Source organism: Pseudonocardia sp. P1 (genome assembly GCF_000178675.2).
GTDB lineage: Bacteria > Actinomycetota > Actinomycetes > Mycobacteriales > Pseudonocardiaceae > Pseudonocardia.
Genome location: NZ_ADUJ02000002.1, coordinates 403,563 through 445,129 on the forward strand (window position 1 = coordinate 403,563; position 41,567 = coordinate 445,129).

39 protein-coding genes and 4 pseudogenes (1 of these 43 only partly in view) are annotated in these 41,567 nt (G+C 70.4%); 18 read left to right on the plus strand and 25 right to left on the minus strand.

Features of this window, described 5'->3' with window-relative positions; genetic code table 11:
- From PP1_RS31295 to PP1_RS31335, 10 genes and pseudogenes are all read left to right on the plus strand, one after another.
- Positions 1-1,317, plus strand: partial view of an SCO6880 family protein gene (locus PP1_RS31295; RefSeq protein WP_010243479.1) — the 3' portion only. It extends 213 nt beyond the left edge of the window; 1,317 of the gene's 1,530 nt are visible here — the last part of the coding sequence; the start codon falls outside the window, past its left edge; it ends in the stop codon at positions 1,315-1,317.
- Positions 1,314-3,038: an ATP-binding protein gene (locus tag PP1_RS31300; protein ID WP_010243481.1), complete on the plus strand. Its 1,725-nt coding sequence runs from the start codon at positions 1,314-1,316 to the stop codon at positions 3,036-3,038. The genes PP1_RS31295 and PP1_RS31300 overlap by 4 nt, the downstream gene beginning before the upstream one ends.
- 8 nt (positions 3,039-3,046) lie before the next feature.
- On the plus strand, positions 3,047-4,180 hold the full coding sequence (locus tag PP1_RS31305; RefSeq protein ID WP_010243483.1) for a C40 family peptidase: 1,134 nt from the start codon (positions 3,047-3,049) through the stop codon (positions 4,178-4,180).
- Positions 4,177-4,383: pseudogene (locus PP1_RS31690) on the plus strand (DnaJ domain-containing protein); the annotation flags it as partial. The gene PP1_RS31305 and the pseudogene PP1_RS31690, both read left to right, overlap by 4 nt.
- A 333-nt stretch (positions 4,384-4,716) precedes the next feature.
- Positions 4,717-4,941 carry a hypothetical protein gene (locus PP1_RS31310; protein WP_010243485.1) on the plus strand — a complete coding sequence of 75 codons (225 nt, stop codon included), beginning with the start codon at positions 4,717-4,719 and terminating at the stop codon, positions 4,939-4,941.
- Positions 4,941-5,708 carry a hypothetical protein gene (locus tag PP1_RS31315; RefSeq protein WP_075315346.1) on the plus strand — a complete coding sequence of 256 codons (768 nt, stop codon included), beginning with the start codon at positions 4,941-4,943 and terminating at the stop codon, positions 5,706-5,708. The genes PP1_RS31310 and PP1_RS31315 overlap by 1 nt, the downstream gene beginning before the upstream one ends.
- 37 nt (positions 5,709-5,745) lie before the next feature.
- Positions 5,746-7,635 (plus strand): type IV secretory system conjugative DNA transfer family protein, encoded by a 1,890-nt coding sequence (locus tag PP1_RS31320; RefSeq protein ID WP_083697419.1) that lies wholly within the window; start codon positions 5,746-5,748, stop codon positions 7,633-7,635.
- A 121-nt stretch (positions 7,636-7,756) separates the two neighbouring features.
- Positions 7,757-8,197 (plus strand): hypothetical protein, encoded by a 441-nt coding sequence (locus PP1_RS31325; protein ID WP_139324221.1) that lies wholly within the window; start codon positions 7,757-7,759, stop codon positions 8,195-8,197.
- Positions 8,194-9,504 (plus strand): hypothetical protein, encoded by a 1,311-nt coding sequence (locus PP1_RS31330; protein WP_010243492.1) that lies wholly within the window; start codon positions 8,194-8,196, stop codon positions 9,502-9,504. Before PP1_RS31325 ends, PP1_RS31330 begins: the two co-directional genes overlap by 4 nt.
- A 94-nt stretch (positions 9,505-9,598) precedes the next feature.
- The gene (locus tag PP1_RS31335) at positions 9,599-10,339 is read left to right on the plus strand and encodes a hypothetical protein (RefSeq protein ID WP_010243493.1); all 741 of its coding nucleotides are present in this window, start codon (positions 9,599-9,601) and stop codon (positions 10,337-10,339) included.
- Positions 10,340-10,426: 87 nt separating this feature from the next.
- On the opposite strand, the gene mobF is transcribed toward PP1_RS31335, so the two are convergent.
- Both mobF and PP1_RS31345 read right to left on the minus strand, forming a co-directional pair.
- On the minus strand, positions 10,427-14,749 hold the full coding sequence (gene mobF, locus PP1_RS31340; RefSeq protein ID WP_075315344.1) for a MobF family relaxase: 4,323 nt from the start codon (positions 14,747-14,749) through the stop codon (positions 10,427-10,429).
- A 558-nt stretch (positions 14,750-15,307) separates the two neighbouring features.
- On the minus strand, positions 15,308-16,171 hold the full coding sequence (locus PP1_RS31345) for a hypothetical protein (protein WP_075315342.1): 864 nt from the start codon (positions 16,169-16,171) through the stop codon (positions 15,308-15,310).
- A gap of 525 nt (positions 16,172-16,696) precedes the next feature.
- Here PP1_RS31345 and PP1_RS31350 point away from each other — a divergent pair.
- Positions 16,697-17,917, plus strand: coding sequence for an IS110 family transposase (locus PP1_RS31350; protein WP_010240766.1), 1,221 nt, complete (start codon positions 16,697-16,699; stop codon positions 17,915-17,917).
- A gap of 114 nt (positions 17,918-18,031) precedes the next feature.
- On the opposite strand, the gene PP1_RS31355 is transcribed toward PP1_RS31350, so the two are convergent.
- From PP1_RS31355 to PP1_RS31405, 12 genes are all read right to left on the minus strand, one after another.
- Entirely contained in the window at positions 18,032-18,298 is a 267-nt protein-coding gene (locus tag PP1_RS31355) for a hypothetical protein (protein ID WP_010226664.1), read from the minus strand.
- 76 nt (positions 18,299-18,374) lie between these two features.
- Complete coding sequence (locus PP1_RS31360; protein ID WP_010226666.1) at positions 18,375-18,527, minus strand: hypothetical protein; 153 nt, start codon at positions 18,525-18,527, stop codon at positions 18,375-18,377.
- 606 nt (positions 18,528-19,133) lie between these two features.
- Positions 19,134-20,078 (minus strand): DNA-processing protein DprA, encoded by a 945-nt coding sequence (locus PP1_RS31365; protein ID WP_010226668.1) that lies wholly within the window; start codon positions 20,076-20,078, stop codon positions 19,134-19,136.
- 104 nt (positions 20,079-20,182) lie between these two features.
- On the minus strand, positions 20,183-20,422 hold the full coding sequence (locus PP1_RS31370; protein ID WP_139324220.1) for a hypothetical protein: 240 nt from the start codon (positions 20,420-20,422) through the stop codon (positions 20,183-20,185).
- Between the two features lie 487 nt (positions 20,423-20,909).
- Complete coding sequence (locus tag PP1_RS31375; protein WP_010226672.1) at positions 20,910-21,404, minus strand: hypothetical protein; 495 nt, start codon at positions 21,402-21,404, stop codon at positions 20,910-20,912.
- 815 nt (positions 21,405-22,219) lie between these two features.
- A complete protein-coding gene (locus tag PP1_RS31380) occupies positions 22,220-22,834 on the minus strand; it encodes a GNAT family N-acetyltransferase (RefSeq protein WP_010226674.1) in 615 nt (204 codons plus the stop codon).
- Between the two features lie 67 nt (positions 22,835-22,901).
- Entirely contained in the window at positions 22,902-23,315 is a 414-nt protein-coding gene (locus PP1_RS31695; protein ID WP_083697437.1) for a lasso peptide biosynthesis B2 protein, read from the minus strand.
- Positions 23,316-23,391: 76 nt separating this feature from the next.
- On the minus strand, positions 23,392-24,237 hold the full coding sequence (locus PP1_RS31385; RefSeq protein WP_139324219.1) for a hypothetical protein: 846 nt from the start codon (positions 24,235-24,237) through the stop codon (positions 23,392-23,394).
- 558 nt (positions 24,238-24,795) lie between these two features.
- Entirely contained in the window at positions 24,796-25,206 is a 411-nt protein-coding gene (locus tag PP1_RS31390; RefSeq protein ID WP_010226678.1) for a single-stranded DNA-binding protein, read from the minus strand.
- A 1,366-nt stretch (positions 25,207-26,572) separates the two neighbouring features.
- Positions 26,573-27,028 carry a hypothetical protein gene (locus tag PP1_RS31395; RefSeq protein ID WP_010226679.1) on the minus strand — a complete coding sequence of 152 codons (456 nt, stop codon included), beginning with the start codon at positions 27,026-27,028 and terminating at the stop codon, positions 26,573-26,575.
- Positions 27,029-27,111: 83 nt separating this feature from the next.
- Positions 27,112-27,576, minus strand: a complete 465-nt coding sequence (locus PP1_RS31400) for a hypothetical protein (protein ID WP_010226680.1) — start codon at positions 27,574-27,576, stop codon at positions 27,112-27,114.
- A gap of 452 nt (positions 27,577-28,028) precedes the next feature.
- Positions 28,029-28,325, minus strand: a complete 297-nt coding sequence (locus PP1_RS31405; protein WP_010226681.1) for a hypothetical protein — start codon at positions 28,323-28,325, stop codon at positions 28,029-28,031.
- A gap of 207 nt (positions 28,326-28,532) precedes the next feature.
- On the opposite strand from PP1_RS31405, the gene PP1_RS31410 reads away from it, so the two are divergent.
- Positions 28,533-29,048 carry an SRPBCC domain-containing protein gene (locus PP1_RS31410; RefSeq protein WP_010226682.1) on the plus strand — a complete coding sequence of 172 codons (516 nt, stop codon included), beginning with the start codon at positions 28,533-28,535 and terminating at the stop codon, positions 29,046-29,048.
- Entirely contained in the window at positions 29,045-29,368 is a 324-nt protein-coding gene (locus tag PP1_RS31415) for an ArsR/SmtB family transcription factor (protein WP_033199016.1), read from the plus strand. Before PP1_RS31410 ends, PP1_RS31415 begins: the two co-directional genes overlap by 4 nt.
- 501 nt (positions 29,369-29,869) lie before the next feature.
- Here PP1_RS31415 and PP1_RS31420 read toward each other — a convergent pair.
- Complete coding sequence (locus tag PP1_RS31420; RefSeq protein ID WP_083697418.1) at positions 29,870-30,337, minus strand: NUDIX domain-containing protein; 468 nt, start codon at positions 30,335-30,337, stop codon at positions 29,870-29,872.
- A 387-nt stretch (positions 30,338-30,724) separates the two neighbouring features.
- Here PP1_RS31420 and PP1_RS31425 point away from each other — a divergent pair, with 387 nt between their 5' ends.
- Positions 30,725-31,279, plus strand: coding sequence for a hypothetical protein (locus PP1_RS31425; protein ID WP_010226685.1), 555 nt, complete (start codon positions 30,725-30,727; stop codon positions 31,277-31,279).
- 637 nt (positions 31,280-31,916) lie between these two features.
- On the opposite strand, the gene PP1_RS31430 is transcribed toward PP1_RS31425, so the two are convergent.
- The 4 genes from PP1_RS31430 to PP1_RS31445 form a co-directional block, all read right to left on the minus strand.
- Complete coding sequence (locus PP1_RS31430) at positions 31,917-33,389, minus strand: acyl-CoA synthetase (RefSeq protein ID WP_010226686.1); 1,473 nt, start codon at positions 33,387-33,389, stop codon at positions 31,917-31,919.
- A gap of 267 nt (positions 33,390-33,656) precedes the next feature.
- Positions 33,657-34,343 carry a TetR/AcrR family transcriptional regulator gene (locus PP1_RS31435; RefSeq protein WP_010226687.1) on the minus strand — a complete coding sequence of 229 codons (687 nt, stop codon included), beginning with the start codon at positions 34,341-34,343 and terminating at the stop codon, positions 33,657-33,659.
- A 206-nt stretch (positions 34,344-34,549) separates the two neighbouring features.
- The gene (locus PP1_RS31440; protein WP_010226689.1) at positions 34,550-35,314 is read right to left on the minus strand and encodes an SDR family NAD(P)-dependent oxidoreductase; all 765 of its coding nucleotides are present in this window, start codon (positions 35,312-35,314) and stop codon (positions 34,550-34,552) included.
- Positions 35,311-36,123 carry a crotonase/enoyl-CoA hydratase family protein gene (locus PP1_RS31445; protein WP_010226691.1) on the minus strand — a complete coding sequence of 271 codons (813 nt, stop codon included), beginning with the start codon at positions 36,121-36,123 and terminating at the stop codon, positions 35,311-35,313. Before PP1_RS31445 ends, PP1_RS31440 begins: the two co-directional genes overlap by 4 nt.
- A gap of 116 nt (positions 36,124-36,239) precedes the next feature.
- On the opposite strand from PP1_RS31445, the gene PP1_RS31450 reads away from it, so the two are divergent.
- Both PP1_RS31450 and PP1_RS31455 read left to right on the plus strand, forming a co-directional pair.
- Positions 36,240-37,337: an NAD(P)-dependent alcohol dehydrogenase gene (locus tag PP1_RS31450; RefSeq protein WP_029239321.1), complete on the plus strand. Its 1,098-nt coding sequence runs from the start codon at positions 36,240-36,242 to the stop codon at positions 37,335-37,337.
- A gap of 2 nt (positions 37,338-37,339) precedes the next feature.
- Complete coding sequence (locus PP1_RS31455) at positions 37,340-38,782, plus strand: aldehyde dehydrogenase (RefSeq protein WP_010226695.1); 1,443 nt, start codon at positions 37,340-37,342, stop codon at positions 38,780-38,782.
- Between the two features lie 51 nt (positions 38,783-38,833).
- Here the strand turns inward: PP1_RS31455 and PP1_RS31460 are convergent, their stop codons facing one another.
- The 6 genes and pseudogenes from PP1_RS31460 to PP1_RS31480 all read right to left on the minus strand — a co-directional run bounded on the left by PP1_RS31460 (position 38,834) and on the right by PP1_RS31480 (position 40,476).
- On the minus strand, positions 38,834-39,028 hold the full coding sequence (locus PP1_RS31460) for a hypothetical protein (protein ID WP_337819698.1): 195 nt from the start codon (positions 39,026-39,028) through the stop codon (positions 38,834-38,836).
- A gap of 65 nt (positions 39,029-39,093) precedes the next feature.
- A pseudogene (locus PP1_RS31700) lies at positions 39,094-39,162 on the minus strand (hypothetical protein); the annotation flags it as partial.
- 35 nt (positions 39,163-39,197) lie between these two features.
- Complete coding sequence (locus PP1_RS31465) at positions 39,198-39,656, minus strand: AMP-binding protein (RefSeq protein ID WP_337819699.1); 459 nt, start codon at positions 39,654-39,656, stop codon at positions 39,198-39,200.
- A gap of 88 nt (positions 39,657-39,744) precedes the next feature.
- A complete protein-coding gene (locus PP1_RS31470) occupies positions 39,745-39,906 on the minus strand; it encodes a hypothetical protein (protein ID WP_337819703.1) in 162 nt (53 codons plus the stop codon).
- 157 nt (positions 39,907-40,063) lie between these two features.
- A pseudogene (locus PP1_RS31475) lies at positions 40,064-40,246 on the minus strand (AMP-binding protein); the annotation flags it as partial.
- 50 nt (positions 40,247-40,296) lie between these two features.
- Positions 40,297-40,476, minus strand: a complete 180-nt coding sequence (locus tag PP1_RS31480) for a hypothetical protein (protein ID WP_337819700.1) — start codon at positions 40,474-40,476, stop codon at positions 40,297-40,299.
- 220 nt (positions 40,477-40,696) lie between these two features.
- On the opposite strand from PP1_RS31480, the gene PP1_RS31485 reads away from it, so the two are divergent.
- Complete coding sequence (locus PP1_RS31485; RefSeq protein ID WP_337819701.1) at positions 40,697-41,302, plus strand: hypothetical protein; 606 nt, start codon at positions 40,697-40,699, stop codon at positions 41,300-41,302.
- A 44-nt stretch (positions 41,303-41,346) separates the two neighbouring features.
- A pseudogene (locus tag PP1_RS31490) lies at positions 41,347-41,567 on the plus strand (cytochrome P450); the annotation flags it as partial.

Sequence of the window (41,567 nt, forward strand, 5' to 3'; positions counted from 1 at the left end):
ATCCACGGCCGCCCCGCGTTCCGGTGGCTGGCCGACCTGGTCATGTTCCAGACAGGAGTCCTCATGCGCTGGTCGCCCTGGCAGTCGCGCGCCGCCGCCGGCCTGGCCGGTGACCGCACCGAGCCCGACCTGCCCGGCGTGCTGGCCCGCCTGGAGTTCCCCGACGGCCCGGAGTTCCACGGTTCGCGGATCTGCCTGATCCACGACACCGCCGAAGGCCGCTGGGGTGCCACGGCGAAGCTGACCCACTCCGGGGTCGGGATGCTGTCCGACGACGAGTGCGAACGCCTCGCCGCCCGCCTCGGCTCGCTGCTGGTCGGTTTGGGGCACCGCGAGGTCGTCGACCGCGTCTCCCTGCTGGTGCGCACCGTCCCGGACGACGGCACCGAGTACGCCGTGTGGCGCGAGCGCCACCAACGACCCGACGCCCCCGCCCTCGCGCGGCAGGTGACTGCGGAGATCGACCGCGACGTCGCGTCGGTCTCGGTGCGCACCGAGCTGTTCGTGACCGTCTCCGGCACCGAGGAAGCGCTACGCCGGCCCGCGAAGGCCGCCGGCGGTGGGATCGCCGGACGGGCCTACGCGTTGTACCGGCTCCTGGAGGGTGTCGCCGACGGGCTGCGCGGGCTCGGGGTGCAGTCGGTGACCTGGCTGTCCTCGACCGGCGTGGCGGAGGCGATCAAGACCGGGTTCAACCCCGCCGCTGCAGCCGGGCTCTCGTTTCGGCACCTGACCGGCCCGGACCCCGACGGCACCGTCGGGCTGCCGATCTCCCAGGCCGGACCCGCTCTCGCCCCGACCCCGGCGGCGCGGGCGTACCACCACGACGGCTACTCCTCGGTCGCCTACGCCGTGCAGCCACCCGAGTCGGGCACGATCTTCGGCTCGCTCGGCCCGCTGCTCGCGGTCCGGACCGCTGGGGAGCGGCGCACCCTGCAGATCCACTACGAGATCCTCTCCGCCGCCGCTGGCGCGCGGCTCGTGAAGTCCGACCGGTTCCGCAACAACGTGCTCGTCGACGCCAAGGCCCAGCGCGGGTTCAACACCACCGCGGTCGACTCGCGGCGCCAGCGCGGCGCCCGCGACCAGGAAGCCGCCGTCGCCGCCGGGCACGCCGTCGTGCGGTTCACCGTCGCCTCGGCCATCACCGTCCCGGCGGACTGGAACGTCGAGGACCACGCCGCCCGCCTGGAAAACGACGCCTCGGGCCGGTTCCACCTGCTGCGCCTCGAACTCGCCCAGGACTCGGCGTTCGTCGCCGCAGCCCTGCCGGTCGGGATCGGGCTCCCCCGAGAGAAGAGGGCCTTCGACTCATGAGCCGGCTGTTCAGCCCCTTCGGTGCCTCACGGCGCCGCCGCGTCGAACCGCGCAGCACCGGTGAGCTGCTGTCGCAGTTCACCGACCTAGACGGCATCCCCACCAGTGCTCCTACACCCGACCTCGACCCGGCGGACGAGCACGAGGAGGGTGCCCGTCGGGGGCGCCGGCAGCGGGTCAACCAGGCCTCCGCACCCCGCCAGGGCCCGCGCGAACCCGGCCGGGGCTGGGCTGCGGTCGATGCGGCCCGGCGGGCGCCGGTCTACAAGGCCACCACCGCCGAGGTCGGCGGGTTGTTCCCGCTGCTGGCCTCCAACGGCGTGCCCGCGATCGGGGCGCGGCTGGGCTATGACACCCAGTCCGGCGGCGCGTTCTACGTGCACCCCACCGAGTGGGTGCTGCGCGGCATGGTCACCAATCCGAACCTGGTGGTGTTCGGCGAACCCGGCCGCGGAAAGTCGAGCACGGTCGTGGCGCTGATGCTGCGGATGATGCTCTTCGGCGTCCGCTCGCTGATCTCCGGCGACGTGAAGGGCGAGTACACGCCGCTGCTGCGCTCGCTGGGGATCACACCGATCGCGCTCGGGCGCGGCTCGCACCACCGGCTCAACGCCCTCGACCTGGGCCCGCTGCGGGCCCGCTGGAACACATGGGATGCCGAGCGGCAGAACGAGGAGCTCACCGGGATCCTGGCCCGCTGGACCCGGCTGCTCACCGCTCTGGCCGAGGCCCAGGGCTACGCCCCGTCGGTGACCGACGAGCTGGTGATCTCGACGGTGCTGCGGCGGCTGGTGGGCGCCGCGGACGGCTACACCGAGCTGCGGCCGATCACGATCCCTCAGGTCGTGGCCCAGCTGGCCGATCCCGACGACGACCTGTGGCAGGCCACGCGGTTTGCCTCCCACCGGCAGTTCGTCGATCACACTCGCCAGATCACCGACGCCCTCTCGAACTTGGTCGTCGGGCCGCTGTCCGGGCTGTTCGACGAGCCCACGAACTTCGACCTCGACTGGGACGCGCCGGTGCAGTCGATGGATCTGTCGTTGCTGCGTTCGCGTGGGGATCAGGCGATCGCGGTGGCGCTGACCTGCCTGGGGTCATGGTCGTCGATGATCACCGACCTGCAGGACGACGGCGACGTCCGCATCGTCGTGCGCGACGAGGTCTGGCGCCAGATGCGCCTCGGGCTGCGCGCGGTGCAGGCCGTCGACTCCGATCTCCGGCTCTCCCGCGCGGAACGCAAGATCCAGCTCCTGGTCATGCACAAGCCCTCCGACCTGCTCTCCGTCGGCGCCGCCGGCTCCCAGGAGGTCTCCATCGCCAAGGACCTCCTCGCCCTGTGCAGCTCGCGGATCCTGCTCGGCCAGTCCACCCGGGTCGGCGACGAGCTCGCCGAGGAGCTCGGCCTGTCCGAGCGTGAACAGGCGGTGATCACCGGGTGGGCGATGGAGGGCCCGGGCCGGGCGCTGTGGAAGATGGAGAACGCACCCGGCATGAAGATCCAGACCGTGCTCTCCGCCACCGAGCGCGCCATCTTCGACACCAACGCCGGCCTCCGCGGACCCGACGAGGCCCCGCACCCGGCCACCGGTGGAACGAGCCGACGCCTGGCCTCGGTCCCCGACCCCGCCGGGTCCGCTGAGGCCGCGGTGGAGTCCGAGGCAGAGCTGGCCGAGGCTACCGGCCCGGCGCGACGCAACGGCGCGACCGCGCACCGGTGACCTGAGCCGTGGATCAGAAGAAGGGCACCATCGTCGTCGCGGCCGCCGCGGTGGTGATGACGTTCCTGGTCGCGGTGACCAGCATGGGCATCGCGATGTTCTCCGCGGTCACCGACGGCCCCCTGGCGGGGGGGTGTGGCGGGGACGGTGGCATCGGTGGTGGGTCGCAGGCGATCGGCGGTACGGACTGGAACGCCGAGCAGACCGAGAACGCCGCCACGATCGTCAACCGCGTTGTCGAACGACAACTCCCCCGCCGCGCCGCGGTCATCGCGATCTCCACGACCATCGTGGAATCCCGCCTGGTCAACGTCGGCTACGGCGATCGCGACTCCCTCGGCCTCTACCAACAGCGCCCCTCCCAGGGCTGGGGCACACCGGCGCAGGTGCTCAATCCCGTCGGGGCCACCGACACGTTCCTCGACCGACTCGTCGAGCTCCCCAGCTGGGCGACCATGGCACCGGGCGAGGCCGCCCAGGCCGTGCAGCGCTCCGCGTTCCCCGACCGCTACGCCCCCGAGGAAGCACCGGCCGCCGCGCTGGTCGACCAGTTCTGGGTCGGACCCGACAACCCCGTCCCCGCCACCCCGGGCGGACCGAACGTGCAGCTGGCCTCGACGGTGTTCGCCTGCCCCGACCAGGGCGGCGCCGGTGTCCCGCTCGCACCGTCGAACATCGACCCCAAGCAGTTGCCACCAGGGTTCACCCCGCCCGCTGATCCGGCACAGCGGGCCGCGGTCACCTACGCCCTGGCCCAGCTCGGCAAGCCCTACGTCTGGGGCGCGAAGGGCCCCGACGGATTCGACTGCTCCGGGCTCATGCTCGCCGCCTGGGCCTCAGCAGGGGTCCCGATACCCGCCGGGACGGTCAACCAGAAGAACGCCGGCACCCCGGCCAGCCCGACCAGCGTCGCCCCCGGCGACCTGGTGTTCATCCCGGGCTCGCTCGGGTCCCCAGACAACCCTCGCCATGTGGGGATGTACGTCGGCGACGGCCTCGTGGTCAACGCCTACGACTCCTCCACCGGCGTCGTGCTGCAGCCCTTGTCGGACTGGGCCGACGAGATCACCCACGTCCGCCACATCGCCGGGCCCACCGGGGCCTCGGCTCCGCCCGCCGCACTCGCCGAGGCCGCCCCATGAGCACTCCCACCAGTCCCGGTGCGGTTCCGGACCTGTACGCGGTGCTCGGCGTCGACCGGAACGCAGACGGCATACAACTCCGGCGCGCGTACCGGCGTCGCGCGCTGGCGCTGCACCCTGACCGCAACCCCGACCCCGACGCCACTGCGCGGTTCCGGGCCGTGGCCGAGGCCTACGCGGTTCTCTCCGTTCCGCTCCGGCGCGCGGCCTACGACACCGCCCACACCGCCGCTGGGCCCGACCGCGGCGAACCCTGCCCGGGTCCTGGTCCTAGTCGTCCGGACCCGCCGTCGTCACCCGCGGCCGGGACTGCACGCACCAGCAGTCCAGCGGACTACACCCCTGTCGCGGAGCCGGTCGCCCACACCGACTACGCCCCGACCAGCGGCTATGCACCTCCTCCCCCACCGCCTGCGCGCCCGGCATCCCCACCAACCGGTGGCCACGCTCAGGATCGGGCCCAAAGTGAGCTGCCGGCCGGATGGCCCGTCGGACGTATCGACCACCACCGGCTGGCGGGACGGCTCCTGCTCAGAGTGTGGCGGCTGGCGCCGCTCCCGGCGGGCCGGATCGCCGCCGGGGCGGTCGTGGCGGCCACCCTCGCCGCCGCAGCGCTCGCCGTGACCTCCCGCGACGAGATGCCGCTGGAATCAAGGGTGATCGGCTTCCTCACCTTCCTCGCGTTGGCCTGCTGGACCGTCCGGGCCCTCACCTTCGCCGTCCTGCACGCCCGCCGCCGAGTCGCCGAAAGGACACGCTGATGGGATTCCTCGCCCGCCGCACCACGCCACCTGTCCCCGCCCCGACAACCGGGGAATCCCCGCCGGCTCCGGCGACGCCGGAGGAGACTGCCCGGATCCGCTGGCGCCACAGCGAGCATGTCGGCTGGAACAAGCTCCCCGTCCCGGCTCGCGACGCTCTGACCCGCGCCGGCTACACCACCGGTGAGGCGCTCGCCGCCGGGACCTGGGCGCCGACCACCCGCCGCGACCCGACTGGACGGTACTGGCGCGACACCGACGGCTGGTGGATCGAGACCGCACAACTGCTGGTCGTCCGTGCCCGCGAGGCGCTCGTCCACCACGGCACCAGCGGCGACGGACGCCCACAGCTGAGACGCGGTCGTGGCGGGCACGTACATGTCACCGCGCACCAGCTGAGCGGGCCTGTACCGAGCGGGCAGCGCTGGAGCCGCCCCCGGTCCGGGCCTGCTGGTGCCGGGGCGAGTGGGCCGCCTGGAGTACGGCTCACCGAGCACGTCATCGAAGTACTGCCCCGCGCGGTGCAAACCGAGCTAGGCACCCCGACCGGCCAGATCGCGATCCGCCACTACCCGGCCCACGGCGGCTACCACGACCAGATCATGGCCTTCCGCCGCATCTCGGCCACCGAGCTGATTGCCGTCGCCTCGGTCCGCGAGGCCGGCGCCTACCCCGACCCCGACGCCGCGATCGACGTCGCGGACTGGCACATCACCACCTACCGGCCCCGGGTCGGGCCGCCCACCCAGAGGGCCCTGGACCTGTGATGACCCCATCGGATCCGGCCCGAGGAGTTCTGCCGTGATGGCCCGTTCCCGCAGTACCCGGCCATGGGCCGAGGACCTTGCCCTGCCCGCCACGGCCCTCGGCGTGGCCGCGTTCGCGCTGCTCGTCGTGGAGACCGCAGCTGTCGTGACCGGGCTGCTCTCCGGCGCCGGGCAGCTGCTGCTGGTCGGGTTCGCCGATCTGGGCGACTTCCTCCGTTCTTCGCTCGGGACCCTGGCTCCACCCGAGAGCGCGATCGCGCATCTCACCGAGCACTCCACGCTGTTCGTCGCGTGCCTGCTCGGGGTGACGAGCGTGCTCGCCGTGGCCGCAGCGGTGATCGGGACGTGGGGATGGCGCCACTGGGGTCCGACCCCGCCGGGACACGCGACCCGCAGCCAGATCCGCGCCGAGCTGTCGGTACGGGCCTGCCACTCCCGAGCGGAGCGTCTTCGTCCATCGATGACACCGGGCGAGCGCCGGGCAGCTGAGCCGGGCGAGATCGGGATCCCGCTACCGGCGGGGCCGATCGGCCCGATGTGGGCGCCGCTGGAGAACCCGACCGGCACCCTGGCCCCGACCCAGACCGGGAAGTCCCGGCGTTGGCTGACACCGCTGTGCATCGAGGCTCCAGGCGCGCTGCTGTGCTCTACCACCAAACCCGATCTGCTGATGCTCACCGCGCTCGCCCGGTCCCGGCAACGCATGCCGGGCCCGATCCTGGTCTTCGACGTCACCGACACCATCGTCTGGCCGGCCACACTGCGCTGGTCACCCTTGCACGGGTGCGAGGACCCGACCCGGGCATGGCGCCGGGCCCGCATCCTGGTCGAGGCCGCCGCCGTCACCGTCGAGTCCGGCGACGGCCGCGGCGCCGGCAACGACCGCGTATTCCGCCAGCGCGCCGTCGGCGTCGTGGGCGCCTACCTGCTCGCGGCCGCGATCACCGGATCCGACCTGGAGCGCCTGTCCGACTGGGCCAGCGACCGCACCGCCCGCGGCCCCGTCGCAGCGCTGCGCGCCCACGAGCACCTCACCTCGTATGCCGCCGACCTCGAGGCCGAGATGAACATGGTCCCCCAGACCGCCGACGCGGTCTGGCTGTCGGTACGCCGGGCCCTGGCCCCTTTCGCCGACCGCCGCATCCGCGAGCTGTGCAGCACTCCGGCGCAGTCCTACGACGTCGAACGCTTCATCGCCGCCGGCGGCTCGCTGTATCTGATCGCCGGACAGAACGACGACCTCGCCGCCGCACCGATCCTGACCACGATCGTCGCCGAATGGATCGAAGCCGCCCGCACCATGTCCGCCCGCTACCCGCGCGAACGCCTCGACCCACCCGCCACCGCCGTCCTCGACGAGCTGCCCTCGGCGACCCCGGTACCGGATCTACCCACCAGTCTCGCCGACTCCGCCGGCCGCGGTGTCTTGATCCACTGGGCCGCCCAGTCCAAAGCCCAGCTCGACATCACCTACGGCCCTGACAAGGCCACCACGCTGCTCGACAACAGCACCCTGATGGGCATCTGGGGTGGGCTCAAGGACCACTCCACCCTGCAGTGGCTGTCCACCATCCTCGGTGAACACGAACGCACCCGGCTGCAGGAACCCGCAGGTGGCATCTGGAGCGGCGCCCGCGGCGCAACCCGCAGCCACGAACGCGTCCACACCTACCAACCCTCCGACGTCCGCACTCTCGAGCGCGGCGAGGTCCTGCTGGTCTTCCGCCACCTCAAGGCGATCCTCGCCCGAACCGTCGACGCCCGCGACCGCTCCGACGGAGCCCAGCTCACCCGCGACGTCGAGACGATCCGCACCCGCCAGATCCCGATCGACGCCCACGGCTACCCCACCGGAGGCAGCCACCACCCCGCGCCCGAACCCCCACCGGACCGCTATCCCGGCGCCAGACCCGCGCACTGGCGATAGCTGATCCGATGACCGCTGCACGTTGTCCACAGGTCAGGTTCGAAACTTCTGCCCTGACCTAGGTCCCCCGTAGAATCTCCACTGGTTTCGCCAGTGTGTCCGACACGGAATGGAGATGCTCATGACTGTCCGGTTCCTGCCGCCGCGCTCTGACAATGACCCGATCCCCGAGCCCGAGCCCGGCCGTATCGCCGTCGCCGATATCGAAGAACTCGTCGCCGCCGGTGAAGCCATTGCCCTGATGCCCGAATTCGACGTCGGCCCGACCTGGTATCAGGGCATGTGGTGGGTCGTACCCAGCGGCGACGGCGAGTGGGAGAAGGGATTCACCGTTGCCTCGGTCGAGGACCAGTCCGAGCTCTCGAGAACATTCTTGCGGCTGTACCGGTCGCAGCAAATCGTGGCCGAGGAACGGCGCCGGAAGGAGCGGCTCAGCGACCCTGATGCGCTGACTCCGGATGAACTGGCGGCGATCCGCGAGGCGGACCGTATCGCCAACCGCAGTAGGCGCAACCAGCGTCGCGGGTGGTTCGGGCGCCGCAAGCGCAGGTCCGGCTGGTGAGCACCACCCAGGCCGACGGTGCCCGCAGCCGCGTCGATGCATTGCAGTACGAGGCGACCGAAGCGGGCCTGAGCCTGCTCGCGCGCAAGCTCCGAGCCGAATTGACTCTCGCGCTGTTCGAGAGCTTCGTCAACGGCGAACGAACCGGCCGCTCCATGCTCGCCGAGTTCGAACGGATCCAGGAGCATTTCCGAGCCGAACTCCCAGTCGTCAAAGCCGCCTCCACAGCGCAATCAGGACCGGACGGCGGTGGCAGTGATGTGGCGCCGCCAGAATGGGATCGACTACGACTCCAAGCCCGCGCTCGAGAGAACCCGATCGCGCTGTGGGAGATGTTCCACGGGCTCGACCAGCTGACCCAGCAGCAGCGCGACGGCGCCCAGCCCCCGGGTGATGACATCACGGTAGTCGATGTCGAGCGCGCGATGGATCTTCACGACAGCGTGGGTGAGTCCTGGTCGCTGCACGACGAGCTCAAGACAGCCCGGGCCAAGCTCGGCGAGCACTACGTCCCCGCCGAGCCCAGCATGCTGGCAGGCATGCTCCAACGGGTCGACGCAGCCCGGACGCTGATCAAGGAGGGCCAGTACCAGGTCGGCATCCGGCCCACCCCGCACGCGGAGGCCGAGGCTCAGACCATGAGCGAGCCCATGATGCGGCGAATGGAAGCGCAGATCGAACCCGCCATGATTGCGGAACTTACAGAGCGTGCCGCGCTCGGCCTCGTCGAGCGCGGTGCTCGCACATCCCAGCAGCGCACCGACGTATTCAGGGCCATGCAGGCCGGGGAATCGCGTGCGCTGGCCGCACGCGCGCAGGAATCCGCACGGACCGCTCGAGCACACGCCACCGAACTGCGTTCGGAGCGCATGTCGGCCCGCTCGACCCTGATCTGGGCCGCCACCGCTGGTGGTGGCGTCGCCCTTACTGGTGCCAGTCTCGCCGGCCAGACCAGCCTCGCTCTGCAAACCACGATCGGACTGAGCCTGACCGCTCTCGGCGCAACAGCCAACCTGATCAAGGACTGGCGCGTGAACAGCGAGACTCTCTGGGCCCCTTACAAGGCGTTCGGAGCGGAGAAGTTCGCTAACCTCGCTACTCGCCTGGCTGAGAAGGACCGCCACGACCTCGACCACGGAACCCCGGTCAACGTACTGCGCCGAGCCCGGAATGCATCGCGATCAGCGCAGCTGGGGCTCGTACGGCGTGCGGTCGATCCGCTCGATCGCGCACCCGGTGCCTCATCGACGTCCGATACCTCGCGCGGCGCGGCCCGCGACCAGCCCGGCCAGGGCCAGTCGATGTAGCCGTTGCATACAGAACGCGTCAGAGGTACCGAGGTATGCAGCACCGGGTGTTATCCGTGCGATCTGCAGGTGGTCAACAGATGGGAGCGATCTGGTGAAGGGCCTACGCCCTGCCGTCTCGCAGCGAGCGACCAACAAGGCGGTACCGCTGTTCGGCTACCCGCATGAACAGCCCCCGCCTGGAGCGCTCGACCTCCAGGTCTCGGTCGCGCCGACGCTGTCGCTGCTTAACGACAGGCTCGTCGCGCAGGGCGACACTGATGACCTCGATCTGCTCATCCAGGCCGTGCACACCGCGGTCGGCCGGACTGTGACACAGACTCAGATGCTCGGCGGCTACGTCGCTCGAGACGGGCGGGCCTGGCCCTGCCACCTCGAGATCACCCCGGTCGTGCACGCGACGCTGCCAGGCCACCCGGGGTCTTGGCTGCATGCCCATCTGATGGTCGGTCCGACGGCGCGAGCGGTCGACGACGGTGCCCGCTACGACATCGATCGTGGCTCGTTGTACGACGTCCTCGACAGCCTGTACTCCACGTTTCGCCGGTCGATCGAGTACCGCACGACCGACGCGTTTCGGAACCGGGAGCTGCACTGGGGTCCGCCCCGTGCCTCGGCGCCGTTCGAGATCCTGGTCCCACCGTTGCACCAGGAACTCGACACCACTGAGCACTTCCGCGAGCCCTGCACCGGCCTGTGGGACCAGCAGCACGAGATCTGGTTACTTCCCACCGCCGATTACCGGGCCGAGACCCGGCGCCGCGAGCAGCGGGCAGCACAGCGTCCATGGGCCGGCCCTGCCCACCCGGAGGAGCGCGTCTACCCCTTCGGATAGGGCGACTCCCCTGGCTGCCTGCGTCGGTCGAACGTCAGACGGGCTAATCGCCAAGAGACCTCGGCGGCCCCACCGCTCTGCTGCGGGTCATTCGGGCCCGAATCCCTGCTCCTGCCCCTGGGAACCGTCGCGGTGCCGGTCGTGACGGGCACGGCGGGCGGCCTCCTCGGAGCGGGTCTGGGCCGCACGACGCACCGCCTCGCGCCGCGCCGTGTCGGCTTGTTGTCCAGAACGGGCGCGACTCGCCTGTCGGGCACGGCGCAGCGCTTCGCGCGGATCCTCGGCGGGCGTGCCACGGGTAGTCATATCGAACCCGGTAGATGTCTCAGCCTCGGCGTTACCGGGCGTCCGCGGCCCGCGGCCCCGTTCGGCGATCGTGGCATCTCCCTCGCTCTTGGACGGGGGTTCGCTGCCGTAGTTAGGTCCGCGGTGTTGGCAGAACTGTTCGGGTTCGGGATCGATTCGCCAGTCGCGGCCGCGACGGCGCAACTCCTCGGCGGCCAAACGTGCGTCGTCGGCGACATCGCGCACCCCGGCGAACCACTCGGCCCTACGGGTATGGGCGGCCGACCAGTCGGCGACATCGGCGCGGGCGATGCGCACCGTCGCCTCGAGCTCTTCGGCCCTGCTCCAGCTCTGCTCGCGCTCGTGCTCCTCGGCGCGAGGGTTATCGCGCTGCGCACCGCTCAGCACCGCTGACACCTGTGCCTCGTGCAGCCGGGTGTGCGCAGCACCCAAGGCGTCGGCCGCGTAGACCGGTGCGCTCATGCGGGTCCGTTCCCAGGTTCGGATCGTCTCGGCGAGCTCGGCGTCGGACAACGAGTGGTGTCGCGGCATCGCAGACTCGCCGCCCAGCGCGACCACGGCCCGGGTCCACCAGGCCCGGGCGTGGACGTCCTCGGCGGCCGGCGCTGGACCAAGGGTCGTCGACTCGGCCGGAATACCCGTGTACTCCCGGTAGCCCGCTGCCTCGCCGGCGCGCTGCACCCAGCTCTCGTGCGCCTCGGGCTCGTGTTCGACCTCTGGTATAGGGCCGAGGTGCTCGACTGCCCACTGCGCCTGCTCATCGGCGGCGTTCTCGCCGAGTTGGCGGGCGCGTGCGCCGATCAGTGGAGCGAGCCGGTTCTGCTGTCGGGCGCGGGCGTCGTCGCCGTTCACGGTCCAGGCGGGAAACCGCTGTGCGGCCGAAGGATCGTCCGGGACACGCCGTGGCAACGCCCGCGCGATTCGCCACCGCAGCACGTCGGAGACGTTCTCGGCCGAACCGAGTTCCCGGCGGTGGACGGCCTCGCGCAGCACGGTCTCCGGATCGTGGCCGCCCAGCTCGGCCTCGGCGAGGACAGTCAGCAACGAACCGCGTCCGTGTTCGCGTTCCACCCGGCGCGCCGTCGTGGCACCCAGCGCGCGCTCGAGCAGCGGTCCGGCTCGTTCACGGCTGCGGGCCTGAGCCAGATCGAACCAGTCGCCGGCCAACGTCACCAACGATCGCGCCCGGCGCTCCCCCTCCTCGCGGGTGGCCAGAGCTGACCGCTGTGCCCCGCTGTACTCGACGATCTCGGAGAACCGGCTGCGCGCGGTCTCCCGCAGGGCCTGCGGGTTGTGCTCGTCGGCGTCGCGCTGCGACACCATCCAGACATGGTTGGACTCCCGTCCACGGGTGATGCCGGGGTAGGCAGACTCGCGGCTGCTGCCCTCGTCGGCCAGAAAGTGCCCGGTGTCTACGGTCAACGACTGCGAAGCATGCACCGTCACCGCGTAGGCCAGGGTGAGGTGTTCCTCGGCGTAGTCGGTCGGGAAGTGCGCGATTGCGCCATGCCGGTCACGCCCCAGGAGCGTTCCGTCGTCGGTCGCGCCGACGATCGTGTAGACCTCGCGGTTGGTCACCGGCTGGACCGTCCCAGGTCTCCCGTCGGACCGGGTTGCGGCTTCGACCCGCAGCCGGCGGTCGTTCCGCCGGGCCTGCACACGATCCCCGACCGACACGAGCTGGCCACCCTGGATCCGCCCCTGCGACCGCTGTTCGACACGCCCCAGCCGGATCAGCTCGCTGCGCAAGGTGTCCGACAGATCGGCGGCATGTTCGTTGGTGCCCACGATCAGCAGCGACCGTTTGCCGGCCAGGGTGTCGGCCAGCCACGCCTCTCCCGCCTGGTTCTGCATCTGCTCGAGCGTCCCGGCCCGCAGCCGACCTCGGGCCATGTACTCCGCGACCGCCGCGGTGTCCCCGGCCCGCACCAACAGCGACGCCGCGCGCTCCCAGGACTCTTCGAACCGGTGCACGAGCGCCAGCTCCGCGATGCTCGCTGCGTGACGGGTGAGGTGCTCGAACAGCCCGCCGGCGTCGATCGCGGACAGCTGTTCGTGGTCTCCGGAGAGGACTACCTTCGCGCCCGCCTCGCCGGCCAGACGCGTGATCAGATGCAGGTCCGCAGTCGACGACATCCCGGCTTCGTCGACGACCAGCAGGTCCCCACGCTGTAGGTGCTGACGGACGCGTCCGTCGCCGTCCGGCGTGTACCGCTTCTCGAACACGGTGGTGTTGAGCGCCGGGATCCCGTCGCCGCGCAGGTTCTCCGCCGCCACCTGCGAGGTCGCCAAACCCAGTACTCGTCCGCCGATCTCGCGCGTCCAGACATCGGCCAGCGCGCCGACCGTGCGCGACTTCCCCGCCCCCGCAGGCCCGACCAACACATCACCGGCAACGTGGGAGGACAGGATCGCGGTGACCGCGTCGACCTGGTCGTGACTCATCCCCTGTCCGACCAGTTCCTCCCGCACGGCCGCCACTCGGCCCGCGGCCAATCCCACCTCCAGAGGTGCACAGACCCGAGCGACCACAGCCTCCTCCCGACCGAGGTTCGCCGCCGAGGTGTAGCGCTCACGGTGCGCGCCGCGCAGAACGTAGCCGCCGTCGCTCACCGCGGCAGTGTCGCCGCCCCGGCGCAGCTCCGCGGGTACTTCGACCGGTTCGGCCATCGACACCCGCACCACATCCGCCCGGCCGACAGCCTCCTGTGCGAGCTCCTCGAGTGCTGCCGCGCGCTGTGCCGGTGTCGCCTCGCCCCACCCGAGCCCGACCCACCGGTCCCCGATCTCGGCCTTGATCGCCAGGGTCAGATTCCCGACGTCCCACACCGCGTACCGGCCCGCGACACGTTCGACCGCTGCGCGCAGAAGCTCGTCACGGTCGACCTGCTCCCCCGACTCGGCTCCGGCTGAGGGTCTCGTGGCCGCGGCCTCGGACGCGTCCGACAGCGAGGCCCGCAGCTCGTTCGCATGCGCTCGCGCCCACCGCTGCAGAGCTTGTGGACCCGCGTCCGCGGACTTCGGGCCGCGGGTGTCGAGCACCGCCATCCGCGCGATCCGGTGCATCGCCGCTGCGCTCGGCGCCCGTCCCGTACGCGCCCGGAACTCCTCCACCAACGCCTTCACCCGCGCGTCGACCTGCTCGGTACGGGTCGACGCCGCATCCATCAAACCCTGATCGATCCCCGCGATCTCCCGGGCATGCCCGTCAGCACGATCCCGCCACCCGACCCCCGACGCCTCGGTGACCAGCTGCTCCAACGCCTGCTGATAAACCGCGTCGACGGCCTGCTTGATCCCGCGAAACGACGCCCCGTCCAGAGCCGTGATCCGCCCGTCAGCGGTCGCGGTCCGATTCAGCAACGCTGCGTGGGTGTGCAGCTGCGGCTCGTCCTCCCGGTTCGTCGAGTGCCCCCACAACGTCCACGTCGTGCCACGCCCCTGCTCGAACGTGCCCATCCCGGCACGCGACCGCGGCCCGAAGTGCCGGCCTGTCCGGGTGACCGCCACCCGCGCGTCGGCGAAGCTCACCGCTGTCTCGACGGCCTCGTCGTGTGCTCGGCGCACGCGCGCCGCCTCCTCGAGAGCGCCCGCCGAGATGAGTGCCGTGTAGTACACGCTGACCGATTTCGGGGCGCTGAACGTCCAGTCGTAGTAGGCCACGCTGCGGCGAGTATCGGATTCGGCGGCACGACGGATCTCTTCGATACGTTCCTCGGTCGGCGCGCCAGGCTCTCGGTCGATCGCTCGCTGTGCACGCTCTTCGGGGGACAGATACTTGCGCGGCTTGTTCCCCAGGTAGACCGGATCGTCTTCCGTAGAATCCGGCCGGCGAAGCTGCCCGAACACCGCACGGACGTCGTCGGCGAGTACAACCTCGCCCGACGTGAATCGCAGACCCAGCGGCTGCATCCCGGATCCGAACCAGCGCCCCTCCGGTTCGCCGCGCTCCACCGCTGTGGCGTAGTACCCGGGCCCGTCAGCACCCTGGCCTGCGTCGAGGGACCGATCAGGACCGGCATTGTCGCGAGCCTGGGCAGCACAGCCGGAGCCACGGAGCAGGTACTCGACCGCTCCAGCTCCGACGGTGTTGATCCGCAGCACGAGCCGATCCTATGCGTTTGTCCACGAATCATCAATTGATGCATAGGTCTGTTGCGCTCTGCCTTGGGTGGGCGGTGTGGCGGTCATCGGCGACCGGTTCGGAATCGGCTAGCGGGATGCACGGAATGGTGGGCGGAGACGCGCTCGTGGCGTGGACGGGCTGGGCTAGATAAGGGAGACGGCGCGGTGCCGATTCGAGACCAGAATAGGGAACGAGCTTCTGGGGCCGCTATCGCGGTTACCGGGCAGCCGTTCCAGTCGCGACCGGACGATCGGGGTCACACGCTGGTGGCCATCGAAGGGCGTCGGGGGTCACGGGTTGGCGGCTCGGACGGCCCGGGCGTGGTCACGGGTGCGTGTCCGGGCAGGCGGAGCCGTCGTTCGGAGCGGCCTGCTGGGTTCTGGGCCGTGGCGCGGTTCGTCGGGCGGTGTCGTCGCGGCATCCGCGGGCTGCTGCGGATGCCGGTGGATGATCCGCGCGGCGCGGTCGCGCTGTACAGGGAGCCCTGCGGGTGTGGGCTTGATGCGCTCTCTTCTGGAACGCGACGGAGGGGCCCACTACCTGGCGGGTCCCCCTCCGTCGCGGTGGCGGCAGGCGGGCTGGCGGGCGTGCCAGTCGGAGACGATGAATCGATCGCTGCGGCGCATGGTCCGCCAGTCGCGGTTGAGCCGCGCGTTCCGCTCGGCCGTGCTCGTCGAGGTGGCGGCGATGTGGTCGCAGCGGGCGGTCAGGATCTCGGCGCGGGTCGCGGTGGCGGGCAGGATCGGCACACCGGCGGCTCCGCTGTCGCGGCAGTCCTCGCACAGCCCGTCGTCGCGAGTGCGCTGCTGATCGCGGGTCGAGCGCTCCACCCCGCAGGCCACGCACGGCAGGCCACGCATCGGCGGCACGGCCGCGCGGTCGTAGTCGAGCTGGTCGTAAGTGGACTGCGCGTCGGTGTCTTCGGCCGGGTCGACGCGGTCGGCGAAGTAGCGGCGCGTCGCGGCGTCGTTGTCGGCGCTGCGCTGGCTGCGGCGCTGGCGCGGCACGCCCTGGCGGGTGGTCAGGTCCCGGGGGGCGCGGCGGGCGTATTCGCGGCGCTGGGCCCGGGTGGCGCGCACGGCACGGTCGGCCTGGGTGGCGGCCTCGGCGCGGCGCTCCGGCCGCGGAACGCACGCCTCGATCAGCTCCTGCCCGGCGCCGTCGCTGACCTTCCACAGCTGGCGCAACTGCGGCATGGCGTCCGCGGGGTGCTTCTCCAGGGCGTCGAGGATCTGGCCCAGCAGGGCACGCGTCTCTCCGCCTGCGGCGTCGGCGATCCGCGCGGTGCGGCGCCGCGCCTCGCGGACCGCGCCCGCCGCGATCAGGTCGGAGACCTGGCGAAGCTGCTCGGCGGTGTCCACCGTCGCCGTAGTGGTCGTCGTGTCGGTCGTGGTGTCCATCGCGACTGCACTCCCTTGCTGGCCGGTGATCAGAAGTGGGTGGGCCTCTCGGCCCGTGAGGGGCAGCGGGCGTCGTCCCCGCTGCCGCTTCGCGGCGGTCACACGGCCTCCGAGGCTCGACGTCAAGGGCAGCCCGAAGGGCTGTCGCCGCAGGCGAGGCGGAGCGTCAGCGGAGCGCCCTTGATGTGGAGTGAGGCCGTGTTCAGCTTTAGGGCCGGGAGGCCCATCCGCCCCGCCGAAGGCGGGTCCCCGGGTTCCTCGGCCCGGCGCGGCCCAATGGGGCGACCGGGCTCGGTTAAGGCCAGGCTCGGTGCCGGTAGCCGCCGGCAGGTGAGCACTCGCGCGGCCTGGACGTCGAGTCCTTAGCTCAGGACAGTGCCCCTGCCGGTGGTCGGGAGAGCTGACCGCTGATGGGATGACGTTGCCCGCCACGCTCCGGCGCGAGCACTGATCCATTGGGCCGCTGGTGATCTCCCGCGGCTGCACACACAACCGGATCAGCGGGAGGCAACAGTGACAGCAGCAGTGTTGTTCGTCGGCGACGACTGGGCCGAGGACCACCACGACGTCGAGATCCAGGACAGCACCGGCCGCCGGCTGGCCAAGGCCCGCCTGCCCGAGGGCGTCGCCGGGATCGCCAAGCTCCACGAGCTGATCGGCGAGCACGCCACCGACAACGTTGCGCCCGAGCAGGTCCTGATCGGCATCGAAACCGATCGCGGACCCTGGGTCACCGCCCTGGTCGCCGCCGGCTACACGATCTTCGCCGTCAACCCGCGCCAGGTCGCACGCTTCCGGGAACGCCACGCCATGGCCGGGCCTAAGAGCGACGCAGGCGACGCGCACGCGTTGGCCGACATGGTCCGCACCGACGCCCACCAACTTCGACCGATCGCTGGTGACAGCGCCCTCGCCGAGGGGATCAAACTGCTCGCCCGCGCCCACCAGACCCTGATCTGGGAACGCCAACGCCACCTCATGCGGCTGCGCGCAGCCCTACGCGACTACTTCCCTGCCGCGATCGAGGCCTTCGACGACCTCGCCGGCGCCGACGCGCTCGAGCTCCTCGAACGGGCACCGGACCCGGCCAGCGCGGCCCGGCTGTCGAAGACCCGGATCGCAGCAGCGCTGCGCCGCGCGCACCGCCGCCACGCCGCGGCCCGCGCCGAACAGATCCACGCCACGCTCACCGGCGAGCAACTGCAGCTCCCCGTCGAGCTCATCGCCGCCTACGCCGCCCTGGTCCAGGCCAGCTGCCCGGTCATCACCGCGTTCAACACCCAGATCCGCCAGCTCCGCGACCAGGTCGAGAGCCTGTTCGACCAGCACAAATCGGCAGCGATCTACCGCAGCCAGCCCGGGATCGGCGAGGTCCTCGGCGCCCGGGTCCTCGGCGAGTTCGGCGACGACCAGCACCGCTTCAGCGGCGCACGAGCCCGCAAGAACTACGCCGGCAACAGCCCAATCACCCGCGCCTCGGGCAAGAAGCGCACCGTCACCGCACGCCGGGTCCGCAACAATCGAATCGCCGACCCCCTGCACCAGCAGGCGTTCTCCGCGCTCACAGCCTCGCCCGGCGCCCGCGCCTACTACGACACCATCCGCGCCCGCGGCGTCGGGCACCACGCCGCACTGCGCCAGCTGAGCAACCGACTCGTCGGGATCCTCCACGGCTGCCTGACAACCGGACAGCCCTACGACGAGAACCGCGCCTGGAGCCACCGCCACGCCGCCAAAGCAGCCTGATCTTGACACCGAACGCCCATGGGATGTCCTGAGCGCCACTACCCGGCCGCCGGCTGCCGGCGCTCACCGACACCCTTCGGATCCGGCGCGGTGTCTCCGCTCGCTGGACCGGGGTCAGCCTGAGCCGCGTGGCGTGGTCTCGCGGACGAGCACGATCATCCGACCTGAGCGGGCCTCGATGACGGCTCCACCCTCGAGCAGGACTGTCACCGGCTCGTCCGGGCCGTGGTGTCTGACGTCGGCGACCCGCGCACAGGTCGTTGTGTCCACCCGGGCGGGGATGCCGTCGTAGTCGTGTCGCATCCGGTCGATGGTGTCCAGCGGCAGCAGGTCCGCTGCCCGGATCTTCCTCGTCTGGGTCTGGTGGATCTCGATCTGCATCGGCCGTGGCCTCCTCACAGGAACGCAGGGGCAGGGCCCCGCCCGGCGGGCGGGGCCCCCTCGCGGGCCCGGCCGCCTAGAAGGGCGGCTCCTCGTCGAGGTCGTCGGCGCTCTCCGCGGGCGGGTAGGGGCCGTTGTGGTGCCAGATCGCGTCCTCGCGGATGTCGGTGAAGATCTGGGCGTCGCGCTCGGTGTAGCCGTCGGCGATGTCGAGAGTGGCAGTGCTCATCTGGGGCCTCCGGTGGTCGGTGCGGCTGGAACGCGGCGCAGCCTCAGCACGCCCGTGCCGGGGTCCCGAAGGGACGGCGGGGAGCCGGTGCTGGCCCGTGCGGGTGAGACCGGCTACCGACCTCGAGCGAACCCGTGGCGGTCATCCGCTGGCGCCCATGCGCGCCAATCGGCGGGCGGGCGACGGCGACCAGCCGACGTGCCGAGCTCGCGCGTCACGGGCGACTGCGAGTCGGCCTCTGCGCACCCGGGGCGACCTCGGCGGGCGGTATCACCCGCACGGGTCGGCGGCGGCTCATCGGCGCTACGCCCCGGCGCGGGTGTGCTGACCTCCGGGCGATCCAGACGTGCCGACCACCGGAGGCCCCACCCCGCACCGCTACCGGCCCCGCCGCCACCCGACGGTGCCCACCGGCACCGAGCTGGTGACCGACCCACCCGACCGGAACCGGCCTGGTGACGGGCCCCTGGCTGCCGGCACCGAGCTGGTGACCCGACCCTGCCGACCGGCACCGGCGGGGCGGGTCTCCAGACCCAGGAATGTCGACAGCGAAGCTGTCGAGGCTCACGGCCGCGGTCTGCCCCGGGATGGGCCGTCAGCTCAGGGTCACCACGGCTTCCTGAGGCCGGCGATCACATCGCCGCTCCCGGTCACCATCGTCGCGCCGTCCCGGATCAACCGGTGGGTCCCGACCGACAAGGCCGAGGTGACGGGGCCGGGCACCGCCATGACCGGTCGGCCGGACGCGTTCGCGGCCCCGGCGAGGTGCAGGACCCCGGACCGTGCCGCGGCCTCGACGACCACGGTGGCGTCACCGAGGGCGGCGAGCAGACGGTTCCGGTCGAGCATGCGGGCCCGGGTCATCGTCGTGCCGAGTGGCTGCGCGGAGACGACAAGCCCGTTCTCGGCGATCCGGTCGAGCAGGTTCACGTGCGCGGCCGGGTGGGCCCGATCGATGCCACAGGGCAGCACGGCCACCGTGGTGCCCTGCGCAGCCAGCGCGCCGCGGTGTGCGGCCGCGTCGATCCCGAACCCGGCGCCCGACATGATCACGCGCCCGGCACCGGAGAGCCCGCCGGCGAGATCGGTGGCGACGTGGATGCCGTAGCCGCTGGCGGCGCGGGACCCCGAGACGACCACCGAGGGCTGCGACAGCATCTCCAGCCCGGCGCGGCCACGCACCCACATTCCCTGGGCTCCGGGAATCCCCATGGTCGCGGCCAGGGCCGTGGGCCACTGCTCGTCCTCGGGTATCAGCAGCCGCGCTCCGCACCGGGCGCTGGTCTCCGCGTCGACCTCGACAGCGGCGGCCGCGGCCCGTACGCCGTCCGGGGTCACCTGCTCTCTCAGGATCCCGGGGATGTCGCCGTTGCGGAGGCGCTCGGCCGCGGCGAGCGGCCCGATGTGCAGCACGAGATGCTCCAGGTCGGGGCAGTAGCGATCGGTAAGCCGCATCAGCAACGCGCGCGCGGCGCGGATCTCGGCCAGCGGGTCCGGACCGGGCTTCGGGCCGTTGGGGCCGGGGATCGACGGGTGGGTGTTGGTCAGCATCAGGGCACCTCTCACTGGTCAGGACGTGGGTGTGGAGACGGGTGTGCCCGGGGTGGCCTGCCACCCCGGGCACCGGTAGGGAGCCGCGATCCGCGGTTGTGGGGTCAGTCGCCGGGCTCGTCCTCCGGCTCGACCTCGCTGATCGTGATGTTGTGCGCGGTCGGGATGACCAACGCACTGCTCACGCGGTGCTCACCGGCGCAGCCCGGGCAGGGGACGACGGCGTCGACCTCGTGCACCCCGGGGATCAGTTCGCCCCCGGCGGCGCACCCGTCGGCGAGCTCGACGAGCGTGTGCCCGTCGCTGAGCAGCAACCCGTTCTCGATGCGGAACTTCTCGGCCATCGTGGCCACCTCCGTGTGCTCGGTCGGTGCGGCTGGAACGCGGCGCAGCCTCAGCACGGCCCGGGGCGGGTCCCGAAGGGACGGCGGGAACCTGGTGCTGGCCCGACCGGCGTGCGACCGTCTCCCCGCCCCGGAGAAGCTCGGCCTTCGCAGTGCCGCCGCCGCGGGGGCTAACGCCGATGTCGCGCTGACCGGAGCGGCGCGGTCGGGGACATACGTGGCGTGGTCGGGGACGGGCGGACCGGAACCGGGTACTGACCTCGGCCTGTTGGGGCGGTGTCACCCGGGCGGGTCGGCGGCGGGTTATCGGCGCGCAGCCCGCCCCGGGGTGTGCTGACCTTCGGGCGGTCCAGTCGTCCCGACCGAGCACACGGCGGACTCCGCGCCGGGCACCTGCCCCGAGGATCAGAGAGTCCGGGGGTTGGTCAGGGTGGTGCCTCCGGTGGCCCCGGTAGGAGATCCTGGGCCGCGCCGGGCGACCGGGGGATTACAGATCCAGTTCCTTCTCCGCGTGCTGCTGGATCCAGAAGGAGCGCCCGGCCAGTTCTTCGTCGGTCGGCCCGCGGCCCGGGACGGGGCGTGATTCGGGCTCGCCGGTGGTCTCGTGCTGCTGCTCGGTGGCCTTGGCTTCTGACAGGCCCTGTTCGGCGCGGTGCACAGCGGCGTTGGCGTGACAGACCGCGTTGAGGTTGACGAGGCTGGGCTCGTGATGGCGGGCTTCGCGGGCGCTCTCCAGGTCGTCGCGGGCGTCCAGGAGCTGCTGTTCGGCCTGGGCGACGCAGAGGGCGCGGAACGAGCCGTCGGTCATCAAGCCGAGATCGCGAACGGCGTTGGCCTCGTACCACTCCGGCGGCATGATGTCGCCGTAGTAGACCCCGGTCCCGGGCGCGGGGATGCCGGGTTCGGCGAGACCGAGCTCGATCATTCGGGCATCGGTCTTGGCGGTGTGGTCGTCCCACCCGGGCTGGCGTGTGTCGCTCATCGTGGCTCCCGTCATGTCAGGCGTGGGGTGATGCACCCGGTCGGGCGCGGCGTGACCGGGTGCGGCGGGGATTCGGGCCGGCCCAAGCGGTGTGGGAACCGGCGAGGCGGTTCCGAGCGACGCGAGACGATGTCCTATCTGGTCGGTGTCGGCTGCCGGGTTCGTCGCCCGGCGCTCGGGGCTCGGTGTGATGCGCTGCAGGCGCTCACCTCACCCATCACCTCGCACTAGCCGCAGCCCACGGGCGGTCCCGGCCGTAGCGATCCCACCGAAGTGTCCGCAGCATCTGCTTGTGCTCGGCGCGATCAAGGGAAAGCGCCATCGACGCGAGGACGGCGTGGGCGAAACCCAAGGGTGTTCTCCGTCGACGGCGATCCGGTCGCAGTGGTCGTCCAGGTGGCGATCACGTTCGCGGTGACCGTCGAGACCTGCGATCCGCATCCGGCGGCCGAACCGGTAGACGCGATCCTCTCGGCACCGGCCGGGCGCGGGTTCGAGATGCTGGCCGACATGGACGCCGGCGTCCGAGGAACGGCGCCGGTCATGCCGGGGTGTGACCACCGGCGACGATCGGCTCCGCCTCGATGCACCGGGCGCGCAGTTCTATGTCGGCGACCTCGGGAGTGCTGCCCCGCCCGGTGGCGCTGCGCCGCGTTGGCGCGCTGGTTGGTCGTGCTGGTCGTTTCCCGGCTGGATCTGCACCACGACTACAGTGCCGAGCAGGCTCACAGCGCCCTGACGGTTGGCTCCTCGCCGGGCAGGTCCCGCTACGGAGCTGTCCGACCCCGTAGCGGGCTCCTTTAGGACCGGGCGGATCAGCCGGTGGCGAGATGGGTGTCTGCGACGACGTCCATGATCAGTTCGTCGGCCTCGGCGCCGAGCCAGTACCCGGCGCGGCGCAGCCGTCCTGCGTGGCAGAACCCGGCCATCTCGTAGGCGGTGATCGCGCGGGTGTTCGGCTCGAGGACCTTGAGCCACACCGAACGCAGCGCGCTGATGGTGAAGGCGTAGTCCAGGGTCAGCCGAGTCGCCTCGGGAGCCAGGTTGCGGCCGCGGCCGTCTGCGCCGAGAAGGATGATGAATTCCGCGGTGCGCACGTAGTGGTCGATGCGCAGAGCGCTGGTCCCGACCGGCACCGGTCCGCCGGGGCGGGTGAGGTCGTAGATGGTGAACCGCGGGATGGTTCCCATGCTGCGGGCCTGGGCGTCGTAGCCGGCCAGGCGGGCTTCGAGGGATTCCGGGGTCTGGCGGCCCATGCCGGCGATCACGGCGGGCTCGTTCTCCCACTGCCAGTACAGCTCGGCCAGCTCACGGGTGAACGGGCCCAGCGCGGTGCGCTCGCCCCGCATCCACAACAGCGGCGCGGTCGCGGCGATGCTGTCGCCACTTACGGCGGTGGTATCGGTGTGGCCGTCGGAGGTCAGCGTCATGAAGGGTCTCCTCTCGCCACCCGGTCACGGCCGCGCGCGGGCGCGGCGTCGGGTTCGGGCAGCTGGATCAGTGGTGTGAAGCGCAGCGTGGAGGTGGGCTCGCCGACGGGCAGCCGTCGAGGCGCAGCCAGGCGTGGAGCCTGATCGGATCCGCGGCGATCCCGTGGCACCACCCAGCTCGCCGACCGTTGACGGCCAGGGCGAGCATCGCCGCGACGGTTTCCTCCAAGCACGCTGTCCGGAACGCAGACACGCGTCCGATGACGCAGACGCAGTGTAGGACCGCCACCACATGGGCGTCGTGCGCCGGACGTCGCGCCACCCGGGCAGCAGCGCGCACGAGGCGCACCAGCCGCGAGAGCTCGTGGGCCGACGGCCGGTCGGTCGTAGGAGGATGCATCGGCGCGTACCGTCCGGTAGATCTCGCAGATGTCGAGAATCTCGCCGATCCCGTCTCGCTTCGCCGGCAGGACAATCGCATCACACCGGATGGCGTCCTGCAATTAGTCCAGGTTCTGCGGTGCGCGGATCCGAGGCCCGGATCATCGTTTTACGGGTTACATTCCAGCCACGTCGTCGAATCCGTCACTTCGCGGCCAGTCGTCGGAGAGGGTCGGATCACGGAACCCGCCGATCTCGTCTTGTGGATCGTGCTGCTTTTCGCGGTTGTTCGGATCTTTGAAGTAGCCGTGCACGCCGGGACTTCGGCTCTTGTGAACGTTCGGTTCGGCCTCGTCGAGGTCGCCCTGGCTGTTGCCGAGGTGATCCTCCCACCACTTCTCTTGCCTCTCAGACCTCCTGGCGACAGCCCACGCGCCGAGCGCCACGCTCGCACGACGCTCGATCGGCCCCACCAGCTCATTCGTGAGTGCTCCGGCCAAGGCCCCCAGGGCCGCCTTGCTGGTCTCAGTCCAGACTGACGACCACGGCGCGGGAACGGTAGCCGCGAGCGGACCGGCGACGGCAGCGCCGATGCAGATCGCCAAGGTGATTCGAAGCGCCCTCAGGCACCACTCATGCCAACCGGAGACGTCCTGATATCGAAGCGACTCTCGCTCGGCGCGCAGCTCGGTTATCTGCGCCTGCAGATAGTCATGATGCACGGCGGTCCGGCTTCGATCGGCCTCGTACATGTTCAGCTGCGAGAGGATCGCGGCAGTCAGGTCAGCTGCGGCGTCGTCCCAGGCAGGGCTGTGTACTAGATGCTCGGACGAATCCAGGAGGGCGTCGGCAAGGTCAAACCATGGCACCCGGGCGCCGGAAGTGCGGCACGTTTCGATCAGCGTGACGATACTGCGCAGTCGCCGTTCTGTCTCCTCTGGAGCCGCACGGGATTCGGGCGAGGCCCCCCAGCGTCCATTCATCTTCGGTCCGCCCGGCTCGGGCCTGGTCTTGTCCGGCATTGCGCTCCCCTGCCCCGAACTGTTCGGTCCACAGTGCCGGGAGAACCTGTGATCGGCAGCGACCGAACGGCGTAATCGGGACGCCGCGTTGGTCCGGCGCCCCGTCCTTTTCACGGGGCCGGCGGTGCTTGATCGCGGCTGACATTGGTGCGCTCCACGATCCGGTATCTCGGGTCGTGCTGGGACAGCAACACCCCCACGTTGCGCCGCCCAAGGTCGATCGGGATCTTCAGTCGATCGCGGTGGCGGGCTACTGCGAGCACCCGGTCCTCGACTTCGCCGCTGGCCGCATGCTCCCCCGTCGTCCGCCAGCGGCTGGTCTCCGGGATCCGAGGCGGGCTAGCGGCTGGTGGCACGCGGCCTTGGAGGTGTCGAACCGGCGGGCGGAGGCCTCGCTGGTCCGGTGACGACGAACAGTTGGGGGCCTCGTCACGACACAGCCACGGCATCGTCGAGAAGGTCCTTGCTACTCACCTCTGCCGGAGTCGGGTGGGTGGATACCGGCCGGGGCACCGACTGAAGGGTGGCTGGTGCCCCGCCCGGTGGCCGACCGGGGGGTCAGTCGGCTGTCTGGGGAGCGGCTGCGGTCGAGCCGGCACGCTCGCGCCCGGGCTGGCGGGTCACCGTCGCCCTCGCGCGGCGCAGGTCCGCGGCGATGGTCTGAGCTCGCAGCTCGGTGCGCCGGACCGGGTAGTCCTGCCCGGCGGGGGTGAAGGAGTTGTCGGCGAGCTTGCCGATGACGATCACGGCGTCGCCGGCGTGCAGGGACTCGGCGGTGTTCTCGGCCAGCTCGCGGAAGGCGACCACGTCGGTCCAGACCGGGGGGTTCTCGCGCCACTCGCCGCTGCGGCGGTCGAAGTAGCGGTCGTTCTGGGCGATGGAGAACCGCAGGACCGCGTCTCCGGTGTGCTCGCTGTAGACCAGTTCGGGCTTCTTGCCGATGTTGCCGGCGAGGGTGATCTCGTTCATGGGGTGCCTCCTGGGGTGTCGGGCTGGTTGGTGACGCGGCCCTGCCTCAGCGCGGCGGTGTGAGGCCCGTCAGGGGTGGCGGGGGTTCGGTGCTGGCCCGAGCGGGTGGGAACCCGCGGAGCGGGTCCGAACGCAGTGAGGCGCCGTCCCACCCGCTCGGCGTCGGCATCGGTTCATCGGCACGTACCTCGCGCCGGGGTGCTGACCTCCGGGCGTCTCCACACCTGGGCACCGACACCGCAGAAGGGCGTCCCGACCCGTGCGGGCACCCGTTCTCGGCTCACGGTGGTGCAGCGGAGTCCCGCTGCCGATGTCAGAGGAGAGGCACGGCGGGCGCTCTCAGCTGGCGTCGCGCTGGAGGGGCTGGTGTGTAGTGCGCGAGCTCGCGTCGCACTACGAGCCTGTCCCGCACCTACCCGGCCGGTCGTCCGCAGTCGATCGCCGCGCTGTTGGGTACTCCGTGCCGGGGATGCCGGCATCGTCAGGCGCCAGCGCCAGGGCCGGCTCGACCCGGCCGAGCTTCAGGTTCGCGGCCGGCCTCCTGCGGGGGGCCGGAGCGATCTGTTCGGGCCCCGCCGGGTGTGCGGGTCGTCGGCGCCGACTGTCGGGCACAGGACCAGGGCAGCCAGCAGGGTGGGCGTGGGCACTGGCCATGTCGAGGTGGGGTGCGTCGTCGGTGCTGTCGTGCTCGACGACGTGGCCCGCGCGATCGCCGTACGAGGGGTCTTCGCAGGGCAGGTGGTGTTGGGCCGGGCCGGCGGTCGCGGCGGTGTAGTCGCGGAACCGTCGCCGGTCCTGGCGAGGGTCGGCGGCAGTGGATGCACGCGCCGGCACGGTCGCGCCGGCGGAGGTCTGGGCGGGACGACGGTGACGGTCACGGCGGGTTCTCTTCTGCTGGTGTTCAGGAGAGGCGCCCGCCGTGGTGGATCCGTAGAGGTCACTGGAGTGCTCGCAGACGTCGACCGACCGGCCCACGGTGATCATCGGGAGGTACTGGCGGGTATGGCGCTGATGCCCTCGACGAGCGCCTCGCCGTCAGGCAGCCGGTCGCACGGCTGCGTCCTCGCCGGGGACCCGCTCGCATGGTGTGGAACGCGACCGGTTCATCTCCGGCGAGTCCAGGTGGGCCTCGAGCTCGACCGCTCCCGGTGTGGCCTGAGGCGATCAGCGAGTGCGTGGTGCGGCGGCCGCGAACCCGGGGACGGTCTCAGAGGGGCAGGCCAGGCCCGGGGAGGGATCCATCGTTGAGGTGGCCGGAGTGGTCATCGCGTGCACACTTCGCTCGGTGCCGGTCCGGGGCGGAGTCAGTGGCCGTGGCGAGCGGCGGTCGGAGAGTGGGAGCACCCGTCCTCGTGGCCGCAGGTGGTCAGGTCCTCGCGTCGTTCATGACGCGCCCGGCGATGAGGACGTTGTGGAAGGCGGCGAGGGCATCGCCGCTGGTGCGACCGTCGTCCTGGGCGTTCTGCGCCGCTCGGGCCGCGGCGCGGACGAGGTCGGGCAGGACCGGCTCGATCACGAGGTCGAGGACGGCGTCGGCGAGGGCGCCTTCGTGGTCGGCGAGCACGGGCAGGGGGATCCCGGCGCGGTGCAGCGCGGCGCCGATCAGGCACATCGGGCGGTGGCCGTCGGCGCTGACGTAGCGGCACGAGGGCAGCCCGTGCTCGCCGTTGTTCTCGGCGAACAGCGGGTGGTGATCCTGCGGGTCGAGGTAGGCATCGGGGTCAGCGTCGAGGTCGGGGTAGGTCCAGTCCAGGCCACGGTCGGCGATCACGGCGTGCAGCGCGGCGGTGAGCTGGTTCTCGGTGATGGCGAAGGTGGGCATGACGAATGACCCCTCTGTGGGAGCTGGAAGGTGGGAGGAGACGTGGCGAGCCCGGACCCCGGCGGGCCAGGGCTCACCGGGGCTCAGCGGTTGAGCAGGTCGCGGTGGTAGCTGGCCAGGACCACGATCACGGGGCCGAGGTCGTCGGCGTCAAGCATCGGCCGTATGTCGCGGGCCAGGGCATCGTCGGCGAGAGTGTCGGGGTAGCAGACCCCGGCGGTGGCCTCGTCGCCGGTGAGTTCGCAGTCCTCGCCCAGCTCCTCGGCACGTCGGTCCGGGCACAGTGGGTGGACCGAGTGCAGGGTGACCGAGAGGCCGTCCAGCCCCGCGTAGGTCGCCCACGGCGCTGCGAGCCAGCACATCTCCACTGCGCCGTCGCTGTCGGAGACGACCAGCCGGATCCAGTGCGGATCGGGCGCGATGTGGACCTGCAGGCGGTCGAACCGGGTCGAGCGCTCCCGGAGCAGGTCGAGGCTCAACGCCTCGCCGAGGCGTGCGTCGGTCCTGATGGTCGTGCTGGTGCTCATGGTCGTGCTGGTGATCGTCATGGTGGTTCTCCGCGGGGTCGGTGAGGCTCGGTGCCGGAACGCGGCCCTGCCTCAGCACGGCGGCGGTGGGGCCCCGCAGGGGGCGGCGGGGGTTCGGTCTGGCCCGGCCGGTGTGAGACCGCGACCGGGACCACGACCCCGGCCGGGAACAGGCGCAACCGGCCCGGACCGTCCAGGTGCCCAGCAGGTGGGCCGCACCCCGCGAACCCGCACCGGGACGCGCAGCCGGCACCGGACTGACCGGATCTGCTCCAGTCCGTCGGGTTTGGGCGGTCTCACCCGGGCGGGTCGGGCAGGTTCATCGCCGCGCACCCCACCACCGATGTGCTGACCTGCGGGCGATCCGGCACGAGCCTCACCCGGCTCCTGGACCAGGCCACCACCCGACGCGCAGGCTGACCGCCCGGACATGGCGCACTGGGGCGCCCCCGCCCCGGAGGCCGGCTATCAGCTCAGACCCGCGCCCCGCCGGCCTCCTCACCATCAGGTGCACCCTGCTCGTCGAGGTCGACGCATTCTCTGAGCACGACCGGCTGGTCGCCCTGCACGCCGTCCTGGTCGGCGGTGTCGTCGGCGGTGTCGTCGGCGAGGACGAGGTGTTCGACCTCGGCCAGGGCGTAGCCCCGATCACGCAGCTGGGCGAAGCAGCGCCGCGTCGCCGGGGTCGGTTGGGCCAGCTGTCGCAGGTGGTGCCGTCGTCGTAAGCGGACAGTACGAACGGAAACATCGTGGCCTGGCCGCAGTCGCATGTGCGGCGGATCGCCCTCGGCGCCCGCTGCAGTGGCCCAGCACGCTGCCTGGTTCTACTTCGTCCGCCGTCCGCTTTCGAACCGGCGGCTGAGGGGCTGCGAGCTGATGTGGGTGTCCTCGCCCTCGACGCGTTCGACGCGCGACTGGACGCTTGTTGCCCCACTAGATATATTCCCAATGAGGCAATTATAGGTGGAGGTCGATCGATGACAGCTCTGGGGACTCTGAGCATCACCACGGACGGTCGATGCGCCCTGCGGTTCGAGCGCCGGCTGGCACACCCGCAGGACAAGGTGTGGCGTGCCCTGACTCAGATCGAGCATCTCCGTTGGTGGTTCGCAGAGGTCCTCGACTACGACCAGAGCAGGTTCGATGCCGCGCTCGGAGCCGAACTCGGGTTCGTGCCCACCGCCGAGCACGCCGCCATCGGCACCAGTCATGGACGCGTGACTCAGGTCGAGGCGCCGACGCTGCTGGAGTACACCTGGGGATCTGAGCTCCTGCGGTGGGAGCTGGAGGCGGACGGGGCCGGCTGTCGACTGGTCTTTACCAACATCTTCGACGACCGGGGGTTCGCCCCCGCGATGGGCGCGGGGTGGCATGCAGGCCTGGAGCGCCTGCACGATTACCTCGACGATCGCGCCCCGGACCAGGCGACCCTGGAGATCGACCCCGCCGCATGGGAACGGCTCCAGGCCGACTACGAGCGCGCACTCGCATGACGCCTGCGGTGCAGGAGACGTTCGCGGCGCTGGCCGAGCCGCATCGCCGTGCGATCGTCGAGCTGCTCCGCGATGGCGAACGCCTCGCCGGCGACCTCGGCGGGCAGCTTGCGCTCACGCAGCCCGCTGTGTCTAAGCATCTGAAAGTGCTGCGGGAAGCCGGACTCGTCGAGGTCCGGCACGACGCCCAACGGCGCTGGTACCGCCTGCAACCGGCGCCTCTGTCCGAGATCGACACCTGGCTCGCCCCGTACCGGCGATTGTGGACCGAGCGCCTCCAGGCACTCGAGGAGTACCTGGACACCATGCCGAACGACTGACCCGGAACTTTGCCTGCCGAGTCGGTCGGAGTGGGGGCGACCGCCCGCTGACCGAGCACCTGCGAGGCTCGTCTCGCCCGGGCGGATCAGCGAACTGCCACTGCGGCCGCATTGGCGGCGCCGGTCGGGGTGCAAGGGTCGACCCGGCTGGGTCCGGCTCCCGGGCGCCAATCGCCGGGTGGAGACAGTGGACTTTCCCCGCGGCCTGCTCCGCCTCCGATTTGGTCACCACCGTCCTCGACCTCCTTGCCGGTGTCGTGGGTGCCACTGGAGGTGTCCTCGGTGAGGATTAGCTGCTCGACATCGGCCACGGCCTGCTCGACATCGGCCACGGCGTAGTCCCAGTCGCGGAGCTGGGCGACATGGCGTCGCGTCGCCGGGGTCCTATTGCGCCGACTGTCGCGGGGGGTCCGTCTTCGTTGGCGGCCGGGACGAGGGCGAGCGCGAGCATCGTGGCCCTGGCCGGCGAGGCCGCGCGTGCAGCCTGGGCGACCGAGGCGCCTACGAGGTCGAGGCTTCAGCGCTGTCGCCGGGCCTGAGTAGGCCGATCACGGTATGGCGCGCATGCCAGACCAGGTCGAGCGCCAGCGCCTGCTCCGGTGTGGCCCACTGGTACTCGTCGTGCTCCACGGGTCGTAGGACCACCGGACTCTCGCTGACTTCCTCGGCTCGATATGTGACTGTGTGGAAGCAGATGGGGCGCCCGCCGGTGTCGGCGTTGGTGAAGTGGGTCAGCTTGTCGGTGATGCGGACATGTAGGCCCGCTTCCTCCGAAGTCTCGCGGTGGGCGGCCTCGCGGGGTGACTCTCCCGTCCTGACGGTGCCCCCGGGGGATGTCCCGGTGCCCGCCCAGGTATCGGCCGGCCCGCCGATGCAGGACCAGCAGCCGCCCGTCCCGCCGTAGCAGCGCGTGCGCCACCCACCGGTGCTCGGCGAAGCGAAGGCCGTCGTCGATGCCGGGGGCGCCAGTGGCGCCGGGGTCGGCGTCGGGGGCCATCGGGCTCCTTATCCAGGTCGGGCGAGGAGGGCGAGTTCGTTGGTCATGGCGCCGCGCCCTGCCGCAGCCGGTCCGACCGATCGGCCTGCTCGGCCAGGCCGGCTACAGCCCGGCGAGGACAATCTGTACCTCGTCCGGTGGTGGCAGGCTTCGCGTAGCGCAGTCGAGAGCGGTAACGGTGTGTGCTCCGACCTGACCGGATACGCGGCCGTGCAGACCGCCGTGTGACGCGGCGCTTCGAATGGGGCTGGTGTTGACCAAGTGCGGGATGGGCGCACGATGCCGGCCAACTCGCGACGACCCTGGCCTGATGCTGAGGACGCCCGGCTGAGGGAGGATGGGATGTGGAGGGGTAGGCGATGACTGACGACGATCTCGAGTCCCCGTCGCGGATCAGTCGGCTTCTGTGGCGGAGCTGGACCGTGGTGGTCGTGGGGCTTGCGGTGTGGCCCGCGGTCGACGTCGTCGTCGGACGGGGCGCACGGGGTGGACAGGATCTGATGGTGCTGGCCTGGTTGCTGCTGCTGACAGCTCCTGTGGCCGGGGTTGTCGCCTGGTGGCTGGCAGCGACGCCCCGTCCGGCCGAACCGCGTTATGCGATGACGCGTCGAGAGCTCGGGCCCGGGCACCGACGGGAGATCGATCTGTCGCTGCGCCGAGGCGAGGCTGCGGCCGTCGCGGGGCGCCCGTTCTACGCCAGGGCCCGGGTTGCCCAGGGCCGGCGCGAGCTGATCACTCTCGGCCCGATCGTGGTCCTGGTCTGGAGCATGTTGCTGCTCCAGCCCGACGGCGGCTGGTTCTGGCTGGTTGCTGCAGCGGGTGTCGCGGTGGCGGTGACTGGGATCTTGTCGGTGACGGGGCAGCTCCGCAGGGAGCGGGCTTTGAGTTCCGCGGGCGTGGCGGGGCTGTCCTGACGCCACCGGCAGTTCGTGCTCGTCGACGACCTCGCCGTCTGCCCGGACGGTATCGCTGACTCTCGCCGTGGTGGTGGTTCACCGCCAGGGCGAGGGCAGCGTGAGGACCCGGTGCGCCTGATGCCGCCGCTTGGTCGACTGCCCGGACCCGGCGGTCGGTTGTCGCCGCGCTGTGAGGCTGTGTGCTGCTCGCACGCGAGGTCGTAGATCCAGGCAAGCCTGAGGCGCAGTGTCCACTGTGGCCATATCGATCCGTTTGGGACGTTGTCGAATGACCCTTGGCCTTCAACCGATTCGCCCGAGCGACACGACTGGCGCTGGCCGAGATCTTCGGCTGAAGATCGGCCTCCCGAGACGAGGTACAGCGCAGCGCCAATCCGCCGGCACCGTCGGCGTCGTCCGGGTGACGTCGAGAGGCGGTACCGACATCGCGGGCCTGCGGCTACCAGGGGCCCGGAGCCCTGTCCGCAGCGGTTCCTTGCTCGGCATGTTCGGATCGATGCGCGCTCACCCGACGCGATAACCACCGCGCGCCGCATCTCTTGGTGTGGATCGTCGGTCGTGCCTGGCAGTGCGGAGCTAGCCCGCGTCGCCGACGTCCGTCCTGGACCGCTGTCCGTGTGCTGGCATCTGACCGTCAAGCGAGGCGCAGGCGCAGCTCGCGCTTGAGGATCTTACCCGTCGGGTTGCGGGGCAGCGCTTCGACGAAGTCGACCGAGGTCGGGCACTTGTAGTGCGCGAGCCGCTCCCGAGCGAAGGCGATCAACTCCGCTGCTGCGAGCCCATCCCCGACGGGCACGACAACCGCTTTCACCGTCTCGCCCCACTTGGGGTCGGGCACACCGATGACTGCGACCTCGGCGACGACGGGATGCTGATGGAGCACTCGCTCCACCTCGGCGGGATAGACGTTCTCACCGCCGGTGATGACCATGTCCTTGACCCGGTCCTCGATGTAGAGGTACCCGTCGGCATCGATGCGGCCGGCGTCACCGGTCCTCAGCCAGCCGCCCGGCAGGAGCGTTTCCGCGGTCTGCTCAGGCTTGCGCCAGTAGCCACCCATGATCTGGTCGGACCGGACCCAGAACTCGCCCGTCGCTCCCGCCTTCGCGTTCTGCCCCGTGACCGGGTCGACGATCCGGACTTCCGTGCCGGGCAACGGTCTTCCCGCCGAAGCCCGTCGGTGTGGGCGATCGGAGTCGCGGTGGTCGGCCGGGCCCAGCACGCAGAAGACTCCCGACATCTCGGTCATCCCGTACACCGAGTACAGGGGCGTAGGCAGAGTTTGCACGACCTTGTCCATGAGTGGTGCAGGCATGGGAGAGCCTCCGTAACCCAGCACCGCGAGCGATCGAAGTGCAGCCTGTGCCCGATCCTCGTCGGCGACCAACATCTGGATCACGGCGGGCACGAAGAACGCGTGTGTGGCCCGCTCGGCCTCGATGAGGTCCAGGATCGCCGCTGGAACGACCTCGCGGACGATCACCGTGTGTCCGCCCGCGTACATGCTGCCAAGTGCCCAGCTCGTGCCACCGACATGGAACAGGGGCATCGCGACGACGTTGACGCTGTCCTCGTCCATTTCGTACGCGGGTCCGACCGATGTCGTGTGTGCGCACATGCTGCGCTGGGTCAGCATCGCGCCCTTCGGCCGGCCGGTGGTGCCGGATGTATAGAGCTGCAAGAAGCAGTCGTCGTCGCCGGACTCGTACGGCACCGACACAGGGTCGGCCGCGCCGATCCACTTTTCGTACGAGTCGATCCCGATGACAGTCTCGACCGCCGTCTCTCGTGCCTCGCCGAGCACGGCTGCAAACTCCGAGCCGACGACGACTAGGCGTGCGCTGGAGTCAGACAGGACGTACTCCAGCTCCTCCGGTGCGAGCCGGTGGTTGACGACAGCGTTGACCGCGCCGATCAGGGAAGCGGCCAAGGTCAACTCGATGCAAGCGGGGTGGTTCTTGTCCAGGACGGCGAACCGGTCCCCCGGACCGATCCCGGCCGCCCGCAGAGCACCGGCCGCCTGCCGGATCCGCTTGTCGAGCTCCGCCCACGTCCAGGATCGGTCGGCAAAGGCCAGCGCAGCGCGGTCAGGCTGTCCTCCGCCCACCTCGACACGATCTCGTGCGCACGACGCAGCCCGTTGGGCATGGAGTCTCCTCGCTGAGAACTGACCGTATGAGCGGTCAGTTTCGCAGCACTGCCCTCGACGCACAAGCCTGCAACGACCAGGCGGCGACCATGGGGACCCGTCCGACCGGCGAGCGATCGAGCAATGCGCGGGCAGTGTGTCCCGCGCTCGACGATCCACCGCAGCTACCAGCGGAGGACGGAGTGCCCACTGGCGCCTTCGGAGCCAGCGGAAGTCGATGTTGGCTCAGGATGCGCGGACGGCGGGCTCGGGCACCACAGCATCGCGGATGGCTTCGTGCATCACCTGCGCCGCGTGGCCGTCGGAGGCAGAGAGCTCTGCGAGTCCGTCCCGGTCAACCAGGAGTCCACCCAGAGCCAAGTCGACGAACGCCGTACCGATCTCGTCGATGCTCCGATTCCCGTCGGGTGTGAACCATGTCCATGCCCACTGGGCCGAGCCGAACATCAACAAGGCATCGATCCCGGGATCGACGGGGCGAAAGACCCCTGACGCAACCCCTGCCTCGACGAGACAGCGCACCCGAGCGAGGTAGCGCTCGCGCAGGGCGCGTCCGTCGGCCATCGCTGGTTCGTCGGCGAGACGCGCGATCTCACGCTGGAACGCCACCGTCGCCGTCCGGTCCTCGACCTGATAACGCATGAAGGCATGCAGCACCGCGGCTAGCTGCTCTTGCGGGGCGTCTAGCCGCTCGACGATCAGATCGAATTCGGCCAGACGGCGCCGCATGTACGACTCGTGCAGAGCGGCAAGTATCCGCTCTTTCGTGCCGAAATGGTGCACGATCGTGCCCTTGGACACGCCCAGCTCGGCGGCGACGGCCCCGAAGTTGGTGCCGTCGTAACCGTCGCGTGCGATGTGCCGGGTGAAGGCGGCCAGGATCTCTCCGTATCGTCCCGCACCCCGAGGCATGCCAACTCCGTCCGCTGCTGTCCACCAGTGGCGATTCAGTCCGCCGTGCGCCGAGGATAGCGTCCTGACCGGTCGTCCGGTCGGCCGCCGCTGAGTGGCGTTCCTCATCGCCGGTGCGGCTCACCATGCGCCGGAACCGACCGTGTGCGGAGCGGCATGGCTCGGGGTGCACGAGCCGGTCTGGCCGTCGCGCACCCTGACCCTGTTCAGTGACCAGCCATGCCGCCATCCACGGCGAGCGTGCTGCCGGTCACGTAGCTCGATGCGGGACTGGCCAGAAAGATCAGGGCGGCGTCGAGCTCCCTCTGCTCCCCCAGACGGGCGAGCGGGCTGCGACTGCCGATGAAGCCCGTGAGCATCTCGGTCGGGACCTCGGCCGTCATCTCGGTGGCCACGTAGCCGGGGGCCAGGGCGTTGACGCGAATTCCCCGACGTCCGGCCCACTGGGCTGACAGGTCCCGGGTCAGGCCGACCAGACCGGCCTTGCTCGCGGCATATGCGGCCTGCGGGGCCGACGGGGCGATGAACGCCAATGTGCTGGCGATGTTGACGATGCTCGCGCCTGACTCCATCACCCGCGCGCACGCCTGCGCCGCCCAATAGGCACCGAGCAGGTTGACATCCAGGACCCGGCGAAAATCCTGTGGGGCTTCGCGTAGAGCTGGAACTGCAGTTCCCAGGCCTGCGTTGTTGACCAGCACGTCGATGCGCCCGAACTCCGCGACTGCGGCTGCGGCCATCGCTTCGCAGTCCTCCGGTTGCGCTACATCCGTGGCTACCGCGATCGCGCGCCGGCCCCGTGACCGCACTTGCTCGACGACCTGAGCGAGTCGGTCCTGGCGACGCGCGGCGAGGACGACGTCCGCGCCGGCTTCGGCGAGTGCCATGGCGAACCCGGCCCCCAGCCCGGAGCTGGCTCCCGTCACCACGGCGACCCGGTCGTCGAGTCGGAACTGGTCGAGGATGCTCACGAGCCGTCCCACTGCGGCCGACGCTTCTGGGCGAACGCCGTCGCTCCCTCTCGAGCATCGTTGCTGCGACGGACCGCAGCGAACTCGGACTCGTTCATCGCCCAGACCTCGTCGTCCCAGTCCGAACCAGTCGTGCTGCGCGACATGATGCGTTTGCTGGCTCGAACTGCCATCGGCGCGTTGTCGGCAATCCTGTCGGCGAGATCGAGCGCTTCGTCCAGCACGCGCTCGGCGGGGACGACGCGGTTGACCAGTCCATGGTGCTTGGCGGTGGCGGCGTCGATTGGGTCGCCGGTGAACACGGCTTCGAAGGCCAGCTTCGGCGGCATCTGGCGATGGAGCCGCAATAGGCCTCCCGCCGCAGCAACCAGACCACGGGTGACCTCGGGAAGGCCCAATGTGGCGTGGTCTGCGAGTACTGCCAGATCGCAGGCGAGCATGATCTCGGTCCCTCCGCCGAGCGCGAAACCGTTGACCGCGGCGATGAGAGGTTTGTCGACAAAGTGGCGCACGATCCCGGCGAAGCCGCGTTCGGGGTGCGCGGCGTCGTGTACGGGACGGCCAGCGGCCAGTTCCTTGAGATCTGCACCGGCGCAGAAGGCACGGCCTGCTCCGGTGATGACCGCGGCGCGCAGGGTCGGGTCCGCCGTGAACTCCGCCAGTGCATCGCCGGCAGCTCGGGCGAGATCTGCGTTGACGGCGTTCATCGAGCGAGGCCGGTTCAGAGTGATCAGCGCTACCGCCCCACGGCGTTCGAGCACGGCAGCCGGGGCGACCTCGGTCGCGGTCGTGCGATCGCTGCTTGTCACTGCGACTGGCCCTTCTCTCGGGAGGGTTCGGGGTGTGACTCACGCCGCGGGCAAGGACCGCGTGCGGCGCCGACGCTAGTATTGACCGTACGAACGGTCAACAAAGGAGCGAAGTGATGCAGATCGAGGCCGCGGTGTTGCGCAGCTATGACCGCCCATTCGTCCTCGAGCAGGTGGAGCTCCCCGAGCCCGGCCCCGGGCAGGTGGTGGTCGAGATCGCGGGCACCGGGTTCTGTCACACCGACGTCCTGCCGCGGACCCCGGGCTTCATGGCTGCGCCGCCGTTGATCGCGGGTCATGAGGGTGCGGGGGTGGTTACCGCGATCGGCGAGCATGCCGCGGTGCCGGTAGGGACTCCGGTGCTCCTGTCCTATGACTCGTGCGCGACGTGTGAGACCTGCCTGGACGGACATCCGGCGTATTGCAGGCAGTTCTTCCGCCTCAACATGACCGGTCGCGGAGCGAAGGGATCACCCATCGTCCGGGATCGGGGTGGCGAAGCGGTCGCATCGCGCTGGTTCGGTCAGTCTTCCTTTGCCACCCACGTTCTGGCCGGTCCGCGCAACGTCGTTCCGGTGGCGGAGGACCTGCCTCTGCACTTGTTCGGGCCGTTGGGCTGCGGGATCCAGACTGGCGCAGGCTCGGTGTTGATCGCCCTCGGGGTGCGTGCCGGTTCCGGGGTCGTGGTGTACGGCGCGGGCGCCGTCGGGCTTGCCGCCGTCATGGCCGCCCGCGTCGCCGGCGCCACCACCATCGTGGCCGTCGACCTGCACGATGCGCGCCTGGAGACCGCGCTGGAACTCGGCGCCACCCATGTGGTGCGCGGGAACTCGGACACCCTGGTCGAACAAGTGGTCGCGGTGACCGGCGGAGGCGCCCACTACGCTTTGGACACCACGGCCGTGCCCCGGATCATCTCCGCAGGAATAGACGGGCTGCGACCGACTGGGACGATCGGCCTGGTCGGTGCCGGGGACCAGGACCTCGTGCTCGCGTCCTCGGCGCTGGCGGCGGGCAAGAACATCATGGGCATTCTCGAGGGCGATGCCGTCCCGCAGCTGTTCCTGCCGCGACTGATCGAGCTGTGGCGTCAGGGGCGCTTTCCCTTCGACCGGCTGGTCACCACGTACCCGCTGGCGGAGATCGACCGCGCTGAACACGACGCCGCATCGGGCGCGACGATCAAGCCGGTCCTCATCCCCGGAAAGGACTGACCATGCACAATGAGCGTGAGCACCTCTACATCGACGGAGGCTGGCGGCCGGGCTCCGGAGCGTCGATCACGGTGATCAACCCGGCGACCGAGCAGCCGTGGGGGTGGTCCGCCGGTGCCGGACGAACCGACATCGATTCGGCGGTCGACTCCGCCCGATGTGCCCTGCGCTCGCCCGCATGGGCCGGTCTCGAGCCGCAGGACCGCGCTGCGTTGATGGAACGCTTCGCGCAGGCGCTGGCTGCGCGCGGTGACGACACTGCGGCGGTGGTGACTGCGGAGAACGGCATGCCGATAGCGCTGTCTCGGGTCGCCGAGGGGCAGGGCCCGGCCGCAACTCTGCGGTACTACGCACAGCTGTGTCGGTCCACACCTGTCGAGGAACGTCGGCGGGCGGTCGGCGGCCGTGGAACCACCGTCGTACGGCGAGAGCCGATCGGCGTCGTGGCCGCGATCGTTCCGTGGAACTTCCCGCAGTCGCTGACCATGTTCAAGGTCGCACCGGCGCTGGCGGCCGGGTGCACGGTGGTGCTCAAGCCAGCCCCTGAGACGGCTCTGGACGCATTCGCGATCGCCGACGCCGCTGAGGCGGCGGGACTGCCGCCGGGCGTGGTCACCGTCGTACCGGGCGAACGCGAGGTCGGGGAGTATCTGGTTGCGCACCCCGGAGTGGACAAGGTGGCGTTTACCGGGTCGACCGCTGCAGGGCGAGCGATCGGGGAGGTGTGCGGTCGCCTGCTGCGACCAGTCACCCTCGAGCTCGGCGGCAAGTCGGCCGCGATCGTCGTCGACGATGCCGACCTCGGCGCTGTCGCTCGTGGTCTGTCTTGGGCGAGCCTGCTCAACAACGGGCAGACGTGCTATCTGAGCACCCGGATCCTGGCTCCGCGTTCTCGCTACGGCGAGATCGTCGACACCGTCGCCGACCTGGCGTCCTCGATGCGCGTCGGCGATCCGGCCGATGAGGGCACGCGTATCGGACCAGTGGTGTCGCAGCGGCAGCGTGATCGGGTCGAGGAGTTCATCGCATCAGGGCGTGTCGAGGGCAGGATCGTGACCGGGGGCGGGCGTCCCGCCGGCTTGTCGCGCGGCTGGTTCGTCGAACCCACGGTCGTCGCAGACCTCGAGCCGCACGCCGTGATCGCCCGCGAGGAGGTCTTCGGTCCGGTCCTTGCGGTACTTGCCTACGACTCCCTTGACGACGCCGTCCGCCTCGCCAATGACTCCCAGTACGGGTTGGGCGGGACGGTGTGGACCGCCGACGAGGAACGCGGTCTCGACCTGGCTCGGCGGATCGAGACGGGTTCGGTCGGTGTCAACGTGTTCGACCTCGATATCGGCTCGCCGTTCGGCGGAGTGAAGGCCAGCGGTCTTGGGCGTGAGCTCGGGCCCGAGGGGCTCGCGGCGTACGTGTCGTACAAGTCCATCTATACCCGGGGCCGTTGAGACGGCTGTCGGCTCCGGGGCCTGTACAGACCCCGGAGCCGGTGGTCTCGCTCAGGCGTCCTTCGCAATGGTGTTGATCTCGACGATGTCGAACCGCCCTGCGCCGTGAGTGGCTCGCACGGTCTTCTTGTCGAGCTTGCCGACGCTGGTCTTCGGGAATCTCGTCGACGAATGCCCACCGCTCGGGCAGCCCCAACGCGCCACCTTTTCCGTGCAGGAACTCCCGCAGTTGTGCAGGACTGGCATCGGCTCCCTGCCGGAGGCGGACGCACCACCAGAGGCCGTTCTCCCACTGCGGAATCCGGTACGCCGATCACGACGACCTCGGCGACCGCCGGGTGGGCAGCGAGCTGGTTCTCCAGTTCGACACTGGAATCCACTCGCCACCGTCTTGATGCCGTCCTTGAGCCGGTCTTCAGCTCGACCCAGCCGGAAGGATGGATGACCCCCAGATCACGGTGCGCAACCAGCCATCGCGAAACTTTTCGGCGATCGCGGCGGGACTCGCCCGGAAGTAGCTCCCGGCGATCGTGGCCCCGCGCAGTTCGATCTCTCCTGCGCTCTCACCGTCCCAGGGCAGCTCGCTGCCCTGCTCGTCGACGGCGCGGGCACGCACGCCGGGGACCAAGCGCCCGGTGCGCGCCCGGTAGGCGACGTCGGCGCCCTCGCCCTGTGCTGTCCCGGCCGGTGGCCGGGAGAAGGTGAGCAGGGGGCTCGTCTCGGTCATCCCCCAGCCCTGCGTCAGACGCAACCCGTGATGTGCCGCGAAGCTCTCGACCAGGGCGGCAGACAGCGGCGAGCCTCCGACGACTCCGAGACGGAGCTGGAGAAGTCCGTGTCGTGTTTGACCCCGTGGGCGTCCAAGGCCGTCCACAGGGTGGGCACTGCCGCCGCGGCAGTCGGCCGATGCTCGGTGATGATCTGGGCCAGGTGCTCAGCCTGCAGATATCGGTCGGTCATGATCAGGGCAGCCCGGCTACCCAGGCGGCGTAGGGCCAGCCCCAGGCGTTGGCGTGGAACATCGGCACGATCGGCAGCACACGGTCTGCGTCGGAGAACCCGAAGGCACTTCCCGTGGAGATTGCAAGGGTGTGCAGGTAGATGGAGCGGTGGCTGTAGGCCACCCCTTCGGGTCACCGGTTGTCCCGGTGGTGTAGCAGAGCACGGCTGCGCTGCGCTCGGGCAGTTGCGGCCATCGCCGGACTGGTTCGGCGCGGGCCACCAGGGTGTCGTAGTCGAGGACCCTGACTCCTGAGAGCTCGGCCTCGGCAGGCCGACCACGATCACGTCTGTGACGCTCGGGCACCGCGGCAGGATGCGGGCGAGTTGCGGGGTCAGGTCGGCGCCGACGAGCACGACCCGGTCCTCGGCGTGGTTGACGATGTAGATCAGCTGGTCGTCGGACAGGCGCAGGTTCAGCGTGTGCAGCACAGCGCCCATGGCCGGCACGGCGAAGTAGGCCACCAAGTGGGCCGGTGTGTTCCAGCTCAAGGTCGCGACGACATCGTCGCGACCTACCCGAGTTCACGCAGACCACCGGCCAACCGGGCGGCCTCATCAGCCACGTCGGCGAAGGTCGTGTCCGTGCTCCGGCCCGCCGTCGTAGTGCACCACGCGTGCCTCAGCGTGGACCCGCGTCCGTGTTCGAGCAGGTCTGCGACCAGCAGCTCGGTCTGCTGCATCGTGCTGTCCATGCGCTCCACTCCCTCGGGGCGCGCGAGCTTCGGCGCCCGATCATGCTGTGAGACCGTACGGACGGTCACATGCAGGTACCTTGCCTTCCTTCCTCGGGAAGCGCACTATGATGTGACCGTACGGACGGTCAATTTTCCAGGGAGTGCGACGTGGCGTCAACGCAGTCATCGGGCCCTCGACGAGGGTCGACCTCGGTCACCCGACACCTATACCCAGGGCATGCCGCACGCCGAGTTCGCCCGTCTACGCCGCGAGGCGCCGGTCGCGTGGGTCGAGGAGCCGGCCTACGAGGGGTTCGCAGGCGGGCCCGGTTTCTGGGCTGTCACCCGTCACCGCGATGTCATCACGGTGTCCAAGCATCCCGAGATCTTCTCGTCTCATGCCGGCGCCACGTTCCTGCGCGACCAGAGCCCCCGTGACCTAGCGGCACTACAGCAGATGATGCTCAACATCGACCCGCCCGATCACTCCAAGCTGCGCAAGATCGTCAGCAAGGTGTTCACCCCGAAGATGGTGAACGGGATGTTCGACTCGGTCGACCGTTATGCAGCCCAGATCGTCGACGACCTTGAACCGGGCACGGAGGTCGATCTGGTCGAGAAGGTCTCCTCGGAGATGCCGCTGCTCGTGCTGGCCGAGCTACTGGGTGTGCCACCGAGGATCGCCACCTGCTCTACAGCTGGACCAACCGCATGGTGGGCCTCGACGATCCCACCTACGGTGGCCGGCCCGCGTTCCTCGCGCCTTCATGGAGATGTTCGCCTACGCCGAGAAGCAGACCGAGATCCGCCGGGCGAACCCCGGCGAAGACGTCTGGAGCCCTGATCGCCAATGCCGAGATCGACGGCGAACGGCTCACCCTCGATGAATTGCAGCGGTTCTTCCAGCTGCTGATGATCGCCGGTAACGAGACGACCCGGAACCTGTTGACCGGGGCGGTGATCACCCTCGACGCCCACCCCGACCAGTGGGCCCGGCTGCGCGCGGAGCCCGATCTGCTCGCGCCGGCGATCGAGGAGATTCTGCGCCATCACCCGCCGGTGATCCAGTTCCGGCGCACTGCGATCAGCGAGACAGAGCTGGGCGGGCA

Bases quoted from the DNA above. Each gene is read 5' to 3' on its own strand.
- PP1_RS31300 (WP_010243481.1), top strand. From the start codon at position 1,314: ATGAGCCGGCTGTTCAGCCCCTTCGGTGCCTCACGGCGCCGCCGCGTC.
- PP1_RS31315 (WP_075315346.1), top strand. From the start codon at position 4,941: ATGGGATTCCTCGCCCGCCGCACCACGCCACCTGTCCCCGCCCCGACA.
- PP1_RS31320 (WP_083697419.1), top strand. From the start codon at position 5,746: ATGGCCCGTTCCCGCAGTACCCGGCCATGGGCCGAGGACCTTGCCCTG.
- PP1_RS31325 (WP_139324221.1), top strand. From the start codon at position 7,757: ATGACTGTCCGGTTCCTGCCGCCGCGCTCTGACAATGACCCGATCCCC.
- PP1_RS31345 (WP_075315342.1), bottom strand. From the start codon at position 16,171: ATGGACACCACGACCGACACGACGACCACTACGGCGACGGTGGACACC.
- PP1_RS31355 (WP_010226664.1), bottom strand. From the start codon at position 18,298: ATGCAGATCGAGATCCACCAGACCCAGACGAGGAAGATCCGGGCAGCG.
- PP1_RS31360 (WP_010226666.1), bottom strand. From the start codon at position 18,527: ATGAGCACTGCCACTCTCGACATCGCCGACGGCTACACCGAGCGCGAC.
- PP1_RS31365 (WP_010226668.1), bottom strand. From the start codon at position 20,078: ATGCTGACCAACACCCACCCGTCGATCCCCGGCCCCAACGGCCCGAAG.
- PP1_RS31370 (WP_139324220.1), bottom strand. From the start codon at position 20,422: ATGGCCGAGAAGTTCCGCATCGAGAACGGGTTGCTGCTCAGCGACGGG.
- PP1_RS31375 (WP_010226672.1), bottom strand. From the start codon at position 21,404: ATGAGCGACACACGCCAGCCCGGGTGGGACGACCACACCGCCAAGACC.
- PP1_RS31380 (WP_010226674.1), bottom strand. From the start codon at position 22,834: ATGACGCTGACCTCCGACGGCCACACCGATACCACCGCCGTAAGTGGC.
- PP1_RS31695 (WP_083697437.1), bottom strand. From the start codon at position 23,315: ATGCGATTGTCCTGCCGGCGAAGCGAGACGGGATCGGCGAGATTCTCG.
- PP1_RS31385 (WP_139324219.1), bottom strand. From the start codon at position 24,237: ATGCCGGACAAGACCAGGCCCGAGCCGGGCGGACCGAAGATGAATGGA.
- PP1_RS31390 (WP_010226678.1), bottom strand. From the start codon at position 25,206: ATGAACGAGATCACCCTCGCCGGCAACATCGGCAAGAAGCCCGAACTG.
- PP1_RS31395 (WP_010226679.1), bottom strand. From the start codon at position 27,028: ATGCCCACCTTCGCCATCACCGAGAACCAGCTCACCGCCGCGCTGCAC.
- PP1_RS31400 (WP_010226680.1), bottom strand. From the start codon at position 27,576: ATGACGATCACCAGCACGACCATGAGCACCAGCACGACCATCAGGACC.
- PP1_RS31405 (WP_010226681.1), bottom strand. From the start codon at position 28,325: ATGCGACTGCGGCCAGGCCACGATGTTTCCGTTCGTACTGTCCGCTTA.
- PP1_RS31410 (WP_010226682.1), top strand. From the start codon at position 28,533: ATGACAGCTCTGGGGACTCTGAGCATCACCACGGACGGTCGATGCGCC.
- PP1_RS31415 (WP_033199016.1), top strand. From the start codon at position 29,045: ATGACGCCTGCGGTGCAGGAGACGTTCGCGGCGCTGGCCGAGCCGCAT.
- PP1_RS31425 (WP_010226685.1), top strand. From the start codon at position 30,725: ATGACTGACGACGATCTCGAGTCCCCGTCGCGGATCAGTCGGCTTCTG.
- PP1_RS31435 (WP_010226687.1), bottom strand. From the start codon at position 34,343: ATGCCTCGGGGTGCGGGACGATACGGAGAGATCCTGGCCGCCTTCACC.
- PP1_RS31450 (WP_029239321.1), top strand. From the start codon at position 36,240: ATGCAGATCGAGGCCGCGGTGTTGCGCAGCTATGACCGCCCATTCGTC.
- PP1_RS31455 (WP_010226695.1), top strand. From the start codon at position 37,340: ATGCACAATGAGCGTGAGCACCTCTACATCGACGGAGGCTGGCGGCCG.
- PP1_RS31460 (WP_337819698.1), bottom strand. From the start codon at position 39,028: ATGCCAGTCCTGCACAACTGCGGGAGTTCCTGCACGGAAAAGGTGGCG.
- PP1_RS31480 (WP_337819700.1), bottom strand. From the start codon at position 40,476: ATGGACAGCACGATGCAGCAGACCGAGCTGCTGGTCGCAGACCTGCTC.
- PP1_RS31485 (WP_337819701.1), top strand. From the start codon at position 40,697: ATGCCGCACGCCGAGTTCGCCCGTCTACGCCGCGAGGCGCCGGTCGCG.